Below are 57,671 nucleotides of genomic sequence, written 5' to 3'. Positions count from 1 at the left end.
GCCTTCCACGGCGACCTGATCGAAATGTTCAAAAGCAACCCACTGATCCGCCCCGATGCACTGGAAGTGTGCGGCACGCCCATCGACCTCAAGCAGGTCACGGCCGACATCTTTTCCCTGGCCGGCACCAACGACCACATCACCCCGTGGAAGTCCTGCTACAAGTCGGCGCAACTGTTCGGTGGCAAGGTCGAGTTCGTGCTGTCCAGCAGCGGGCATATCCAGAGCATTCTGAACCCGCCGGGCAATCCTAAATCGCGCTACATGACCAGCACCGAAATGCCGGTCAAGGCCGAGGACTGGCAAGAAAACTCCACCAAGCACACCGACTCCTGGTGGCTGCACTGGCAGGCATGGCAGGCCGAGCGTTCGGGCAAGCTGAAGAAGTCCCCGACCACGCTGGGCAGCAAGGCCTATCCCGCCGGCGAAGCGGCACCGGGCACCTACGTACACGAGCGGTAACCGACACACCCCGCCTCCTGTAGGAGCTGAGCTTGCTCGCGAAGGCGGCGGGTCAGTCGACATCAACGTTGACTGACCCACCGCCTTCGCGAGCAAGCTCAGCTCCTACAGAGGGATCGGGGACGAATTAACCCACAGGGCTTGAAGCATGCCGCAACCGTTCATTTTTCGTACCGTCGACCTGGATGGCCAGACCCTCCGCACGGCGGTACGCCCCGGCAAGCCTCACTTGACACCCTTGCTGATTTTCAACGGCATCGGCGCCAACCTGGAGCTGGTGTTTCCGTTCGTCGCGGCGCTGGACCCGGACCTGGAAGTCATCGCGTTCGATGTACCCGGTGTCGGCGGCTCATCGACGCCGAATCGGCCGTATCGTTTTCCGGGCCTGGCGAAACTCACGGCGCGGATGCTTGATTATCTCGACTACGGACAAGTCAACGTGATCGGCGTGTCCTGGGGCGGCGCCCTCGCCCAGCAGTTCGCGTATGACTATCCCGAACGTTGCAAGAAACTGGTGCTGGCCGCCACGGCGGCGGGCGCGGTGATGGTGCCGGGCAAACCCAAAGTGCTGTGGATGATGGCCAGCCCGCGACGCTATATCCAGCCGTCGCATGTGATCCGCATTGCGCCGATGATCTACGGCGGCGCGTTCCGCCGCGATCCCACCTTGGCCGCCAGCCATGCGGCGAAGGTCCGCTCGGCGGGCAAGCTCGGTTACTACTGGCAGCTGTTCGCCGGCCTCGGCTGGACCAGCATTCACTGGCTGCACAAGATCCACCAGCCGACCCTGGTGCTGGCCGGCGACGACGATCCGCTGATCCCGTTGGTGAATATGCGCTTGCTCGCCTGGCGGATTCCCAATGCCCAGTTGCACATCATCGATGACGGGCATCTGTTCCTGATTACCCGTGCCGAAGCGGTCGCACCGATCATCATGAAGTTCCTCGAGGAAGAGCGGCAGCGCGCGGTGATGCACCCGCATCCGGCACCATTGGGCGGTTAACCGGCCTTTTGTTGATGAAAAGTGGTCGGCAGGACGCCGCGCCGCGCAACAACCCGTAACAGCGTCTATGGTGTTCTGGTTCGGTGTATCTGTATTTGGCCTGAAGACGAAGGAGTGTTGATTCATGCGCGAAAAACCAGCGAGGGAATTTCTGCCCACTCCCGCCGCGTTCATTAACGCGCAGAGTGCGATTACCGGCCTGCGTGGCCGGGATCTGTTTTCGACCCTGCGCAGCGTGGCAGCCCATGGTTTGCGCAACCCGGTGCACACCGCCCGACACGCCTTGAAACTGGGCGGTCAACTGGGGCGCGTGCTGCTGGGTGAAACCCTGCACCCGACCAACCCGCAGGACAGTCGTTTTGCCGACCCGGCGTGGAGCCTCAACCCGTTCTATCGCCGCAGCTTGCAGGCCTACCTGAGCTGGCAGAAGCAGGTCAAACACTGGATCGACGAAAGCAACATGAGCCCGGACGACCGCGCCCGCGCGCACTTCGCTTTCGCCTTGCTCAACGACGCCATGGCGCCGTCCAACAGCCTGCTCAATCCGCTGGCGATCAAGGAAATCTTCAACTCCGGCGGCAACAGCCTGGTGCGCGGCATCAGCCACCTGGTCGACGATTTCCTGCACAACGATGGCTTGCCCAGGCAGGTCACCAAGCAAGCGTTCGAGGTCGGTAAAACCGTCGCCACCACCACCGGCTCCGTGGTGTTTCGCAATGAGCTGCTGGAGCTGATCCAGTACAAGCCCATGAGCGAAAAGCAGTATTCCAAACCGCTGCTGGTGGTGCCGCCACAGATCAACAAGTACTACATTTTTGACCTGAGCCCGCACAACAGCTTCGTCCAGTTCGCCCTGAAGAACGGCCTGCAAACCTTCATGATCAGCTGGCGCAACCCGGACGTGCGACATCGCGAATGGGGGCTGTCGACCTACGTTGAAGCCGTGGAAGAAGCGATGAATGTCTGCCGGGCGATCACCGGTGCCCGCGAGGTCAACCTGATGGGCGCCTGCGCTGGCGGGCTGACCATTGCCGCGCTGCAAGGCCACTTGCAGGCGAAGCGGCAACTGCGTCGCGTCTCCAGCGCCACCTATCTGGTGAGCCTGCTCGATAGTCAGATGGACACGCCGGCCACCCTCTTCGCCGACGAGCAGACCCTCGAAGCGGCCAAGCGTCGCTCCTATCAGAAGGGGGTGCTGGACGGTCGCGACATGGCCAAGGTGTTCGCCTGGATGCGCCCCAACGATTTGATCTGGAGCTACTTCGTCAATAACTACCTGTTGGGCAAGGAGCCGCCGGCATTCGACATTCTGTACTGGAACAACGACAACACGCGCCTGCCGGCCGCCTTGCACGGCGACCTGCTGGACTTCTTCAAGCACAACCCGCTGAGTCATCCGGGCGGGCTTGAAGTGTGCGGCACACCGATCGACTTGCAGAAAGTCACGGTCGACAGTTTCAGCGTGGCCGGCATCAACGACCACATCACCCCGTGGGACGCGGTGTATCGCTCGACGCTGCTGCTGGGTGGCGAGCGGCGCTTCGTGCTGTCCAACAGCGGGCATGTACAGAGCATTCTCAACCCGCCCTCGAATCCGAAAGCCAACTACGTCGAAAGCACCAAGCTGAGCAGCGACCCGCGAGCCTGGTATTACGACGCCAAGCAAACCGACGGCAGTTGGTGGACCGAATGGATGAGCTGGATCAAGGAACGCTCGGGCGCGCTGAAAGAAACCCACATGGCCCTTGGCAACCAGAACTATCCACCGATGGAAGCTGCACCCGGTACCTACGTGCGTGTGCGCTGAACCTTGAACGCCGTATCCAACCCTGTGCGCGAGCCGGCTCGCGATGGCCGTTAACGATTACGCGGGCTGCCTGATTACCCGCGCAGCCTGGATGTCCATCGCGAGCCGGCTCGCTCCCACAGGTTGGCCTGGCATGATCATTAAGAAGACTGGATGAAAACCCGCGACCGCATCCTCGAATGTGCCCTGCAGTTGTTCAATCAGAAGGGCGAACCGAACGTCTCCACCATGGAAGTTGCCAACGAAATGGGCATCAGCCCGGGCAACCTCTACTACCACTTCCACGGCAAGGAGCCGCTGATCCTCGGGCTGTTCGAACGCTTCCAGGCCGAACTGACACCCCTGCTCGACCCACCCGCCGATGTGGAACTGGCACCGGAAGATTACTGGCTGTTCCTGCATTTGATCGTCGAGCGCCTGGCCCACTACCGGTTTCTGTTCCAGGATTTGTCGAACCTTGCCGGACGCCTGCCGAAACTGGCCAAGGGCATTCGCAACCTGCTGAACGCGTTGAAGCGCACGCTGGCGTCGTTACTGGCGCGATTGAAGGCTCAGGGGCAATTGGTCAGCGACACCCAGGCGTTGGGGCAACTGGTGGAGCAGATCACCATGACGCTGCTGTTCTCGCTGGACTATCAGCGGATTCTCGATCGTGAAGGCGAGGTGAGGTTGGTGGTGTACCAGATCATGATGCTGGTGGCGCCGCACCTGTTGCCACCGATCAAGGTAGCGACCGAGCAGATGGCGATGCAATACCTCGAAGAGCACGACTAACGAAATTTCGGGTTATACGCGAAACAATTGTGGGAGCGGGCTTGCTCGCGAAAGCGGAGTGTCAGCCAACATCAATGTCGAATGTGATGGCCTCTTCGCGAGCAAGCCCGCTCCCACAGGGGAATGCGCTGTTCATTGAACCGAGCACAAACAAAAACGCCCGACCTTTGCAGGCCGGGCGTTTTCTTGAGCCCTGAAAATCAGGACTGACTGGTTGGCGTCGATGGAGTCGGCGCGGCAGTCGGGGTTGCAGCAGGGGTCGGTGCGGCAGCAGAGTTCGAAGTGCTGACTGGCGTTACCGGGGTTGCCGGTTTGGCGGCAGCCACTGCTGGTTTTGGCGCGGCGGCTTTCGGCGCTGCCGGTTTTTTCACGGCCGGCTTCTTCGCTGCAGCAGGTTTGGCTGCTGGCTTGGCTGCAGGTTTGGCTGCTGCGGTTTTAGCGGCTGGCTTGGCAGCAGGTTTAGCCGCTGCTTTTGCCGCAACCGGTTTGGCCGCTGCCTTGGCTGCTGCAGGCTTGGCTGCTGCGGTTTTAGCCGCTGGTTTGGCAGCCGGTTTAGCGGCAGCCTTGGCCAGTGGTTTGGCAGCGGTTTTAGCCGCTGCAGGTTTGGCCGCCGCGGTTTTCGCCGCAACAGGCGCCACCTTGGCACCGGTGAGTTTTTCAATTTGCTTGGTCAGGGTATCGACCTTGCTGTGCAGCGCTTTCACTTCGTTGCGGCTCGGAACGCCCATGCGCGAAATGGCGCTGTTCAGGCGCTTGTCGAAAGCACCTTCCAACTCATCCCACTTGCCCAGCGCACGATCTTTCACGCCAGTGATGCGCGACTTGGCCGACGAGGCAGAGTCCTTGGCAGCATCAACTTTCTTGCCCACGGCGCTCTTGGTGAGCTTCTCGGCTTTCTCGCCGTCTTTAACCAATGTATCGAAGAGTTTGCTGCCGTCAGTGTCGATCTTCGAGTACACGCCTAAACCAGCCAGCCAGATTTTGCGGGAGTAGTCTTCGACCTTCCCGATCCACGAGCTGCCTTCTTTGTCAGTTGTCTTTTTACCAGCCATCCCGTTCTCCTTAAGATTTACGCGCGACGCGTTCGAGCAATGCCGTCAGCTCATCGAGCTTGGCAGAGAGTGTCTCAACGTCATGTTTAGACGGAATGCCGATACGATTCAAGGTACTTGCGACACGCGAGTCAAAAGCCTTCTCGACCTTGTCGAGTTGAAGTTCGACCTTACCTTTGAAAGTGCTCACTTCAGTCTTGGCTTCATCGATCTCGGCATTCGCTGCTTCAAGCTTCGCGGCAACTGCTTTTTTGCCTTTGCTTTCAACAGTTTGACCGGCCTTTACGAGCTCTTGAAAGTACTCGCTACCCTCTTGGCCGACCTTGGCGTAGGCACCCAGGCCTGCCAGCCAGATCTTGCGGGCATAGGATTTGACGTCGCTCAGAGCAGTTGTCGAAGCGTCGATTTTTTTCTTCAAAATAACTTTGGCCATGGTGCACCTCACGCGCAGAAGGTTTGAGGAACTGCCCGCGAAAGTGTCGGGCTCAGGCACAAAGTAGTGAGAATAATTAGAAACGGCACCCTAACAACTGACATGAATCGGTGGAAAAGATCGCAGCCTCGTTGCACTCGACAGCTCCTACAGAGGGCGGTGGCGTACACCCTGTAGGAGCTGTCGAGTGCAACGAGGCTGCGATCTTTCCGCCATCACACCAACGCTTTATCCAGCGCCTTCTCGATTTCCGCTTTGATCATGCCGCTCATGGCCGACATCATCAGCCCCAACTCCACATCGACGCGGATCGAATCGTCACTGACGTGCACCGCGCCTTTCACACCGGAGCGCTTGAGGTTCAGGGTGTCGCCGGACCACTGCGGCTCCAGGCCATATTGCTCGGACAGTTTCTGCGCCAACTGGTCGGCCTTCTCGCGGGCCGCTTCCTTGCCCAGGCCATGGGCACGTTCAACACTAATACGGGCCATCGAATGACTCCTGCTTTATGAATACTTTCCTGAAGCATCTTGACCGCTGCTGCGGCAAAACGTCCCGGCGGTTACCTATCTTACCTGCAGCCTTGCCAAGACAAAGCAGGCCACCGGGATTAGAATGTCCCGCATTCTCTTCTGGTGACAGCGATATGACTGATCAGCGCAAAGGCAGCGATGCCGAACCCACCACTCACTTCGGTTTCAAAAACGTTCCGGAAAGCCAAAAAGCGGAAAAAGTCGCTGAGGTTTTCCACTCGGTAGCCGCCAAGTACGACTTGATGAACGACCTCCTGTCGGGCGGCATGCACCGTCTGTGGAAGCGTTTCGCGATCGAACTGTCGGGCGTGCGCACCGGTAACCGCGTGCTGGATATCGCTGGCGGCACTGGCGACCTGACCAAAAAATTCTCGCACCTCGTTGGCCCGACCGGCCAGGTGGTGTTGGCCGACATCAACGAGTCCATGCTCAAGGTCGGTCGCGATCGCCTGCTGGACCTGGGTGTGGCCGGCAATGTCGAGTTCGTCCAGGCCGACGCGGAAAAGCTGCCGTTCCCGGACAACCATTTCGACTGCGTGACCATCGCCTTCGGCCTGCGCAACGTCACCCATAAAGAAGACGCCCTGCGCTCGATGCTGCGCGTGCTGAAACCGGGTGGGCGCCTGTTGGTGCTGGAGTTCTCCAAGCCGACCAACGCGCTGATGTCCAAAGCCTACGACGCCTACTCGTTCGCCTTCATGCCCCTGATGGGCAAGCTGATCACCAACGACTCGGAAAGCTATCGCTACCTGGCCGAATCGATCCGCATGCACCCGAATCAGGAAACCCTGAAGTCGATGATGGTCGAGGCCGGTTTCGACCGCGTGACCTACCACAACATGACCGCAGGCATCGTCGCCTTGCACCGCGGCATCAAACCCTGATGTTGCTGGCCGGCCTGCTCGCCAGCGTCGAAACCGGTCTGAACCGGGTGCTGCGTCTCGACAGCACGGCGCTGCCGCGGCTGGCGCATTTGAGCGGCAAGGTGATTGCCGTCGATTGCCGCAGCCCGGCGCTGCAAGTGTTCATTCTGCCCAGCGATGAAGGCCTGATGCTCGCGTCCCATTGGGAAACCGGCGCTGACTGCACCTTGCGTGCACCGGCCTCAAGCCTGTTGAAACTGGCGATGAGCAAGGACAAGACGTCGGTCCTGCATGCTCCGCAAGTCGAACTCGACGGCGACAGCGGCGTGCTGCTGGAACTGGCCGCGATCCTTCAGGACCTTGAGCTGGACTGGGAGTACGAACTCTCGCGCTGGCTCGGGCCGGTCGCCACACACCTGCTCGGCGGCCACCTGCGCAGCCGCGCACGCTGGTATCAGCAAGGGTTCGCCAGCCTGAATCAGAACCTCGGCGAATACCTGGCCGAAGAATCGCGCACCCTCGTCGGTCAGCGCGAAGCCGAAGCCCGCTTCAGCGAACTGGACCAGATCAAACTCGATCTGGAACGTCTTGAGGCGCGTTTCGAGCGCCTTTCCCGATCCCTCGACCCAAGCGATAACGCATGAAGCTGCTTGCCGTCCGCCGTTTGTTGCGCATCCAGCGCGTTGTGATCCGCTACCGCCTCGATGACCTTTTGTTCGCCCTGCCACTGCCCTGGTTTTTACTGGCGCTGCGCTACGCCTTGCCGTGGCGCTGGTTCCCGCGCAAGACGCTGGACCTGAGCCGAGGCGCGCGATTGCGCCTGGCGTTGCAGGACCTGGGACCGATTTTCATCAAGTTCGGACAGATTCTGTCGACCCGGCGCGACCTGCTGCCGGAAGACATCGCCGACGAGCTGATGAAGCTGCAGGACCGCGTGCCGCCGTTTGACTCGCAAGTGTCGATCAAGCTGATCGAAGAGCAGCTCGGCAAAAAGATCAGCGAAGTGTTCAGCCGCTTCGACGTCGAACCGCTGGCCTCGGCCTCGGTGGCGCAGGTGCATGCCGCGCAACTGAAAACCGGCGAAGAAGTGGTCGTTAAAGTGATTCGCCCGGGTCTGAAACCCATCATCGCCCAGGACCTGGCGTGGCTGTTCATCCTTGCCCGCGCCGCCGAAAAGCTCTCGGCCGATGCGCGTCTGCTGCACCCGGTGGACGTGGTCCAGGACTACGAAAAAACCATCTATGACGAACTCGATCTGCTGCGCGAGGCGGCGAACGCCAGCCAGTTGAAGCGCAACTTCGATGGCTCTGATCTGCTCTATGTACCGCAAGTCTATTGGGACTGGTGCCGGCCGAAAGTGCTGGTGATGGAGCGTATCTACGGGATTCAGGTCACTGACCTGGCAACCCTGGCCGACCAGCGTACCGACATGAAAATGCTCGCCGAACGCGGCGTGGAGATATTCTTCACCCAGGTGTTCCGCGACAGTTTCTTCCACGCCGACATGCACCCGGGCAACATCTTCGTCAGCACCGTCAACCCGTGGAGCCCGCAATACATTGCGATCGACTGCGGGATCGTCGGCAGCCTGACCCCGGAAGACCAGGATTACCTGGCGCGCAACCTGTTCGCCTTCTTCAAGCGTGACTACCGCCGCGTGGCGCAGTTGCACATCGATTCGGGCTGGGTGCCGGCGGAAACCAAACTCAACGAATTCGAAGCGGCCATTCGGACTGTTTGCGAGCCGATTTTCGAAAAACCGTTAAAAGATATTTCCTTCGGCCAAGTGCTGATGCGCCTGTTCCAGACCGCTCGGCGCTTCAACATGGAAGTGCAGCCGCAGCTGGTTCTGCTGCAAAAAACCCTGTTGAACATCGAAGGCCTGGGCCGTCAGCTGTACCCGGACCTCGATCTGTGGAACACCGCCCAGCCGTTCCTCGAACGCTGGATGCGCGAGCGCGTCAGCCCCAAAGCCTTGCTCGGCAACGTGCAGAGCCAGATCGAACAACTGCCGCACCTGGCCAACATGGCCCGCGACCTGCTCGAACGCATGTCGCAGCCGCATGCCAATGATCCGCCACCACCGTGGCATCGACGCAAGGACGACTGGCTGCTGCGACTGCTCGGTTGTGCGCACCTGGCCGGCGGCACGATACTCGCGGCGGGTGGGCCGCTGAACGAACTGGGCCATTGGCCGGCCGGGATCATGGTGGCCGTCGGTTTGTATCTGGTCGTTCGCCGATAGCCAGAGCTCCCGCACGCTGGCACACTGTTTCAACGCCTGCCCGACTAATGAAGTGTCGGGCCCGCTGTCGGAGTCGAAGATGAAAAACTGGCTGGACGAAATCAAGTGGGACGCCGATGGCCTGGTGCCCGCGATTGCCCAGGACTACAAGACCGGGCGCGTCCTGATGATGGCCTGGATGAACCGCGAAGCACTGGAACTGACCGCTGCCGAGAACCGCGCCATTTACTGGTCACGCTCGCGTGGCAAGCTGTGGCGCAAGGGCGAAGAGTCCGGCCACGTGCAGACCCTGCATGAGATGCGCCTGGACTGCGACGCCGACGTGATCATCCTGATGGTCGAGCAGATCGGCGACATCGCCTGCCATACCGGCCGCCAGAGCTGTTTCTACCGCGTCTTCGAGAACGGCGACTGGACAACCGTCGACCCGGTCCTGAAAGATCCGCACGCCATCTATTCCGCAGGACACAAACATGAGTGACACTCTGACCCGTCTGGCTCAAGTGCTGGAAGAGCGCAAAGGCGCCGCCGCCGACAGCTCGTATGTCGCCAGCCTGTACCACAAGGGCTTGAACAAGATTCTGGAAAAAGTCGGCGAAGAGTCGGTCGAAACCATCATTGCCGCCAAAGACGCCGCCATCAGCGGCGACTGCAGCGATGTGATCTACGAAACCGCCGATTTGTGGTTCCACAGCATGGTCATGCTCGCCCAACTGGGGCAGCATCCTCAGGCTGTACTCGATGAACTGGACCGTCGCTTCGGTCTGTCCGGACACGCCGAGAAAGCCTCGCGCCCGTCCGCCTGAACAACTATTAGAGAGGAGCAGCAACATGGGCATTTTTGACTGGAAACACTGGATCGTCATCCTGGTTGTTGTCGTACTGGTGTTCGGCACCAAGAAACTGAAAAACCTCGGCACTGACGTCGGCGAGTCGATCAAGGGCTTCAAAAAAGCCATGAACGATGACGAAAAACCGGCTGATCCAACAGTGACCCCGGCACAACCGGTTCCACCGGTTCAGCCACAGACCACGCAGTCCGTGAACCAGCCGCACACCATCGACGTGCAGGCGCAAAAAGTCGAAGAGCCGATCCGCAAAGACGTGTGAGCACTGACTAATGTTTGGTATCAGCTTCTCTGAACTGCTGCTCGTCGGCCTCGTTGCCCTGCTGGTGCTGGGCCCCGAGCGTCTGCCGGGTGCTGCGCGCACCGCTGGCCTGTGGGTCGGGCGGTTGAAGCGCAGCTTCAACGCGATCAAACAGGAAGTTGAGCGTGAAATCGGTGCCGACGAGATTCGTCGGCAACTGCACAACGAGCACATTCTGTCGCTTGAGCAGGAGGCGCGGAAGATCTTCACGCCGACTCAGCAGGAGCCGACACCGGTTGAACACGTGGCGGAGCAGACGATTCACGCTCCGGCCACCGCTGCACCTGCACCTGTTGCAGCGACTGTTGAACCTGCGCCCGTTGTTGCAGCGCCCCCGGTTGAACCTGTTACACCTGCGGCTGCGCCAGTTGCGCCGGCCCCTCATGACCCCACACTGCCGCCGCGAGCCCCATGAGCGATCTCCCCGAAAACGACCAGCACATGCCGCTGGTTTCGCACCTCACCGAGTTGCGTACCCGTCTGCTGCGCTGTGTAGCGGCGATCTTCATCATCTTCGCCGGGTTGTTCGCGTTCACCCAGCAGATCTACACCTTCGTCTCCACGCCGCTGCGCCAGTACCTGCCGGCGGGCGCGACGATGATCGCCACCGACGTGTCGTCGCCGTTCCTGACGCCGCTGAAGCTGACGATGATGGTGTCGCTGTTCCTGGCGATCCCGGTGATCCTGCACCAGATCTGGGGCTTCATCGCGCCGGGCCTGTACAAGCACGAGAAGCGCATCGCAGTGCCGTTGCTGATGTCCAGCATCCTGCTGTTCTACACCGGCATGGCGTTCGCCTATTACCTGGTGTTCCCGTTGATCTTCAAGTTCTTCGCCGCCGCCACCCCGGCCGGCGTGGAGATGATGACCGACATCACCAGTTACCTCGATTTCGTCATGACGCTGTTTTTCGCCTTCGGCGTTGCGTTCGAGATCCCGGTGGCCGTGGTGCTGCTGGTGTGGATCGGCGTGGTTGACGTCAAATACCTGAAGAAGATCCGCCCGTACGTGGTCATCGGCTGCTTCGTGGTTGGCATGATCCTGACACCGCCGGACATCTTCTCGCAGACATTGCTGGCTGTACCGATGTGGCTGCTGTTCGAGATCGGCATCCTGTTTGGCGGCCTGATCAGCAAGCGTGGCGAGCACCCGGACGACCAGCCGGCTGACGATCACAACGACCAGCCGCCAGCGACCCAGCCGTGAACCTGCTGCTCCTCGAAGAAGCCGATTTCATTGCGGCCGACCGGGTAATCCTGCGTGATCGCCGGTTGACGCACATGCAGGAAGTTCATCGCTGCGAAGTCGGTGACAGCCTGCGCGTCGGGCGCATCGGTGGCCTGATGGGTTCGGCCGAGGTGCTGCGCCTGGATGCCGATGAGGCGGAGTTGCGGGTCATCCTCGATCAACCACCACCGGCCAAGCTGCCGCTGACCCTGGTGTTGGCCCTGCCACGGCCGAAAATGCTCCGCAGGGTGTTTCAGACCGTCGCGGCCATGGGTGTGCCGCGTATCGTCCTGGTGAACAGCTATCGCGTCGAGAAGAGCTTCTGGCAAACCCCGTTCCTGGAGCCCGAGGCGATTCGTGAGCAACTGATCCTCGGCCTCGAACAGGCCCGAGACAGCGTGCTGCCCGAGATTGTCATCGAGAAACGCTTCAAGCCGTTCGTGGAAGACCGTCTGCCGGCGATTACCGAAGGCACCCTCGGCCTGGTCGGCCATCCCGGCAACTACCCGCCCTGCCCTCGTGGCCTGGACGAGCCGGTGACCCTGGCCATCGGCCCCGAAGGCGGCTGGATCCCTTACGAAATCGACCTGCTGGGCAAGTCCGGCCTGCAACCGGTGCAACTCGGCGAGCGCATCCTGCGCGTCGAAACCGCCGTCACCGCACTGCTCGCCCGCCTCTTCTAACAACACACTCCCTGTAGGAGCGAGCTTGCTCGCGAAAAACGCGAAGCCGCCGCGCGCATTCAGGCAGCCCACATCATCGTTAACGCCCATCGCGAGCCAGCTCGCTCCTACAGATTCCTGGCGTCCTGCCGATACAGTCCCCATAAAACCTACGAGTGGTCCTGGGGAGTTGCAGCATGTACCAATGGCTAGCCGAGAAACTGGGGAACGTCAGCGTTAACCGCAAATTGAGCGTCGGCTTCGGTCTGGTGCTGCTGTTGACGTTGTTGATCACCTTCACCGGCTGGACCGGCCTGAGTGGCGTGGTGAGTCGTGGAGACAAGCTCGGGTTCATCGCCAGCCTCAATGAGCTGACCAAAGACCTGCGCATGGCCCGGATGGACTATGACATGCGCCGTGGCGAACAAGGCCCGGGGGCCGTCAATGATCTGCTCGGCCAACTCGACACCGGCCTCAAGACCGCGCGCACGCTGATCGAACAACCGGCCGATGTGGCGATGATCGACCAGCAACTCGCCGCCGTCAGTCAGTACAAACAAGCCTTCAGCGCCCTGACCCAGGCCGGCGCCAACCGCGAAGACGCCCGCAGCAAACTCGGCGCCACCGCCGATAACGCCGTGGCGCGCGTGGCTGAAGTCGAAAAGTCCTTGCTGCAGGGTGACAGCGTCGCCGATTTCAACAGCGTGATCGACCTGAGCAAACTGATCCAGCAAGCGCGCTTCCAGGTGCGCGGCTACACCTACAGCGGCAAGCCCGAGGCCGAGCAACCCGCGCTGGACGCCATCGACAACGCCTTGAAAAACCTCGAGAGCCTGCCGTCCAAATTGCCGGAACAGCACATCGCCAACCTGCAACAAGCCACCGACTCGCTGAAAGCCTACCGCGCCGCCGTCAGCCAGTACCGCGACTCCCAGGTGGCCAGCACCGCCGCACTCAAACGCATGGCCGAGCAAGGCGAGATCCTGTTCACCGTCAGCAAAAAGCTGACAGCCTCGCAAACCATCGTCCGCGACACAGACGCCGCGCAAGCCAAGAATATGCTGCTGTTGGCCACCGCTCTGGCGCTGGCCTTTGGCATTTTCGCCGCCTGGGCCATCACCCGCCAGATCGTGATCCCGCTGAGCCAGACTCTTAAAGTGGCTGAGCGCGTCGCGGCCGGCGACCTGACCCACAACCTCATTTCCAAGCGCCAGGACGAACTCGGTCAGCTTCAGCGCGCCATGCAGAGCATGACCCTGGGCCTGCGCGAGTTGATCGGCGGCATCAGCGACGGCGTCACGCAAATCGCCAGCGCCGCCGAAGAACTGTCGGCGGTCACCGAGCAGACCAGCGCCGGGGTCAACAGCCAGAAGGTCGAAACCGACCAGGTGGCCACCGCAATGAATGAAATGACCGCCACCGTGCAGGAAGTTGCGCGCAACGCCGAAGAAGCCTCAGAAGCGGCCCTCGCCGCCGACCAGCAGGCCCGCGAAGGTGACAAAGTGGTCGGCGAAGCCATCGCCCAGATCGAACGCCTGGCCCTGGAAGTCGGCAATTCCACCGAAGCCATGAGCCACCTCAAGCGCGAAAGCGACAAGATCGGCAGCGTGCTCGACGTGATCAAGTCCGTGGCCCAGCAAACCAACCTGCTGGCGCTCAACGCGGCGATCGAAGCTGCTCGTGCCGGTGAGGCCGGACGTGGTTTTGCAGTGGTCGCCGACGAGGTCCGCAGCCTCGCTCAACGCACCCAGAAATCCACCGAAGAAATCGAAGAGCTGATCGTCGGCCTGCAAACCGGTACACAACAAGTCGCAACCATCATGGACAACAGCCGTAGCCTGACCGACAGCAGTGTCGAATTGACCCGCCGCGCGGGCGGCTCGCTGGAAAGCATCACTCGCACCGTGTCAGCGATCCAGTCGATGAACCAGCAGATTGCAGCGGCGGCCGAGCAGCAGAGCGCGGTGGCCGAAGAGATCAACCGGAGCGTGCTGAACGTGCGTGACGTGTCCGAGCAGACTTCGGCGGCGAGTGAAGAGACGGCGGCGTCCAGCGTTGAGCTGGCGCGGTTGGGGACGCATCTGCAAATGTTGGTGGGGCGGTTCAAGGTTTGAGGTGATGCAGGTTCGCTTGGGACACCGGGGTGATGCCTTCGCGAGCAAGCCCGCTTCCACATTTGACCGAGTCGCTGGACAAAAACTCGGTCAAATGTGGGAGCGGGCTTGCTCGCGAAGGCAATCTAACAGACGCTGAAATTACAACACCTGCCGTAAAAACGCCTGCGCCCGCGGATCCTTCGGTGCATCGAAGAACTCCGCTGGCGAGGCGTCCTCCAGCAATTTGCCGTGATCGAAGAACAGCACCCGATCCGCCACTTCGCGCGCAAAACCCATTTCATGGGTGACGCACACCATGGTCATGCCTTCCACGGCCAGGGTTTTCATCACGTCCAGCACTTCGCCGACCATTTCCGGGTCGAGCGCCGAAGTCGGCTCATCGAACAGCATGACCTTCGGTTCCATCGCCAGCGCCCGGGCAATCGCCACGCGCTGCTGCTGACCACCGGACAGGCGCGATGGGAATTCATTGGCCTTCTGCGCAATGCCGACCTTCTCCAGCAATGCCAAGGCCTTGGCCTCACGCTCCTTCTTGCCGCGCTTGCGCACGACTTTCTGCGCCAGGCAAAGGTTTTCCAGCACGGTCATGTGCGGGAACAGGTTGAAGTGCTGGAACACCATGCCGACTTCGCGGCGGTAGGCATTGACGTCGGTTTTCGGGTCGGCCAATTGCAGGCCATCGATGCTCACCGAGCCCGAATCGAACTCTTCCAGGCCGTTGAGGCAGCGCAGGAAGGTCGATTTGCCGGATCCGGACGGACCGATCACCACCAGCACTTCGCCCTTGGCCACGTGCGTGGTGACGTTATCCACCGCGCGAACCACGTGGCCACGGGTGTCGAAGACTTTTACCAGATCGCGGACTTCAATCACTTTGCGCGAGCCTCCGCTCAAGCCGGCTGGCGATTTTCGACAGCGGCAGGTTGATCAACAAATACAGCCCGGCCACGCAGAACAGGATTTCGAACGGCGAGAACGAGGTGGTGATGACTTCACGACCGCTTTTCAGCAGTTCGGTAATCGCGATCACCGACACCAGCGAGGTGTCCTTGACCAGACTGATGAACTGCCCGGCCAGCGGTGGCAGCACGCGCTTCAAGGCTTGCGGCAGCACCACGTGGCGCATCGACTGGCCAGCGCTCAAACCCAGGGAGCGCGCGGCTTCGTTTTGGCCACGGGCGATCGACTGCACGCCCGAACGGATGATCTCGGCGACGTAGGCGCCGGTGAACAGCGACAGCGCGGCGATCCCGGCGAATTCCCGGGACAGGTTCATCACGGTGCCGATGAAGAAGTAGAAGATGAATATCTGCACCAGCAACGGCGTGCCGCGCACCAGTTCGACGTAAATGGTCGAAAGGTCGCGCAGGGTCGGGTTGTTCGATAGACGGCACAGCCCCGTGGCGAGGCCGATCAGCAAGCCGAGCACGCCCGACACTACGGACAACCACAAGGTGGTCCAAAGGCCCCATAACAGTGGTCCGGCCGCCCAATGGCGGGTCACGCCAATCACGTCGCCTTCGGCCACGTCATCGCCCTGGGCGACTTGCAGGCTGTTGTCGTCGACGACCAGGTGTTGCTCATCGCCGGCATCGTTGCGCAGGGTGACTTCGGCTTTATCGCCCTTGCGCACCAGTTCGCTGACGGTGGAGATGTCGGCGGCGCGCTGGGATTCTTCGGCGTGGTAGGCGAAGTATTGCGGCACGCGGTTCCAGCGCCATTCGTAGGACATCAGCGAGGTGGCGTAGTACAACGCGCCGGCCAGGCCGATCAGCACCAGCACGGTTAAGACGTGCCACGGCCATTGGGCTTTTTTCTGTTTCATTGGGATTTGCAGGTTCCGGATTCTGTATTGCCTGGGAGGCCGTCTTCGCGGGCAAGCCTCGCTCCTACAGGGGAATGCATTCTCCTGTAGGAGCGAGCTTGCCCGCGAAGGGAGCGGCGCGGTCTATCTGACCGGGCCTTATTCCATGTCCTTCAGCCAAGCGGTGTCTTTAAACCACTTGTCATGAATGCGATCGTAGGTGCCGTCTTCGTGGATCTGGTGCAGGAAGTTGTTGATGAAGTTGATGCTGTCGTAGTCACCTTTCTTCAGACCGAAGGCCAAAGGCTCATAGGTGAACGGCTTGTCGAGGAACACCAGTTTGCCGGCACCGGCCTTGTTCACGGCCACGACGTTGTAGGGTGCGTCGTAGATGAAGGCATCGGCCTTGCCGTTGACCACGTCGAGCACGGCTTCCTGCTCGTTGTCGTAGCCGTGGTATTTGGCTTTGGAGATGAGCTTTTTGGCGACCATCTCGCCGGTGGTGCCGAGCTTGGAGGTGATGCGATAGTCAGCGGTGTTCAGGTCTTTATAGGACTTGATGGTGCCTTCCAGCTCCTTGCGGATCAGCAGCGTCTGGCCGACCACGATGAACGGTTCGCTGAAGTTCAGGCGCAGGTTGCGTTCCTGGGTCAGGGTCATGCCGCTGCCAATCATGTCGAACTTGTCGGTGAGCAGGGCCGGGATGATGCCGTCGTAACCGGTGGACACCAGCTCCAGCTTGACGCCCATGGCCTTGGCCATCGCTTTGAGGATGTCGACTTCGAAGCCGATGATCTCACCGCGCTTGTTGGTCATCTCGAACGGCATGTAGGTCGGGTCCATGCCGACTTTCAGCGTGCCGCGCTTGACCGCGTCATCGATGGCACCGGCCTGCGCCGTGCTGGCGGCAACCCACGCCGTGACGCCGACCAGCAGCATCGAGAGATACTTCTTCATCATCATGTCCCCAAAACCATTGTGTTATGAGGCGCGCAAACAGCGGTTTTCCTTGGAAAACCGACAGTTACGAACAGAAAATTGTCCGGGCGCGCCAATTCGGGGACGGATGCTAACGTACTCGCCCGTTTGCACAAGGGTTTAGGCAGGATTTGTTGCGCCCGCGCGATCAAAAAAAACCCCGCTTTCGCGGGGTTTTTCGTTATGCCAACTGAGGCTGCACGCTCAATGGCTTGAGCGGCAACAGCGGCGCATGGGGATCGGCCTTCACCGATTTACGCCACGCTTCCAGCCAATCAGGGTGGCTTTCGTTCCAGATCTGCTCGTGCAGGCGACCCAATGCCACCGGGTCACTCAACAGGGCCACACGCTCGTTGTTGGTCAGCCCATCAGGCCCGACTTTCAGCGCATGACGAACCCGCTCGATACGCAGCCACTCGATCGGCTCGGCCTGACCGTGACGGGACGTCGCCAGCGAACACGCCAACGCGTTCTGCTGTGGGTCGACCACCGCTCGGATGAAACCGTCTTTCAGCGCATGCCAACGGTTTTCGTGGGTGTACTGATCAGTCGCCAGCAACGCCTGTGGCGGATTGTATTCCTCGGGAATCAGGAACAGGCTCTCGTCACGGGACTTGAGGCCCAGACCGACACGGCTGGAGATCACCGACACCGGAATCGACAGCATCAGCGAACCGACGATCGGCACCAGCCACCACAGGAAGCTCGGGTTCAGCCAGATCACCAGCAAGGCCCAGAAGAAGCCCAGCAAGGTTTGCGGACCGTGACGCTTGACCGCCTCGCTCCATGGCGTGGAGTCGTCGTCACGTTGCGGCGAGTTCCAGGTCGCGGCCCAGCCAAGGAACGCGGCGAGCACGAAACGCGTGTGGAAAATCATCCGCACCGGCGCCAGCAGCATGGAGAACAGCATCTCCAGCAGCATCGACAGCGTCACCTTGAACTTGCCACCGAACTCTTTCGCGCCCTTGGCCCAGATCAGGATGATGCTCAACAGCTTCGGCAGGAACAGCAGCACGACGGTAGTCGAGAACAGCGCAATCGCCTTGTCCGGGTGCCATTGCGGCCACAACGGATAGAGCTGACGCGGTTCCAGGAAGTACTGCGGCTCCATCAGGGTGTTGACCGCCAGCAGCGCCGTCGACAGCACCAGGAAGAAGAACCACAACGGCGCCGACAGGTAAGACATCACGCCGGTCAGGAACACCGCGCGATGCACCGGGTGCATGCCCTTGACCAGGAACAGCCGGAAGTTCATCAGGTTGCCGTGGCACCAGCGACGGTCACGCTTGAGTTCGTCCAGCAGGTTCGGCGGCAGTTCTTCGTAGCTGCCCGGCAAGTCGTAGGCAATCCACACGCCCCAGCCGGCACGGCGCATCAGCGCTGCTTCAACAAAGTCGTGGGACAGAATCGCACCGGCGAAGGCGCCTTTACCGGGCAACGGCGCCAGGGCGCAGTGCTCGATGAACGGCTTCATGCGGATGATCGCGTTGTGGCCCCAGTAGTGGGATTCGCCCAACTGCCAGAAGTGCAGACCGGCGGTAAACAGCGGACCGTAAACGCGGGTCGCAAACTGCTGCATGCGCGCATACAGCGTGTCCATGCCCGACGCACGTGGCGCGGTCTGGATGATCCCGGCGTCCGGTGTGGCTTCCATCAAGCGCACCAGACTGGTCAGGCAATCGCCGCTCATCACGGAGTCCGCGTCGAGCACAACCATGTACTTGTAGTCACCGCCCCAACGACGGCAGAAGTCGTCGAGGTTGCCGCTTTTGCGTTTTACCCGACGGCGACGGCGGCGATAGAAGATCTTGCCGAAGCCTTTGGCTTCACGGCAGACGTCGAGCCAGGCCTGCTGCTCGGCGACACAGATATCGGCATCGTTACTGTCACTGAGGACGAAGAAGTCGAAGCGATCCAGGTCACCGGTGGCCGCCACCGACTCGAAAGTCGCCCGCAGACCAGCGAATACCCGCGGCACGTCCTCGTTGCAGATCGGCATCACCAGTGCGGTGCGTGCGTCCTTGGCAATCGGCTCGTTGCCGGCGCTTTTGCCGGAGATACGGTATTTATCGTGGCCGGTGAGCAACTCGAGGAAGCCCATCAGCGCGGTCCAGAAACCGGCCGACACCCAGCAGAACAGAATCCCGAACAGAATCAGGATGCTGGTTTGCAGTGCATACGGCAGCACTTGCGTGGCCGTCTGGGTCAGCGGTTGATGCAGCACTTCGTTGAGGTCGACGAACGACCAGCCCTGGTACGGCATGATGCCTTTCATGTACCAGCCGGCCACGATGGTCTGGCCGAGCATCAGGACCAACAGAATGTAGCGGCGGATCGAACCCACGGTGCGCCAGCGAGCCGCCGGCAACACGCGTTCATCCTTCGGCGGAGCCGGCGGATTGGTGCGACCGGTCAGACGACGCCAGCCACGCACCAGAATGTTGGTGCGCCACGGCTCCGGCACGACCTTGGTCCGACGAATCGGCGGGGTCGCTCGCAGGCAGACGCGACCGCTGGCGTCGAGCACCAGCATTTCGGCGTCTTGCAGCTCTTCGGCAGTGCTCAGGGTCAAGCGCTTGCCAACCGACGCCTGGGCGACCTCGGTCGGCGCGTCAAACGTCGAAGACGACAGACGCTCGTGCAGTTCGCTGAAAGACTTGCAGCCCGCGAGTTCCGCGCGCTGCTGGTCGGTCATCGGTAAATGCGCCAGATACTCGGCAAGAGTCTCTGGTTGTACGTGTGAATTACTCATCGGCAGGCAACTGGTAGCTCCAGGTCTCGGTCAGGACTTCTTCAGTCGCCGCCGATTCCGGTGTGGCTGGGACCGCGTCCGCAGCGACTGGCTGCTTGGCGTCATTGTTGTCCTTGTTGTCCTTGTTCTTGGTGTCCGCGACTGGCTTGGCGTCGGCCTGCTGCTTGGCTTCAGCTTGCTTGACGTCTTTGTCCATCTTCTCTTGTTGCTTGGCAGCCACCTTGTCAGCCTTGGCTACAGAAGAATTAGACGCCGGAATTGTCGACTTGGCCAGATCGGCAGGCACGATGTTCTCGACCAGTGCAGCACGCATCTCGGTCGGTTTGCCCGGATCCTTGATTTTCATCCGCAGGGTCAGGCGCCAGCCCTTGGTTTCAGGGTTGTAACGCACGCTGTTCTCGACCAGTTCGGCATTCTCGCCGACGCTGACCTGACTGCGCACGTCGGCCGTTTCCGGCAATGCCGCAAGGGACGGGCCTTCGAAGTCGACCAGGTAGGCAACGCTGCCGTCTGGCTGACGGATCAGGTTGGACTGTTTCACGTCACCCGTGGAACGCAGGGTCTGTTGCACCCAGGCGCTGTCCGGTGCGTGAAGGGCGGCTTCGTCGATGGTCCAGTGCATGCGGTAGGCAACGTCCAGCGGCTGGCCAGGCTCAGGCAGTTTTTCCGGGCTCCAGAACGCAACGATGTTGTCGTTGGTTTCGTCGGCGGTCGGAATTTCCACCAGGTCTACAGAACCCTTGCCCCAATCGCCTTTTGGCTCGATCCAGGCACTTGGGCGCTTGTCGTAGCGGTCGTCGAGGTCTTCATAGTGGCTGAAGTCACGGCCACGTTGCAGCAAGCCGAAGCCGCGCGGGTTTTCTATGGAGAAGTTGCTCACCGCCAGGTGTTTCGGGTTGTTCAGCGGGCGCCAGATCCACTCGCCGTTGCCGGCATGGATCGACAGACCGCTGGAATCGTGCAGCTCGCGACGGTAGTTGAGCACTTTCGACGGCTGGTTGGCACCGAACAGGAACATGCTGGTCAGTGGCGCCACGCCAAGCTTGGTGACCTTGTCACGCAGGAACATCCGGGCCTTGACGTCGACAATGGTGTCGCTGCCTGGACGCAGGGTCAGGCGATACGCGCCGGTCGCGCGTGGCGAATCCAGCAGGGCGAAGATCACCAGGTGCTTGTCGCCCGGTTTTGGCTGTTGAATCCAGAACTCGGTGAAACGCGGGAATTCTTCGCCGGACGGCAACGCGGTATCGATGGCCATGCCGCGAGCGGACAAGCCATAAGTGTGACCCTTGCCGACAACGCGGAAGTAACTCGCGCCGAGCATGGTCATGATTTCGTCTTGCTTGTCGGCCTTGTTGATCGGGTAAAGCACACGGAAACCGGCATAACCCAGTTGTTCGGTGGCCTTAGGATCGAACTGCACGTCGCCGAAGTCGAAACGACTTGGGTCGTATTTGATCTCTTCGACGGTGTTAGCCGTGATTTCGTTGATTTTCACCGGCGTATCGAAGTGCATGCCCTGGTGATAGAACGAAAGCTTGAACGGGGTTTTCTGATCGGCCCATTCGGCTTTTTCGGTGCGGAAACGAATTTTCTGATAGTCGGCGAATTTCATCTCGCGGAATTCGTTCGGCAGGTTACTGCGCGGAGCTTCGAATTTCTGCCCGGCCAGCTCTTTTGCCTTGACCGACACATCATCCAGACTGAATGCCCAAAGCTGGCCGGCGCTGAGCAGGCAGAGCAGAGCAGAGCCCGCTACCAGAGCGCTTCGGAACCGTGTGGCAGTCAATTTTGGTGCATTACAGGGACTAACAATCACGAGCAACCCTCGCCGAAAACAGATCAAAAAACCAACGGCCAGTTAAAGGGCCTGTGAGGTGTGCGGCATGGAAAAACCGACCTTACGGACCACTCTTGCCAAGTTGGCGAGCATTGTTCCGACTCCGGTGGGGCTAAATGATTCCCCAATCGGTCCAGGACAAGTCTCTACCTAAGTCAAAAACGGACCAACGAACGCTGATCCCCGTAGCGCGCGATTATCTAGTAGGCCGCGTTACAACGCATCAGGGCTAACAAAGTATTTCTCGCGAAAAACCCCTGTTTTCAGTCGAAAAGTGCTTAAAAAGATGTTTCAAGCGCTTTCAGGTCTGTAAAAGGAAGGTTACCGGGCCATCATTGACCAGGTGCACCTGCATATCCGCGCCGAATCTACCTGATGCCACAGTGCCATGCACCTGTTTCGCTTTGGCTAATAGATAGTCGAAGAGTTCTTCGCCCAGGGCCGGAGGGGCAGCAGTCGAAAAACTCGGGCGCAATCCGCTTTTGGTGTCGGCGGCCAGGGTGAACTGAGAGACCAGCAGCAGCCCACCACCGACATCCGCCAGGGACAGATTCATCTTGCCCTCGGCGTCGCTGAACACTCGATAGTTAAGCAGTTTATTCAGAAGTTTGTCGGCGCTGGCCCGAGTATCCTCGGGCTCGACGGCCACCAGGACCAACAACCCCTGATCGATGGCGCCAACCACTTCCCCTGCTACCTCGACTCGCGCGCCACGCACGCGTTGCAGCAGGCCTTTCATGCTTCTTCGGGCGGCAGGTCGAGCAAGCGCCGAGCCATCAGATCAGCGGCGCGTACCAGTGCATCGGTGATGCCCGGTTCGGACGCCGCGTGGCCGGCGTCACGGATCACCTGCAACTCACTGTTTGGCCAGTTCTGGTGCAATTCCCAGGCGTTATCCAGCGGACAGATCACGTCGTAGCGACCGTGGACGATCACGCCCGGCAGATGGGCGATCTTGCCCATGTCGCGGATCAGCTGGTTCGGTTCCAGGAATGCGTTGTTGGTGAAGTAGTGGCATTCGATGCGGGCGATGGACAACGCGCGCTGTGGCTCGGAGAAACGATCGACCACCAGCGGGTTCGGACGCAAGGTCGCGGTCCGGCCTTCCCAGGTGGACCAGGCCTTGGCCGCGTGCATCTGGGCGATCTGATCGTTGCCGATCAGGCGCTTGTGGAAAGCGGTGAGCAAGTCGTCGCGCTCGTCCATCGGGATCGGCGCGATGTAGTCCTGCCAGTAGTCGGGGAACAGACGGCTGGCGCCCGCCTGGTAGAACCACTCGATTTCCTGCGGTCGGCAGAGAAAAATCCCGCGCAGGATCAGACCGTGCACACGCTCCGGGTGGGTTTGCGCGTAGGCCAGGGCCAGCGTCGAACCCCAGGAACCGCCGAACAACACCCATTTATCGATGCCCAGGTGTTTGCGAATCCGCTCAAGGTCGGCGACCAGATCCCAGGTGGTGTTGTTTTCCAGATTGGCGTGGGGCGTGGAGCGACCGCAACCGCGCTGGTCGAAGGTGACAATGCGATACAGGTTCGGATCGAAGTACCGGCGGCTCTGGGCATCACACCCGGCGCCGGGGCCGCCGTGGATAAACACAACCGGCAAACCTTCCGGTGAACCGCTTTCGTCGACATACAGCGTGTGAGTTTCATCGACGGCCAGATCGTGCCGGGCGTGGGGTTTGATCTGCGGGTACAAAGTCTGCATTGCGCGCTCCGTAAGGGGTCGAGGTCATCCCTGGGGGGACTTCTATTATTCTGCCGTCCGGCATCATAAACCCGAATTACGTCAATGAGCATGCCCTTGCAGAGTCAGAGTTTTGCCGTCAGTTTTTTTTCAGTTAAATAGCTGAAAAGGGTTTCATAGAGTGCGTCGACCTCGGCGACCTGCCCCCGAGCGCGTAAACAGCCATGAACCAGCCCTTCCCCGTAATAAAGTGTCGCCGCCACGCCAGCGGCGTTCAGTCGTTCGGCGTAGCGCACACCGTCATCGCGCAGCGGGTCAAACTGCGCCACGGCGATCAACGCGGGCGGCAGGCCGCTGTAATCGTTGGCGAGCAATGGCATCGCATAGGCACCCGGCTGTCGGGTGCCGCGCAAATACAACGCGTGATAACAGTCCACGTCACTGCTGCTGAGCAATGGAGCGTCGATGCATTCGCTGCGCGACGGCAGCGTGTGATCGCCACCCAGCCCCGGGTAAATCAACACCTGCGCGCAGGGCACCGGTTCGCCAGCATCGCGCAGCGCCAGACACAACGCGGCGGCGAGATTGCCGCCGGCACTGTCGCCCGCCACCAGTGTGCGTGCCGGATCGAGCCGGAACGGCCCCGTGCGCAGCGCTCGCCAGACTTTGAGACAATCGTTGAACGCCGCCGGAAACGGATGCTCCGGCGCCAGGCGGTAGTCGAGGGCGATCACCAACACACCGAGCGTTGACGCCAGTTCGGCGCAGATGAAGTCGTGGGAATCCAGGTCCCCTACCACCCAACCGCCGCCATGCAGATAGACGATGCACGGGTCACCGTGGGTCGATGGCGGAACCGGCGGCTGATAAGACCGCACGAGCACGCCAGCCAATTCAAAATCGACCACGTAAAGCCCGGCAGGACGTGGCGGCGTGAACGCCCGGCACATCTCGCTGTAGGCCTGACGCAATCCGGCGAGACTGCTGTCGGTGCTGTTGAAGCTGACGGTTTTCTCGACAAAAGCCGTCATCTGTTCAGAAAGCGGATAAGGAGCCATAAGCCAAGTGCCCGTTCAGGGAAATGTAGGGCCCCTGTAGGAGCGAGCTTGCTCGCGATAATCGACAACGATAACGCGGGAAGCCCGATACCCCGCGGCGCTCTCGGGTTTATCGCGAGCGAGCTCGCTCCTACAGGGTGCTGGTGTCAGTTTTTCAAGCTGGCTTGAACGGTGGCTACGCCGTCTTTGCCATCGAAACTGCTGACGCCGGCGAGCCAGCGCTGCAGATCCTGCGGATTATCGCGCAGCCATTGCCTGGCAACGTCCTGAGGCGTCTTGCGCTCCATGATCGGCACCATCAACTGGCTTTCCAGGGCGGCGGTGAAGGTCAGGTTTTCCAGCAGACGATTCACGTTCGGGCAGCGCTGGGCGTAGTCCGGGGCGGTCACGGTGGAGACGGTGGCCGCGCCTTCATTCGGGCCGTAGACGTCTTCGCTGCCGGTCAGGTAGGCGATCTTCATGTTGATGTTCATCGGGTGCGGGGTCCAACCGACAAACACCACGAACTCCTTGCGATTCACCGCACGCTGCACGGCGGCAAGCATGCCGGCTTCACCGGACTCGATCAGTTTGAAGTCCTTCAAGCCGAAGTGATTGGTCTCGATCATGGTTTTGATGGTGGTGTTGGCACCGCTGCCCGGCTCGATGCCGTAGATCTTGCCGCCGAGTTTGTCTTGGAATCTGGCGATGTCAGCGAAAGTTTTCAGTCCAGCTGCGGCGACGTAATCCGGCACGGCGAGGGTGGCTTGGGCGTCGGCCAGGCTCGGTTTGTCCATGACCTTCACTTGATTGGCGGCGATGAACGGTGCGATGTTCTTGTCCATCGCCGGTTTCCAGTAACCGAGGAAGATGTCGAGGCGCTTGTCGCGGATGCCGGCGAAGATGATTTGCTGCACGGCGCTGGTTTGCTTGCTTTCGTAGCCGAGGCCGTTGAGCAACACATCGGCCATGCCGCTGGTGGCGATCACGTCGGTCCAGTTGACCACGCCCATGCGCACGGCCTTGCAGGAAGCGTCGTCACTGGCCAGAACGCTGGTGCTCAGAAGAGCCGTGCCGCAGAGGATGGAGAGACAGCGGGTGAACAGTCTTTTCATTGGGAGAGTCTCGTGCGGCAGCGGATTATTGTCGGGCCGGTGTCTTTGTGCACCGTGGGCCAAACATTACGCAGCAGACGAGCGGTAAAAGCGAACTGTGGCGACCGTGTTTTGCACGGTGGCGACTGTTATGCAAACACCAACCTGTGGGAGCGAGCCTGCTCGCGATAGCGGTGGGTCAGCCAACATTGATGTCAACTGACACACCGCTATCGCGAGCAGGCTCGCTCCCACAGGGGTTTAGCGTTTGTAGTGTTGCTCGCCCCAGGCGAGCAGGCCTTGCAGCAATTCCTTGAGTACCCCTTGCGTCGGCTCGGCCAGATCCGGGCGAAAGCGGAACGGCTCGAACTCTTCCATGTACGTGCACTGGCCCAGCTCCAGTTGCACCGCATGGATGTTCTCGGCCGGGTTGCCGTAATGCCGGGTGATGTGGCCGCCCTTGAAGCGACCGTTCAGCACATGGCTGTAATCGGCGTGCCTGGCGCAGATCGCTTCCAGTTGAGTCGCCAACTGCGGATCGCAACTGGCGCCGTTGAAGGTGCCAAGGTTGAAGTCCGGCAGCTTGCCGTCGAACAGGTGCGGGATGATCGAACGGATCGAGTGCGCGTCGAACAGCAGTGCATAGCCGAACTCGGCTTTCAGTCGCGCCAGTTCGTTCTGCAACGTGCTGTGGTACGGCGTCCAGATCTGCTCCAGATAGCTCGCGCGCTCTTCTTTCGAAGGCTCCAGCCCCTCGCGGAACAGCGGGATGCCGTCGAACAGCGTTGCCGGATACAAACCGGTGGTCGCGCCAACGTACAGAGGCTTGTCGTCGGACGGTCGGTTCAGGTCGATGACAAACCGCGAATACTCGGCCGCCAACGTGCTGGCACCCAGCTCGGCGGCAAACTCGTAAAGTTTTGGAATGTGCCAGTCAGTGTCCGGCAGGCTTTTCGCGTCGGGGATCAACCCGGCTTCTACGGCCGGGGTCAGGCGCAGGCCCGCGTGGGGCATGCTGATCAGCAGCGGCACGCGGCCTTGTTTGAAGTTCAGAACCTTATCCACAACTGTTCTCCTAAACGCTTGTTTCGACGCCGTGACGCACGACGCGTTTTTCCAGGTCGCCGCCCAGCCAGTACGACAGGTCGGCGGGACGATCGATTTGCCAGGCGACGAAATCCGCGACCTTGCCGACTTCCAGCGAGCCGTGAGTCTCGGCCAGGCCCAATGCGGTGGCGGCGTGAATAGTCGCGCCGGCCAACGCTTCTTCCGGGGTCATGCGGAAGCAGGTGCACGCCATGTTCAACATCAGGCGCAACGACAACGCGGGCGAGGTGCCGGGGTTGAGGTCGCTGGCGATGGCGATTTTCACGCCGTGTTTGCGCAGCGCGTCCATCGGCGGCAACTGGGTTTCCCGCAGGAAGTAGAACGCGCCGGGCAGCAACACCGCGACGGTGCCGGACTTGGCCATGGCGATAGCGTCGTCTTCGTCCATGAACTCCAGGTGATCAGCCGACAGGGCGTGATAACGCGCCGCCAGGCTCGACCCGTGCAGGGACGACAATTGCTCGGCATGCAGCTTCACCGGCAAGCCCAGTTCTTGTGCAGTGATGAACACCCGCTCGACCTGCGCCGGGGAAAACGCCAGGTATTCGCAGAACGCGTCCACCGCATCCACCAGCCCTTCGGCAGCCAGGGCCGGGAGCATTTCAGCGCAGATGTGCTCGATGTAGTCGTCGGCGCGATCGGCGTATTCCGGCGGCAAGGCGTGAGCCGCCAGGCAGGTGCTGCGCACGCTGACCGGCAGTTCGGCGCCGAGGCGACGGATCACCCGCAAAATCTTGCGTTCGCTGGCGAGGTCGAGGCCGTAGCCGGATTTCATCTCGACCGTGGTCACGCCGTCGCGCAGCAAGCTTTTCAGACGCTTGGCGGCACTGGCGAACAACTCGTCTTCGGTCGCTGCGCGGGTGGCGCGAACGGTGCTGGCAATGCCACCACCGGCCGCGGCGATTTCCGAATAGCTGACGCCTTGCAGGCGCTGTTCGAATTCGCCGCTGCGGTTACCGCCGAACACCGTGTGGGTGTGGCAGTCGATCAGGCCCGGCGTGACCCAGGCGCCTTGCAGATCGTTGGTGGCCGAGTACTCACCCGCCGGCAATTCGCCGCGCGGGCCGATCCACTCAATGTGCGCACCTGACGTCACGATGGCCGCATCCTCGATGATCGAGTAGACGCCTTGCGCCATGGTTGCGACGTGGCAGTGTTGCCAGAGCGTTTTCATCCGTGGCCTCCGTTAGGTTATCGATGTGAAAAAGAAGGTTCCTGCTCCACCCGTGCTGCTTGCCCTGCCGCAGGTTTGACCCACGTCAGGTAAGCCAGCACCAGCAAAGCAATCCAGACCACGCCGACGATCAACGCCGCCTGGGTGTCCGGGAAATAGCCCAGCACGCCGAAGATGAACAGCATGAAGGCAATCGCCGCCATCGGCGCATACGGCCAGAACGGCACCGGGAATTTCAGTTGCGCGACCTGTTCGCTACTCATCGAACGACGCATCGCCACCTGAGTGAGCAAAATCATCAACCAGACCCACACCGTCGCAAAGGTCGCGATGGAAGCGATCAACAGAAAGACGTTTTCCGGAATCAGGTAGTTCAACAGCACGCCCAGCAGCAATGCGCCGCTCATCACCACCACCGTCATCCACGGCACGCCATTGCGCGACAGCTTGGCAAAGCCCTTGGGCGCATGCCCTTGCTGGGCCAGGCCGTACATCATCCGGCCAGCGCCGAAGATGTCGCTGTTAATGGCTGAAATCGCCGCCGAGATCACCACGATATTCAGAATAGTCGCCGCCGAGCTGATCCCCAGGTTGTCGAAAATCTGCACGAACGGGCTGCCCTGGCTGCCGATCTGCTGCCATGGAAAAATCGACATCAGTACGAACATGGTCAGCACGTAGAACAGCAAAATACGCAACGGCACGGCATTGATCGCCCGGGGCAGCACGCGCTGCGGGTCTTTGGCTTCACCGGCCGTTACGCCGATGATCTCAATGCCGCCGAACGCAAACATCACCACCGCGAACGAAGCGATCAGGCCACCCACGCCGTTGGGCATGAAGCCGCCATGGCTCCAGAGGTTGCTGATGTCGGTCGCCTGGGCGCCGGGCGCACTGCTGATGCCGAACAGCATGATGCCGAAACCGCCGAGGATCATCGCGACGATGGCCGCGACCTTGAGCAACGACAGCCAGAACTCCATTTCGCCAAAGACTTTGACGTTGCACAGGTTCAGGCCGCCAACCACCGAGACGATGCCCAGGACCCAGATCCAGCGATCGACTTCCGGAAACCAGAAGCCCATGTAAATACCGAACGCGGTGACATCGGCCATGCCGACGATGACCATTTCGAACGCGTAGGTCCAACCGAGGATAAAGCCCGCCATCGGCCCCAGATAGGTGCTGGCGTACTGGCCGAACGAGCCGGCGACCGGGTTGTGCACCGCCATCTCACCGAGGGCGCGCATGACCATGAACACCGCCGCGCCACCGATCAAATAAGCCAGCAGCACCGCAGGCCCGGCCATCTGAATGGCCGAGGCAGAACCGTAAAACAGCCCGGTGCCGATCGCCGACCCCAGCGCCATGAAGCGAATATGTCGGGCAGAAAGCCCGCGTTTGAGTCCTTTTGTTTGCTGTTGCATTGCTCGTCCCTAATTATTTTTATTCGACGCCAAACCGAATCACCTCCTGTAGGAGCTGTCGAGTGCAACGAGGCTGCGATCTTTTAAAAAGCAAGATCAAAAGATCGCAGCCTGCGGCAGCTCCTACATTGGAACCATTACAGGCTAGGCAGCAACTTCGCCACGACCAGCTCGTTCAGGCAACGGGTGGCCAACAACTCGCTCGCCGCGTTGATGTCCGGAGCAAAGAAGCGATCCTTCTCATAGAACGGTACTTCTTTGCGCAGGATCGCCCGTGCCTGTTCAAGTTTCGCCGAGGTCTTCAAGCCCTCACGCAGATCCAGGCCCTGGCACGCAGCCAGCCATTCAACCGCCAGAACACCGCGAGTGTTCTCGGCCATTTCCCACAGGCGCTTGCCCGCCGCCGGGGCCATGGACACGTGGTCTTCCTGGTTGGCCGACGTCGGCAGGCTGTCCACCGAATGCGGATGGGACAGTGCCTTGTTCTCGCTGGCCAATGCCGCCGCCGTCACCTGGGCAATCATGAAGCCGGAGTTCACGCCGCCATTGGCCACCAGGAACGGCGGCAGTTGCGACATGTGCTTGTCCATCATCAGCGAGATACGACGCTCGCTCAGGGAGCCGATTTCAGCGATGGCCAGCGCCATGTTGTCAGCGGCCATGGCCACCGGTTCGGCGTGGAAGTTACCGCCGGAGATCACGTCGCCTTCAGCGGCGAACACCAGCGGGTTATCCGAAACAGCGTTGGCTTCAATGACCAACACTTCGGCAGCCTGGCGGAACTGGGTCAGGCACGCGCCCATGACTTGCGGCTGGCAGCGCAGGGAGTACGGGTCCTGGACCTTTTCGCAGTTCTGGTGCGAGTCGGACACTTCGCTGCGCTCACCCAGCAGATCGCGGTAAGCGGCCGCGGCGTCGATCTGGCCTTTCTGGCCGCGAGCGGCGTGGATGCGTGCGTCGAACGGCGAGCGCGAGCCCAATACCGCTTCAACGGTCAGGGCACCCAGCGCCACGGCACCGGCGAACAGGTCTTCACCTTCGATCAGACCGCGCAATGCATAAGCGGTGGACACCTGAGTACCGTTGAGCAGCGCCAGGCCTTCTTTCGCGGCCAGAGTCAGCGGCGTCAGGCCGGCGATTTTCAGCGCTTCGGTGGCTTCCATCCACTCGCCCTTGTAGCGAGCCTTGCCTTCGCCCAGCAGCACCAGCGACATGTGGGCCAATGGCGCCAAATCGCCCGATGCACCGACCGAACCTTTCAATGGAATGTGCGGGTAAACCTCGGCGTTGATCAGCGCGATCAGGGCGTCGATGACCTTGCGACGAATGCCCGAAAAACCACGGCTCAGGCTGTTGACCTTGAGCACCATGACCAGTCGCACCAGCGCGTCGCTGATCGGCTCGCCGACGCCGGCGGCGTGGGACAGGACCAGCGAGCGCTGCAGGTTTTCCAGGTCTTCGCTGGCAATGCGGGTCGAAGCCAACAGGCCGAAACCGGTGTTGATGCCGTAGGCAGTGCGGTTCTCGGCGAGGATCTGTTCCACGCAGGCAACGCTGGCTTCGATCTGGGCCGATGCGCTGTTGTCGAGGGTGATTTTGACCGGCTGCTGATAGATATCACGCAGTTGGGCAAGGCTCAGTTGGCCGGGAATCAAATTAAGCGCAGTCACATCATTCTCCTTTTGAGAGTCTTTTATTAACTCACCAGACGCTCCGGAGATGTCCGTTGTCCGTCGCGTCTCACTTTTGGGGAGCCGCGCCTTGGCACGCTGGTGTGGTGGGAATCAGTTCAGATTCGGTAAAGCCTTGTGCAGCAAAATCGGGTCTTTCAACACGCCGGCAGCGGCGGCGATGTCCGGAGCCAGCCAGCGGTCCTGGTCGTAGGCCGGAACCCGCTCGCGCAGCAGACGCCAGGCGGCATCGGTGCCGGCGCCGAAGCGTTGTTCTTTGAGGAATTCAAATGCCTGGGCCGCCAGCAGGTACTCGATGGCGAGGATCTGCGTGCAGTTCTCCAGGGCACGGTGCAGCTTCAGCGCCGCGTTGGTGCCCATGCTCAGGTGATCTTCCTGCAGGCCCGAGGTGACGTAGTTGTCGAGCACTGCCGGTTGCGCCAATTGGCGGTTTTCCGCACACAGCGAAGCGGCAACGTACTGGACGATCATCATCCCGGAATTGACTCCCGGATTGGCCACCAGGAATGCCGGCAGACCGCTGACGTGCGGGTTGATCAAACGGTCGAGGCGACGCTCGGCGATGGAGCCGATTTCGGCCATCGCGATGGCCAGCAAATCTGCCGCCAATGCCACTGACTGGCCGTGCGGGTTGGCCTGGGACATCACCCGGAAGTTGTCCGGCGTGCCCAGCAACATCGGGTTGTCGGTGACGGAGTTGAGTTCGGTTTCGATCTGCTTTCTGGCGTGCTCAAGCTGATCGCGAGCGGCGCCGTGAACTTGCGGAATCGAACGGATGCTCAGCGCATCCTGGGTGCGAATGCCTTTGCTCGAAGCAATCACTTCACTGCCATCCAACAACGCCCGCAGGTTGATGCCGACTTGCTGCATGCCCGGATGCGGCTTGAGCGCAATGATCTCGGCATCGAACGCGGCGATCTGCCCGCGCTGGGCTTCAAAGCTCATGGCGCCGATCACGTCGGCCCATTGCAGCAGACGGGTGGCGTCGGCCAGCGCCAGGCAGCTGAGGCCGGTCATGCACGGCGTGCCGTTGACCAGGCACAAGCCATCTTTGGCACCCAGTTGCACCGGTTGTAGGCCTTCTTCGGCCAGTGCTTGTTGCGCGGAAACGATCTGCCCGCGATAGCTGACATTGCCGACGCCCAGCAGCGCGATGCTGATGTGCGCCATGTGGGTCAGGTAACCAACCGAACCCTGGGACGGCACTTGCGGGGTGATGCCGCGATTGAGCAGCGCCAGCAGTGCTTCGACGACCTGGCGATGGATGCCGGATTTGCCCTGGCTGTAGTTCCGAATGGCAGCGCAGATAATCGCGCGGGTCTGTTCGTCGGCCAATGGCGCGCCGACGCCGCAGGCGTGGCTGAGCAGCGTGTTGCGCGACAGTTGGCTGAGTTGCTCGTCTTTGAGCGAGACGTTGCACAAGGCGCCGAGGCCGGTGTTGACGCCATAGGCGCGTTCGCCGCTGACGACGATGCGCTGGACGATCGCCTGGGCATTTTCGATCCGCGCCCAGGTCTGGGCCGACAGCTCGAGCTGGGCGCCATGGCGGGCTACGGCAACCACATCCTGCCAACGCAACGGGGCGTCGGCGATAACGATTTTTTCAGCCTGGGACATCTTTGACCTCGTGCGTACAACTTGAATATTGATGCAGCTTTGCCGACGCCTTCGCGGGCAAACCTCGCTCCTACAGGATGCAACGGCGACTTGTAGGAGCGAGGCTTGCCCGCGAAGGGGCCCGCCCAATCACCGCAAATCTGTTAAACCACCGCCGCCCGCCGCTGGACGAACCGGTCGACATACTCATCCGCCGGCGAATGCAGGATCTCTCGCGGCGTGCCGACCTGAATCAGGCGGCCATCCTTGAGGATCGCAATGCGGTTGCCGATGCGCACGGCCTCGTCGAGGTCGTGGGTGATGAACACGATGGTCTTGTGCAGGGTCTTTTGCAGCTCCAGCAACTGGTCCTGCATCTCGGCGCGGATCAGCGGGTCGAGGGCACTGAACGCTTCGTCCATCAGGATGATGTCGGTGTCCGCCGCCAACGCGCGGGCCAGCCCCACACGCTGACGCATGCCGCCCGAGAGCTGATGCGGGTATTTGTTTTCGTAGCCCTTGAGGCCCACGGTGTTGATCCAGTGCAGCGCGCGTTCGGAGCACATTTGCTTGGTCTCGCCACGCACTTTCAAGCCGTAGGCGACGTTGTCCACGACGGTCTTGTGCGGCAGCAGGCCGAAGCTCTGGAACACCATGCTGATCTTGTGCCGGCGAAATTCGCGCAGGGCTTCCATGTCGTATTGCAGGATGTCCACGCCATCCACCAGAATCGCGCCGCTGGTCGGGTCGATCAGGCGATTGAAGTGACGCACCAGTGTGGATTTGCCGGAACCCGACAGGCCCATGATCACGAAGATCTCGCCGGTGCCGATGCTCAACGACAAGTCGTTCACGCCGACCACGCAGCCGGTTTCGGCCAGTACCTGATCCTTGGTTTTGCCCTGGCTGATCATGCCCAACGCTTCCTTGGAGCGGTTGCCGAAAATCTTGAAGACGTTTTTGACTTCGATTTTGCTGATGGCTTCGTTGTTCATTTGCTCACCTCATGCCGTGGCCGACCGTACGCTTGAGTAATGCGGTCGATCACCACTGCCAGAATCACGATCGCCAGACCGGCTTCAAGGCCACGTCCAACGTTGAGGGTCTGAATCCCCACCAACACGTCTTCACCCAGGCCACGGGCACCGATCATCGAGGCAATCACGACCATCGACAGGGCCATCATGGTGGTCTGGTTGATCCCGGCCATGATGCTCGGCAGGGCCAGCGGGAGTTGCACGCCAAACAGTTGCTGCCAGCGGTTGGCACCGAAGGCGTTGATGGCTTCCATTACTTCACCGTCGACCTGGCGAATGCCCAGATCGGTCAGGCGGATCAGCGGTGGCGCGGCGTAGATCACGGTGGCGAAAATCGCCGGGACCTTGCCCAGGCCGAACAGCATCAACACCGGGATCAGGTACACGAAACTCGGCATGGTCTGCATGATGTCCAGCAGCGGCATCAGCACCGAACGCAGGCGATTGCTGCGCGCCGAGAGAATGCCCAGCGGGATGCCGATCAGCACGGAAATGACCGTCGCCACCATCATCAGCGCGAGGGTCTGCATCAGCTTGTCCCAGAGGCCGACCGCGCCGACCAGGAACAACAGACCGACGATGACCGCAGTGGTCACGACTTTGCGGGTCGCGTGCCAGGCAACGCCCGCCACGATTGCCAGCATCAGCCACCAGGGCGCCGCACGCAGCAGCCCTTCAAGATTGACGATGGCCCACAACAGGGTGTCGGAGATGTGCCGGAACACGTCGCCGTAGTTGGTGACCAGCGAATCGACCCAACCGTTGACCCAGTCGGCGATGGAAAAGGTAAAGCTTTCGGGAAACATAAGAGACTCTCAATCAAGGGGTTGCAATCAAGCGTCCGACTGCCGTTGCCGACAGCCGGAGAGGCTCAACCTACAAGGCCGCGTCGATTTTCTTGGCTGCGTCGTCGCTCACCCATGCGTGCCAGACTTCAGGATGTTCCTTCAAGAAGATCTTGGCCAGTTTTGGCGACTCGATCCGCTCTTTGGCCATACGCCCGAGGTTCTGGTTCAGCAGGTCGATTGGCAGGTTGACCTTTTCCAGTACCGCCACCAGTTCCGGGGCTTGCTCGTGGAACGTCTTGGACAGGCCGACCTTGATGGTCACGCGCTTGTCCACGCCTGGTTTCTCGTCGAGCTTGACCAGGTCGACCTGGCCCATCAGCGGGGTTGGCGACCAGTAGTAGAACAGGATCGGCTCGCCACGCTTGTAGCTCGACAGCACTGCCGCATCCAGCGCCGGACCGGTGCCCGGACGGAAGTTGGTGTAGGTGCTTTCCAGGCCGTAGCTTTTGAGCATTTCGCTGTTGTCGAGCTCACAGGTCCAGCCCGCCGGGCAGTTGTAGAAACGGCCCTTGGAGGGCTCTTCGGCGTCCTTGAATACAGCGGAATATTTGCCCAGGTCAGCAATGTTTTTCAGGTCCGGTGCCTTCGGCTCCAGCTTACGCTTGGCGTCGCCTTCGATCACGTAGCGTGGCACGTACCAGCCTTCGACAGCACCCACGACAGGGGCGCCGACACCGACGACTTTGCCGGCCTTCTCGGCCTTGTTCCAGACTTCGCTGCGGCCGACCCACTCTTCGGCAAAAATTTGAATGTCGTTGCTGCTCAGGGCGTTTTCCATGGTGATGGAGTTGCCCGGCAGGCTGTCAGTCTTGCAGTCGTAGCCTTTCTCCAACACGACTTGCAGCACGTCGGTCAGCAGCATGGCGCTTTCCCAGTTCAGGCCGGCAAATTTCACCGGTTTGCCCGACTCGCACCAACCCGCCGCCTGAGTGGCGCCGGCGCTGGCCAGCAGGCCCATGGAAAGCAATGTGGTCAGCAGGGTCTTGTTCGATTTCATTGTGTGACGCTCCTAATCATGAATTGGCTTACGGCAGTCAAGAGGCATCCAGGCCCTGTCCACGTCCAATCAGGCCTGCGCCGCAGCGCGACCGGCCCCGCTTGTTATAGGTGCTGCATGGCTGTCCTGCTCGACTGGCAGAATCAGGTGATCGGGTACTGGGCTGTGCCATTTTTTCGCGCACACGTAATACAGGGCGGCGGGAATCACCAGGCCGATGATCCAGGAAATATCCACATCGCCCAGGGCCGCTACCAGCGGACCGGTGTAGAACTTGGTGGAGATGAACGGCAGTTGCACCAGCACACCGAAGACATAAACGCTGATACCGAGGGCGTTCCAACGGCCATAGCGACCGTTCGGATCGGCCAGCGCCGGCACGTCATAGCGCTCGCGGGTGATGCAGTAGTAGTCCACCAGGTTGATCGCGCTCCAGGGCGTAAAGAAGGCGAGCAAGAACAGGATGAAAGACTTGAACGCACCGAGGAACGAGTGCTGACCGAGCAACGCCATCAGGGTCGCCGCACCGACGATCACCAGCACGAACACCAGACGCTGCAAGCGCGTGACTTTCAGATCACCACGGAAACCGCTGATGACCGTCGCAATGCACATGAAGCTGCCGTACGAGTTCAGGGTGGAGATGGTGACCTTGCCGAACGCGATGCTGAAATACAGCAGCGCAGCGGTGGCACCAGTACCGCCCAAACCAACGATGTAGGCGACTTCGTGGCCGGCAAATTGGCCGTTGGCCGACGCGGCCGCGAACACACCGAGGATCATCGCCACTTGTGCGCCAATGACCGAACCGGCGCCAGCGGCGAAAAAGGTTTTCACCGAGGACGTCTTGCTTGGCAAGTAGCGTGAATAGTCAGCCACGTACGGGCCGAAGGCGATCTGCCAGGACGCCGCGAGCGACACCGCGAGCAGGAAGCTGCTCCAGCTGAAGTGGCGGATTTGCAGAAGTGCGCCAACGTCCGTCTGACTCATCAAACGACTGAACAGATAAACGAAGGCAATCACACCAATGACACTGGCAACACGGCCAATCCAATGGATCACCCGATAACCGAGCACCGTGACCAGCACGATGACACTGGCGAAGATAAGGATCCCGACGCTGTCGCTGACGCCAAACAACTGGCCCAGCGCCTGGCCGGAAAGCACGGTTCCCGTTGCGGTGAAACCGAGGTACATCAAACACACCAGCACGATCGGGATCGCCGCGCCATACACGCCGAACTGCACGCGGCTGGAGATCATCTGCGGCAGGCCAAGCTTGGGGCCTTGCGCCGCATGCAACGCCATCACGCCACCGCCGAGCAGTTGGCCGATCAACAGACCGATCAACGACCAGAACACATCACCGCCCAGCACCACGGCCAAGGCCCCGGTGACAATCGCGGTGATTTGCAGGTTGGCACCCATCCACAGGGTGAACTGGCTCAACAGACGACCGTGTCTTTCCGCTTCCGGGATGTAGTCGATCGAACGTTTCTCGATCAACGGTTTATTGCCTGCACGTTCGCTGTTAACCGCCATGATTCAACCTCTGTGGATTGTTAGTTAGATCCCTGTAGGAGCTGTCGAGTAAAACGAGGCTGCGATCTTTTGCTTTTAATAGATCAATTTCAAAAGATCGCAGCCTCGTTTCACTCGACAGCTCCTACGGGGATTGCATCAGGCCGAAGCCCGTTTTATTTGCCGGTGATCATCGGCAGGTTCAGGCCTTGTTCCTTGGCGCAGTCGATCGCGATCTGGTAACCCGCATCGGCGTGACGCATAACGCCGGTCGCCGGGTCGTTGTGCAGAACGCGAGCAATACGCTCGGCCGCTTCGTCAGTACCGTCGCAGACAATCACCATGCCCGAGTGCTGGGAGAAGCCCATGCCGACGCCGCCGCCGTGGTGCAGGGAAACCCAGGTCGCGCCGCTCGCGGTGTTGAGCAGTGCGTTGAGCAGTGGCCAGTCGGACACGGCATCGGAACCGTCTTGCATCGATTCGGTTTCGCGGTTCGGGCTGGCGACCGAACCGGAGTCCAGGTGGTCGCGACCGATCACGATCGGCGCGGACAATTCACCGCTGCGGACCATTTCATTGAACGCCAGGCCGAGCTTGGCGCGCAGGCCCAGGCCAACCCAGCAGATACGTGCCGGCAGCCCCTGGAAGCTGATGCGCTCGCGCGCCATGTCCAGCCAGTTGTGCAGGTGGGCGTCGTCCGGGATCAGTTCTTTGACTTTGGCGTCGGTCTTGTAGATGTCTTCAGCGTTGCCCGACAGCGCAGCCCAACGGAATGGACCGATGCCACGGCAGAACAGCGGACGGATGTAAGCCGGTACGAAACCTGGGAAGTCGAATGCGTTTTCCACGCCTTCTTCCTGGGCCATCTGACGGATGTTGTTGCCGTAGTCGAAGGTCGGAATGCCCATTTTCTGGAATTCGAGCATCGCTTTAACGTGCACAGCCATCGATTGCTTGGCGGCTTTGACCACGGCAGCAGGCTCGGTCTTGGCGCGAGCGCGGTACTCTTCCCAGGTCCAGCCGGCCGGCAGGTAACCATTGAGCGGGTCGTGGGCGCTGGTCTGGTCGGTGACCATGTCCGGGCGCACGCCGCGCTTGACCAGTTCCGGCAGGATTTCCGCCGCGTTACCCAGCAGCGCGATGGAGATCGCCTTGCCTTCCTTGGTGTATTTCTCGATGCGGGCCAGAGCGTCGTCGAGGTCTTTGGCTTGCTCGTCGACGTAACGGCTGTTCAGGCGAAAATCGATGCTGACCTGCTGGCATTCGATGTTCAGCGAGCACGCGCCGGCCAGGGTGGCGGCCAGAGGTTGAGCGCCGCCCATGCCGCCGAGGCCTGCGGTCAGGACCCAACGACCTTTGAGGTCATCGTTGTAGTGTTGGCGACCGGCTTCGACGAAGGTTTCGTAGGTGCCCTGGACGATGCCCTGGCTGCCGATGTAGATCCAGCTGCCGGCAGTCATCTGGCCGTACATGGCCAGGCCTTTGGCGTCGAGTTCGTTGAAGTGTTCCCAGCTCGCCCAGTGTGGCACCAGGTTGGAGTTGGCGATCAGTACGCGGGGTGCGTTGGCGTGGGTCTTGAACACGCCGACCGGCTTGCCGGATTGCACCAGCAGGGTCTCGTCGTCGTTCAGGTTGGTCAGGCTTTCGACGATCTTGTCGTAGCATTCCCAGTTACGTGCCGCACGACCGATACCACCGTAAACCACCAGTTCTTTAGGGTTCTCGGCGACTTCAGGGTCGAGGTTGTTCATCAGCATGCGCAGCGGCGCTTCAGTCAGCCAGCTCTTGGCGGTCAGCTTGTTACCGCGTGCGGCACGAATTTCAACGTTACGGTACTTGGTAGGTTTCTGGGTATTGTCAGTCACGAAAAAGACTCCTCAGCGATCAATTCAAACCAACCCTGGCGGTGGGCAAGCCAGCCTGTGCGCGTCAACGCGCTACAAGCGAATCAGTGGACGCTGCGAGGAGTCTCGATCGACTCATACGCATACGTCTTTACTTGTACATACAAGCATATGCAATCAAGCGGCCAACTTATTGGATGGCTGTTCAAGAAAACTTTTGGAATGGCTGGAAGGCGCCTGGAACAAGGGTTCTGGCGAAGATGAAATTTTTCAGGGGGATTTTGCGGGGGTGTGAGCGTTGTTACTTGAGCGAGGTTTTGCGCCACGCTGGGGCGTTCGGTAACAAAGTGGTGCGCATTCTGGAACAGGTTTGAGTAGCGAAAAGCTTCGCGGGCAAGCCTCGCTCCTACAGATTATTGTCGTCCCTCGATCGGGGATTGACATAGAACCTGTAGGAGCGAGGCTTGCCCGCGAAAGGGATGTTGAATCAACGTGCGATCAGTTCAATCACACAGCACGGGCCATTGCTGGAGATTTCCAGCAGCCCAGCGTTACCGTCGAGCTGCAGGCAATCATGGCGACCCAGTTGTGCGTCGCTGTTCCCCACCTTCAAGGCCAGCGCTTCGGTGACACTGAACACCAACACGCTGCCCGCCGAGCTGAAAAACCGCTGTTCGCCGTCCAGCCACTGCAACCGCGCGCTATAACGCTGCGGCGCATAGATCAGGTTGAAATCGCGAATCGGGCCGCCGAGCAAAGTGCACGACACCTGACTCTCACCGCTGAAGGCGAACGGATCGATCGGTAACAAGGGCCGTGTGGCCTGGCCATCCACCGACAAGGTCATGCCATCACCCTGCAGCACGGTGATCACCCGCTCGTAACCGGCGAAGGTGGAAAACCCGCCCGACTCGCCAATGTCGGCAATCGACAGGCGCCAGCCGAAACCTTCGAGGCTGGTGCCGGCATCGCGAGTGATTTCTTCAGTGCTGCCGCCGCCGTTCTTCCACGGCATGCGCGGGTAATCTTTTGCGCGTAGAACCTTCACTTGATTCATTTATGGCTCTCTATTTATGAAACCGACCTTCCAGACGATGACGGGAACCGGGGTGGATCAAACGGGCGGCGGTCACCGGCTGGCGGCCAGACCAAGTGCGGCGACGAATCAGCAGGCACGGCTCGCCCTTTTCAATCTGCAGCAATTTGCATTCGGACGCCTCGGCCAGAATCGCCTCGACCACGTGCTCGCCTTCGGTCAGCGGTGCCACCTGGTTCAGGTAGGCGTATGGCGTTTGCAGGGTGAAATCCTGCTTGAGGTAGTCCGGAGCGACCAGCGCATTGACGAAACGGTCTTCGATTTGCACCGGGATATCGTTTTCGAAATGCACGATCAGCGAGTGAAAGACCTTCTGGCCTTCGCGCATGTCCAGGGCCAGTGCGCGCTCGGAACCGGCGGCCTCTTCTTCCAGCGTGATGACCTTGCAGGTGTGGCGATGGCCGCGCGAGGCGATTTCGTCGGCGATGTTGTGCACTTCAAACAAAGCGGACTGGCTTTTCGGCTCGGCGACGAAGGTGCCGACGCCTTGCATACGCACCAGCAAACCGTCGGCGGTCATCTCGCGCAGGGCGCGGTTGATGGTCATGCGGCTGAAGCCTAACTGGCTGACCAGTTCACTTTCCGACGGAACGCGGTAGTGCGGCGGCCAGTTTCCACTGTCGATTTGCTGGGTGATCATTTGTTTGACGCGGGCGTACAAGGGCGCCGGACTGTCGCCCAGATTGGCGCTCAGATTGGCATTCGGCGGCAATGTGGCAGGCGGAGTTGGCACGGTGGATCCTTGTTCGTTGAGAAGAGATTGCTAGCTTGCCGGAGTTTACCGAGCAGGCAAACGTCTGTATATGTATATACAAATAACACACGATGGGGTGCTGAACCATGTCCGCCTTCTTTGCCGAACGCGCGCTGCTGCCTAGTGGATGGGCCAACAATGTACGTCTTGAGGTCAGCGCCGACGGCGTTTTGACCCATATCCAGGCCGATTCCACTGCAGATGGCGCCGAACGGCTAAGCGGCCCGCTGCTGCCGGGTATGCCGAATCTGCACTCCCACGCCTTCCAGCGAGCCATGGCCGGGCTGGCGGAAGTGGCGGGTAATCCGAACGACAGTTTCTGGACCTGGCGCGATTTGATGTATCGCCTCGTCGGAAAAATCCGCCCGGACCAGCTCGGCGTCATCGCTCGTCAGCTGTACATCGAAATGCTCAAGGCCGGTTACACCTCGGTCGCGGAATTTCATTATGTGCACCACGACACCAGCGGCCAACCGTACGCCGACCCGGCCGAACTGGCGCTGCGCATCAGCCAGGCCGCTAGCTCCGCGGGTATCGGTTTGACCCTGCTGCCGGTGCTGTACAGCCATTCCGGTTTCGGCGGCCAGGCCCCGAACGACGGCCAGCGCCGCTTTATCAACAGCACCGAAAACTACCTCAAGCTTCAGTCGCGTTTGCAGCCGATCCTGGCGCAGCAGCCGGCGCAATCGCTGGGTCTGTGTTTCCACTCGTTGCGCGCGGTCACACCGCAGCAGATCAGCGAAGTGCTGGCGGCCAGCGACAAACAATGCCCGGTGCACATTCACATCGCCGAACAGCAGAAAGAAGTCGATGACTGCCTGAGCTGGAGCGGTCGCCGTCCGTTGCAATGGTTGTACGAAAATACTGAAGTCGACCAACGCTGGTGCCTGGTCCACGCGACCCACGCCAACCCGGAAGAAGTCACGCTGATGGCCAAGAGTCGCGCCATCGCCGGTTTGTGCCTGACCACCGAAGCCAACCTCGGCGACGGGATTTTCCCGGCGGTGGATTTCCTCGCGCAGGGTGGACGCATGGGCATCGGTTCCGACAGCCATGTGTCGTTGAGCGTGGTGGAAGAATTGCGCTGGCTGGAATACGGCCAGCGTCTGCGCGATCAGCGGCGAAATCGTTTGTATGGCGCCGATCAGCCGATGGTGGGCCGCACGTTATACGACGCTGCGCTGGATGGCGGGGCTCAGGCGTTGGGTCAGCCGATTGGCGCACTGGAAGTCGGCAAGCGTGCCGATTGGCTGGTGCTGGACGGCAACGATCCGTACCTGGCGACGGCAAATGGTGACGGGATTCTCAATCGCTGGTTGTTTGCCGGTGGCGATCGCCAGGTGCGGGATGTGCTGGTCAACGGCCAGTGGGTTGTGCGTGATGGGCGCCATGCCGGCGAAGAAGAGAGTAATCGCGCGTTCACCCAAGTCCTGCGCGACCTCCTGGGCTAACGCAAACCCAAATGTGGGAGCGAGCTTGCTCGCGAAGGGGCCATAACATTCAACATCTTCGTTGACTGTTAAACCGCTTTCGCGAGCAAGCCCGCTCCCACATTTGCTATGTGCCAACCGTTAATTCGAGGTCTTGGCCATCTGCGTATCCGACGCACGCCAGATCAGTCGCGTGGTGTCGTAGCCTTGCTGACGCGCCTTGCTCAGCAATTCTTCACGCACGACACCATTGACCGTCGGGGTCCGTGACAGCAGCCACAGATAACGACGGCTCGGGTCGCCAACGATCGCGGTCTTGTAGTCGTCGCTGACGTACAACACCCAGTATTCCCCTTTCGCCACGCCCGGCAGCAATCGCGAGAACCAGGTATCGAACTCGACCCACAACTTGTCGGTCTTGCCCGGCACTTGTGGATAAGCCGTGCCCTTGGCTTCTTCCCATTGCCACTGCGGCGTCAGGCAGCGGTTCAAGACCGCAATGTTACCGTCAGGCAAGAGCGTGTAATGGGCTTCGGATTGCGCGCAGTTGCGCTGGAAATACATCGGCAGACGGGCCAATTCGTACCAGGTCCCTTGGTACTTCTTGAGATTGACGCTGTTGACGGTCTTGGGCGCCAACGGATCATTGCCAGAAGTGGCACAGCCGGCCAGTACCAGGCCGGCAAAAAGTAACATCAATAACCGCTTCATTGTTTTTCTCCCGTGGGCGTATAGCCCCGGTTTACTTCAGGCCTTGGCCGGAAAACATCAACACTTTGTCACCGGCGTACTGCACGCTGATAAAGCTGTTCTTGTCGCCCCAGGTGCAACTGGACATGCCGAGCGCGCCCGAGCAGTCGGCGGGCTTACCCAGCAAGGTTTCTACCTCGGCCTTGGGCATGCCGGCCGACAGTTTGGAATAGTTTTCCTGATTGACCTTGCTGCACGCAGCCAACAACACGCAGAACGAAAGCAGGGCGATAGATCGCAGCGACATGGTGTAGCTCCTGGGGCGAAGGGGAATGGCATGGCTGCCAAGCAGAAGCTTAGAAGAGAAAACCCCTGTCTGGTTCCCTGACAGGCCGGCTATTTATTAGGCCGCTCGTCTGCCTTTTGCCGAAAAATCAGCCACTTTCTTTTGCTGTTGAGTATTTCGTCGGTTTTCGCAAAAGACGCCTAATCTTTGGCACTGTCCTGTCGACATAGGTCCTGTAGGAGCGAGCTTGCTCGCTCCTACAGTAGCCCCTGCAATAATCACAAAGTTCGACCAGTCCCCTCCCGCGGTAGCTCATTTAATGACCAGAAACATGAAGTTCAGCCACAAGATCTTGTTGGCTGCTGCCCTCGTGGTGGCGGTTGCATTCGCGTGTTTCATCCTGTTCAACGACTACCGGCAGCGCCAGACCCTGCGCAGCAGTACCGAATCGTCGATGCAGGAACTCGGCAGCCTGACCACCAGCAACATCCAGACCTGGCTGGAAAGCCGCATCCAGTTGCTGCAATCGTTGTCCCAGCAGATCGCCGTGGACGGCAGCGCTCAGGCCAGTCTCAAACGTGCGATCGACCTTCCGGCCTATACCAGCAACTTTCAGCTGAGCTACTTCGGTGGCGCCGACGGCGTGATGTTCTCGATCCCGGCCGGTAACCGCGCCGCCGACTACGACCCACGCGCACGCGGCTGGTACAAGGCGGCCAACGGCGCGCAACAGACCATCGTCACCGAACCGTACATCGCCGCGTCGTCCGGCAAACTGGTGATCACCGTGGCCACGCCGGTGAAGCACGAGAGCCAGATGATCGGCGTTGCCGGCGCAGACATCGACCTGTCCAGCGTCAGCGCGATCATCAACTCGCTGAACTTCGGCGGTCACGGGCATGCGTTTATCGTCAGTGCCGACGGCAAAATCCTGATCCACCCGGACAGCAAACTGGTGCTCAAGAGTCTGGCCGACGCCTACCCCAACGGTGCGCCGAAAGTCAGCCCGGGCATGAAAGAGGTCGAGATCGACGGCAAGCGCCAGTTCATCTCCTTCACCCACGTCAACGGCGTGCCGTCGGCGGACTGGTACGTGGCGCTGGTGCTCGATCAAGACACCGCGTTCTCGATGCTCAGCGAGTTCCGCACCTCGGCAATCATCGCCATGGTCATCGCCGTGGTGATCATCATTGCGCTGCTGGGCATGTTGATCAGTTTCCTGATGCAGCCGCTGTTGACCATGGGTCGCGCGATGCATGACATCGCCGAAGGCGAAGGTGACCTGACCAAACGCCTGACCATTCATGGCCACGACGAATTTGGCGCCCTGGGCACCTCGTTCAACCGTTTTGTCGAACGTATTCATACCTCGATTACCGAAGTGGCCTCGGCCACCGGCCAGGTCAACGAAGTTGCCTTGCGTGTGGTGGCGGCATCGAACTCGTCGATGTACAACTCCGACCAGCAAGCCTCGCGCACCAGCAGCGTGGCCGCAGCGATCAACGAACTGGGCGCCGCCGCCCAGGAAATCGCCCAGAACGCCGCCCTCGCCTCCCAGCATTCCAGCGATGCCCGGGCCTTGGCCGAAGACGGTCAGCACGTGGTGGATAAAACCATCGCGGCGATGCAGCAGCTGTCGGCGAAGATCAGCGATTCGTGCGGCAACATCGAGACGCTCAACAGCAACACCGTCAACATCGGGCAGATTCTGGAAGTGATCACCAGCATCTCGCAGCAGACCAACCTGTTGGCCCTCAACGCCGCGATTGAAGCCGCGCGTGCCGGTGAAGCCGGGCGCGGTTTCGCCGTGGTCGCGGACGAGGTGCGCAACCTCGCCCACCGCACCCAGGATTCGGCGCAGCAAGTGCAGAAGATGATCGAAGAGCTGCAAGTCGGCGCCCGCGAAGCGGTCAGCACCATGACCGACAGCCAGCGCCAGAGCGAAAGCAGCGTCGGCATCGCCAACCAGGCCGGTGAACGCCTGGGCAGCGTGACCCAGCGTATCGGTGAAATCGACGGCATGAACCAATCCGTGGCGACGGCGACCGAAGAGCAGACCGCTGTAGTGGAGTCGATCAACGTCGACATCACCGAGATCAACACGCTGAACCAGGAAGGTGTGGAGAACCTGCAGTCGACCTTGCGTGCTTGCTCGGATCTAGAGCAGCAGGCGGCGCGGTTGAAGCAGTTGGTCGGTAGTTTCAGGATCTAAGGTGCTGCCACTGGCACAATCGCTAGCAGGCTAGCTCCCACAGGGGATTTGTGAACGCCACAGATCAAACGTGGGAGCCAGCCTGCTGGCGATGGCGGCATCGGCCGCCCCAAACAACTAAAACCGTGAACCCGGCTTCGAAAGAAACACCAATTCCTCACCCGTAGACTCCCGCCCCAACACCGCATTCCTATGCGGGAACCGCCCAAACTGCGCAATCACCTTCTGATGCTTCTCGGCGTAATTCAGGTAATCGGTAAACAGCGCTCGATCCGTTTCCGGCTGTTGTGCCACCAGGTCGATGTAGCGGGAAACCGCCTCGTTCTGCACCGCCAGATTCTCGCAATGCTCAAACACCAGGTAGATAAACACGCGCTGAATCGGCTGTAACTGCCGATCGAAATCCGCAGCAATACCTTTCGCGACCAGCGCCTGGGCCCTGAGATCGCCTGCAAAGGATTTGGGGGAGTCGCGAAAGATCATTCGCGGGATTTGGTCGAGTAGCAACACCAGGGCCAGCCAACCTTCGGGGCGTTGCGCCCACTCGGTCAATCCGCCGGCCAGTGCCTGCTCGACCCAGTTCCCGAAACGCGTACGCGCTTCGAGGTCCTGGCTGTCGCGCTTGCCGAACCACAACTTGCCCTTGTCAGCCGCCACTTCTTTTGAGGATTCGGAAGTTCCAAACCACCATTCGAGCAACGGCTGCCAGGGCGCGGTCATGGTTTATTCCTTGTGGTAAGCCGTGACGCGTTCGACTTCTTCTTTCGAACCGAGGAACACCGCAACACGCTGGTGCAAGCCGTCAGGCTTGATGTCGAGGATGCGCTGATGGCCATCGGTGGACGCGCCGCCGGCCTGTTCAACCAGGAACGACATCGGGTTGGCTTCGTACATCAGGCGCAGCTTGCCCGGCTTGGATGGTTCGCGGCTGTCGCGTGGGTACATGAACAGACCGCCACGGGTCAGGATGCGGTGCACGTCCGCGACCATCGCGGCGACCCAGCGCATGTTGTAGTTCTTTTTCAGCGGGCCTTCTTCGCCCGCCAGCAATTCGCCGACGTAGCGTTGTACCGGCGCTTCCCAGTGACGCTGGTTGGACGCGTTGATCGCGAATTCCTGGGTGGTTTCCGGGATCTTGATGTCTTCGTGGGTCAGCACGAAGCTGCCCATTTCACGGTCCAGGGTGAAGCCTTTCACGCCATCGCCCAGGGTCAGGATCAACATGGTCTGTGGACCGTAGATCGCGTAACCGGCTGCCACTTGCTCGGTGCCTGGCTGCAGGAAAGCCTTTTCGTTCAAGGGCTCGTTCTGGCTCAGGTATTCGCTCGGGCAACGCAGCACCGAGAAGATCGTACCGACCGGCGCGTTGATATCGATGTTCGACGAACCGTCCAGTGGGTCGAAAACCAACAGGTACGCGCCTTTCGGGTATTTGCCCGGGATCTGGTAGGCATTGTCCATTTCTTCGGACGCCATGCCGGCCAGGTGACCGCCCCATTCGTTGGCTTCGAGCAGAATCTCGTTGGAGATCACGTCGAGTTTCTTCTGCACTTCACCTTGAACGTTTTCAGTGCCCATGCTGCCCAGAACACCACCGAGGGCGCCTTTGGACACGGCGTGGTTGATCTCTTTGCAAGCACGCGCCACCACTTCGATCAGGAAACGCAGATCGGCAGGGGTGTTATTGCTACGGGTCTGCTCAATCAAATAGCGACTCAGGGTAACGCGGGACATGGAAGGCTCCGGTGGATTGGGGGCTAAAAACCCGCGCAGTTTAGCGCGAGTCGGGGCGCATTTCCTCCTATCAGACGTGATCCGCCCAATAGAGTTCATGCGCCGGGATGAGCGTAGTTCGAAATGGATGGGATGTGGGTCTGGGATTAATGGCAGTTTTGATATTTTTGCTGGTTGTAATGGCCCCTTCGCGGGCAAGCCTCGCTCCTACAGGATTCACGCGATTCCCGTAGGAGCGAGGCTTGCCCGCGAACTGGCGCGAAGCGACAGCCTAGGGCTTGACTGGAGGCTTGCGCAGCAAGCTGAACGCCATCGCCCCCAGGAACAAAACACTCAGCAACAACACCGCCCACAACCCGAATTTCTTCCAGTTCGTGTCGGTCGTTGCTGCGGTTGTCACCGTCGACGCTGGGGCTACAACCACCCCGCCATCAGCCGAAGCCTTGCCCAACGCCGCCCATTTCGCCGCGCTGTAATCCGGGATCAACGTCGCCAATGGCAGGTTCGCCGCCTTCACCGACGCACTTCCCAGTGCCAGCGTGTAAGGACCGGCGCCGCGCGCCAGGAACACCAATTGCGTCGAACGCACGGCAAACCGAACCGTCGGTGCCTCTTCGCCGAGTCCACCGCCGCGCTCATCAACGGTCAGTTTCAACTGCTGCACGGTTTGCCCCGGCAGCTGCAATTCATTCTGCACCACGTCCTGGCCATTCTGAGTCAGGCGATAGAGCAAACCACTGCTCAGCGCCTGCCACGGCAGGCTGCTTTCCCGACGGCCGGCCAACGTCACCGGCGCCAGGCTGTTGGGCTGACTCAGCTCGACCTGCAAGCGTTCGACGTGCAACCCCATCGGCAATTGCCAGGTGTATTCACCGGCCTTCACACGACTGCCGGCCAACGGTTGCGACCAGACCAATGGCAGCGGCAGGCTGCGGCTGCTGGCGCTTTCCAGTTGCGCCGAGGTCAGCACCGGTGCCGATTGCGGCGTGCTCCACAGCAGGCGCAAATAGCGCGCCGACTGCCCCGGCAAGCCGACTTCATGCTGCTCGACCCGCTCGTCGGCAAACGTCAGCCGCGCCACTTGCCCCTCGCCCCAAGACTGCCAATTCTGCAAGTCGTCGCTGGCTTCGATGCTGAAACGCTGGAAGCCGTCGCGCTCGCTGGTCCAGTCGAGGATCAGCTGCTGCAACGGCGCCTTGATCCCACTGGCATCGAGCAACCAGCCGCGCAGCACTTCTTCGCCCGCCTCCAACTGGCTGGACGGCTGCACTTCGACCAGGGTGCCATTGGCGCTCGATTGCACGCGCACGCTCGGCGCCCGTTCGGTGTCGTCCGCCGAGTTGTACAGCGGAAACCATTTCACATCGGTCAGGGCGCGGTTTTCGCTGGTCTGCGCGGACTCCCGCGCCAGGGCGTAGGCCTGAGCCTCGCCCGCAGCGTTGAACACGCGCACGTCGCTCAGGTCGGTTTGCCGCGCATTCAGTTGCACGGCCAAGGGCAATTCGAGGCGATACCACGGGCCTTCGCCGGTCACGGTCAACGGCACCTGAGTGCTGAAGTCCGCCGGTTTTTCCTGGGCACCGGCCGACAACGCCACACCCATTGCAACTGCGCCCAACCAGTTCAGGTTCAGCTTCTGACTCAAGATGACACTCCTTCGGTTTCCGGGGCCGGTTTATCAGCCTCAGGCAGAGCATCGGCGCGCTTGGGCGGCAACGGCGCGAAATAGCCCACCACCAGCAGCAACACGCCAACGCCGATAAACGACACGATCCGGGCGAGGCCGCCGCGGTTACTCAATTCAACGAAGAACAGTTTGGCCACCACCACGCCGATCAGCGCCGCACCGATCAACCAGACTTCGCGGCGATGACGCAAATGGCCGCCGATCATCAGACTCAGCGCCATCAAGGTCCAGACGATCGACAGACCGGCCTGCACCAGCATCGATTCAAGCAACGCATCCCATTCGAACGGCACGCCGCCCCAATGGTGAGCCGTGCGCATTACCAGCGCCGTGAAGAACACGAACAGCGACACGCCAGCGATCAGTTGCGCGGCATGTTCGGCGTAGTCCTTGCGGATCGCCAGTTGTGTCACGGCGGTGCGCGACCACACGTAAACACCGAACAGCGCGAACAACAGGCCCAACTCCAGCGGGTTGATCAATGGCACGTAGGGCAGCGGCTCGGCAGTGCCGTCGCTGACGATGTTCGCCAGCCAGAACCAGCCGAGCATCAACACCGCCAGCGGTGCCGCCGCGTAGAGGCGGTATTCGCGAGCATAAGCCGACACCGGCCATGGCCAGCTGCGCGGCGCAGCCATCAGCACCAGATACAGGCTCGGCAGAATCGCCCAGCCCAACCAGCGCCATGCGTTGTATTGCTCGGACAACAGCAGCAAACCGTAACGCAACTCCAGCGCCAGCACGCCGATCAACAGCCAGCAGCCGAGCACGTGGGCGGCACTGAGCGCGCGTGCCGACAGACTCGGCGCCAGACGCCGCAGGGAGATGAAATGCACGACGAACACTGCCGCCCACGCCAGCCAGCCAACGTTGGCCGCCGGGTGATAACGCGAATGCCACGCGGCGACCAACACCAGACCCGCCGCCGGCATTAACAAGGTGCAGAGCAAGCCCAGCGCCGACCATTTCAATCGCAGCGCCAACAGCGTCCATAGCGCGACGCTCAGGGCGGCGACGGCCAGCAACAAGGTCGCTTGCAGATTCAACGGCGCAAATCGCAGTACTTCACTGATCCACGCCAACGCCCACCAACCCGCGCCCCAGACCAGCAGCACGTCGGACAACCGCTGCAAACTCAGCGCATCGAAGGCCGTGGCGTGAGTGCCGAGCTGCAAGCGCCAGGCGCCGACGAACGCCGCCAGGCCCAGCACCCACGGCGTCCAGAAACCGCTGTGCGCCAGTGGGCGCAAACCCTCGCTGGCCAACGGCCCAAGCACGTCCGGCCCGGCCAGCAGGAACGCCGCACCGCCAATCACCTGCAACAGCAGACCGAAGACAAAACTCACGCGCTGCTTGAGGTACAAACTGAGCCAGATGATCAACAAACCACTGGCCGCCCACACCGCACTCGCGGTTTGCCAGGGCAGGACGAACAGCACCGCCAGGTTGATCAGCACCAAACCGGCGAGCAGCACCACCGACAAGCCACGCAACAGTCGAATGTCGCTGCGAACCATGTCATCGCGAGCCGCCAACAACATGCCGGCGATCAGCGCCAGGCCGATCAAGGAAGCACTGAGCAAGCCGCTCCAACCGGCGCTGAACACGGCGCCGGAGTCAGCGCTCGAACCTTGCAGCCGCAACAGAAACAACGCGCCACCCAGCAGTTGCACGGCAAACGCGGTGAACAGGAACGTCCGCGATTGCAGGCGCAGGCCGACGAACAAGGTCGCCAACCCCGCCAGCGCCCAACTGATCGCCGTGCCGTGGGTGAAGAAGAACAACGGTGCCAGCAGATAAAGGAAGGTCAGACCGAGGCAAGCCAACACCGGCAGGCCTTTGCGTTCCCACGGCGTGGTCTGTTCGGGCAACGCTTTGCGCAATTGGTAGAAGCTGAACAACAACGCCACGCCGAGCATCAATGCACCGAGCGGCGCACCGTCCAGCAGGCTGCTTTCGCCACCGCGCAACTCACTGAGGAACGCCAGCGCCGAGCCCACTTGCAGCAGCAAGGCAAAGGCGCGGGCCAGCGGTCGTTGCTGGCGCAGACCGAGCCAGAAGATCCCCGCGCCTTCCACTGCCCAGGCCGCCGACGTCCAGCGCGCATCCAGCCCTAATGGAATCGCCAGACTGGCGAAAATCACCCCCAGCGCCAGGCAGGTTTCCGCCAGCAGCAACGCGCGGCCGCCCATCAGCAGGCGCGCCAGCCCCATGTAGATCATGCCCAACGCCAGCGCGCTGAAGGCGGCAGCGAATTCCAGATGCTGCACCAGCGCGAACTGCAAACCGAAGCCGACAATGGGCGGACCGAACAGCATCGTACCGTCGACGTAATCACCCTTGCGCGCCGACCAGCGCAGCAAGGCCTCGCGGCTGCCATCTTCTGGTGCGTCACTCATCTCCAGCAACTTGCGCCGGGTGAACAGCAGGCCGATGGCCAGGTACATCAGGAAAAACAGGATCAGGAACGGCTCGGTGCTCCACAGCAGATCCGGCGTATAAGAACGCAAGCCCCAGGCGAAACCGATGCCGAAGGTGCCGACAAACCCGATCAGGTTGAGCAGACGCCAGGCCTTGAACCACGCAATTGCGAGGATGCCGGCATTGAGCAAGGCGAAGTAGCTGAACAGCGCGACGTGGTTGCCGGCGCCGGTGGACGTCAAAATCGGCGCGGCGAAACCGCCCAGCGCTGCCGCAGCGGCGAGCCCCAGCGCATCCTGGGTGATGGCGAGAATCGCCGAGAACACCGTCACCGCGACCAGCAGGCCCAATGCCGCCGAAGGGTCGAGCAGCGGATGCAGCCGCATCGCGGCAAACACCGTCAGGTACAACACCGCGATCCCGGTGCCTTGCAGCATCAAGGCGTAATGGCTGTTGCGGGTTCTGAGCCACCAACCCAATCCCAGCAGGCCTAACGCGGCCGCTGCAACACCGGCGTAACGCAACTCGATCGGCACCACCATGCCTTCGGTGGCGTAACGCAGCAGGAATGCTAGGCCGAGGAACAACAACACCACGCCAACCCGCAGCACCGTGTTGCCGCCGAACAGCCAGGCGCGGGCGCCGCTGATGGCACGGTCGATGAAATTGGGGCCGCGAGGGGCGGCGGGTGCTTGCGGTTCACGGGCGACCGGTTCGGGTTTCCAGGCATCGACTGGCAGCGGACGACTGGTTTCGGTGGCGGCGACGGTGATCGGTTCGAGGTCGGGCGGAAGCTCCCAGATCAGTTCCGGGGCTTCGACGGGTATTTCATCGAGAATGAATTCAGGCGTCGGGACAGGCTCGCTGGCTTCAGGCGCCTTGACGCCGGACACCTCCAGCAATGCCAGACGTTGCTCCACCGCCCCCAGCGCAACCTGGGCCGATTGAAGCTGGCGTTGTTGCTCGGCGGCCTGAGAAACCAAGCGACCGATGCGAAGGGTCTGGCCGATGCCCAACCCGAGCAGTGCGCCTAATAGCGCATCGCTGAACGACTCATCGAGTATCCAGCCCAGCACCAGCCCTATCAGCATGAACATCCATTGCATGGTCGATATCCCTAAGCGGCCCATTGCCTTGTAGCGTCTGCGCTGACGTCATTCGCGGGCAAGCCTCGCTCCTACAGAAATACGCGATCCCTGTAGGAGCGAGGCTTGCCCGCGAATGAGCGCGCAGCGCTCACTGAAACTGGTGCTTAGTATATCGATCAGGCCCAACGGCCGTCGGGCCTTGCGCACATTTGTCGCTAAAAGTTACTCCAGTGCCCTCCAGATATCCGTGGCGTACTCGCGAATCGTCCGGTCAGAGGAGAACCAGCCCATCCGCGACGTGTTCAACACCGCCGAACGCCACCACTCTTTCGAATCGTGCCAATGGGCTTCAACGCGCATCTGAGCATTCCAATAGGAATCAAAGTCGGCACAGACCAGAAAGCGGTCGTAGTCGATCAGCGAATCGATCAACCCGGTGTAACGGGACGGATCGTCCGGCGAGAACACCCCGCCGCGAATCGCTTGCAGCACATCATTGAGACGATGGGAGGCGGCAATGTCCGGCGTCGCGTTGAACTCATGGTTCTGCTTGCGCGCTTCAACCTGCTGGGCGCTGAGGCCAAAGATGAACATGTGCTCGGCGCCGATGCGTTCGCACATTTCCACGTTGGCGCCGTCCAGGGTACCGATGGTCAGCGCGCCATTGAGGCCGAACTTCATGTTACTGGTGCCCGAGGCTTCGAAACCGGCCGTGGAAATCTGCTCCGACAAATCCGCCGCCGGAATAATGCTTTCGGCCAGGCTGACGTTGTAATTGGGCAAGAACACCACTTTCAGCAAACCGCGCACCGTCGGGTCGTTGTTCACGACACGGGCGATATCGTTGGTCAGCTTGATGATCAACTTGGCCTGGTGATAACTCGCCGCCGCCTTGCCGGCGAAGATCTTCACGCGCGGCACCCAGTCGATTTCCGGCTCGGCACGAATAGCCTGATACAACGCCACGGTGTGCAGCAAATTGAGCAACTGACGTTTGTATTCGTGGATCCGTTTGACCTGGACGTCGAACATCGCTGCCGGGTTGACCGCCACCCCGAGCCGCTCGTGGATGATGTACGCCAGGGCTTTCTTGCTGTGCAGCCGTTGCTCGGCGAACGCCTTGCGGAACGCGGCTTTCTCGGCGAAGGGTTCCAGGTCGAGCAAGCGTTCTTCAGGGTTATCCAGCAGATCAGGCCCGAGGGCATCGACCATCATCGACGTCAGTTCAGGGTTGGCCTGATAGAGCCAGCGGCGGAAGGTGATGCCGTTGGTCTTGTTGTTGATCCGCTCCGGGTAAAGGTTGTGCAACTCGGAGAACACGGTTTTGCGCATCAGCTGCGTGTGCAACGCGGATACACCGTTGACGCTATGAGACCCCAGGAACGCCAGGTTACCCATGCGCACGCGACGGCCGTTGTCTTCCTCGATCAGCGACACCGAACGCAGCACGTCGAAATCGTGAATGCCCTTGGCGCGCAGAGAGTCGATGTGCTGAGCGTTGATCAGGTAAATGATCTGCATGTGTCGCGGCAACATGCGCTCCATCAAACCGACCGGCCAGGTTTCCAGCGCTTCCGGCAACAGCGTGTGGTTGGTGTACGAGAGCGTATCGACGGTAACCTGCCACGCCGCGTCCCACGCCACGTCATAGACGTCGACCAGTTGCCGCATCAGCTCGGCCACGGCAATCGAGGGGTGCGTATCGTTAAGCTGGATCGCCGCGTGATCGCCCAGGGTCAGCACCGAGGTGTGCATATTGCGATGGCGACGGAGCAAATCCTGCAGCGAGGCGGCGACAAAAAAGTATTCCTGGCGCAGACGCAGTTCCTGGCCGGCTTCGGTGCTGTCCGCCGGGTAGAGCACGCGGGAAATACTCTCGGCCCGGGCCACTTCGGCTACCGCGCCCAAGTGGTCGCCAGCGTTGAAGCGCTCCAGGTGCAAATCTTCCATGGCCCGTGCGCGCCACAGCCGCAGGGTGTTGACGCTCGCTCCGCGCCAACCGACCACCGGCGTGTCGTAGGCAATCGCCCGAACGGTTTCTGCCGGGCTCCAGACTTGCTTGGATTTGCCGGCGTCATCGGTGACGGTCTCGACGCTGCCGCCGAAGCCGATCGTGTAAACGACTTCTGGCCGTTCAAACTCCCACGGGTTGCCGAAATCCAGCCAGTGTTCGGTTTGTTCCTGCTGCCAGCCGTCGACGATCGCCTGGCGGAACAGACCGTGCTCGTAACGAATACCGTAACCGTGGCCAGCGATACCGAGGGTGGACATGCTTTCCATGAAGCACGCCGCCAGTCGACCGAGGCCGCCGTTACCCAGCGCCGCGTCGGGCTCCAGCAGGCGGATGCGTTCCAGGTCGACGCCGAGTTCGGTCAGGGCTTCGCGAGCCACGTCGAGCAGGCCGAGGTTGCTCAGGCTGTCGTAGAGCAAACGGCCGATGAGGAATTCCAGCGAGAGGTAGTAAACGCGCTTCTGGCCTTTACGGTAAATCTGCCGCGTATGGTCCATCCAGTGCTCGACCATGTGATCACGCGCCGCCAGGGCAATGGCTTCGAACCAGTCGTGGTCGAAGGCATGATCCGGGTCTTTGCCCACCGCGTAGGTGAGTTTGGTCAAGACGGCGTCGCGGAATGCGGCCACCTGTGCTTCGCGAACAAGTGGTTCTTGAGTCATCGATAGGACCTCGAGCGAGCGTGGAGTAGTTGAGCCTAGACGGTCTGACAGGTCGTTGGAACTCTGGTTCGGCAGTTTCTCCAGTAAGTGCGAGATAGGTCGACATTAGAGTGTCGTGTGCCGGAAAGAATGCAGGGCTCGTGCCGGAATACAGGTGTCATTGGGCTGCATTCGAAAAAATCTGGCGAAAGGTTGTTCAAAAATCCACCAGTCCCGGTATGATCGCGCGCCCTGATGCATGCTGGTAACAACCGATGATGAAGTCCAACCTGATCGCCGCCGCGGAGATCGATCGCCTCGATACCTGGGCCAAATATTCGGCCCCGATGTGCGGCTCGTGCGTGTCCAGCTGCTGCACCTTGCCGGTCGAGGTCAAGATCAAGGATCTGATCCGTATCGGCATTGTCGACGAATTCGAGCGCGGCGAGCCAGCGAAGAACATCGCCAAGCGCCTGCAGAAGGAAGGGATCGTCGAGCGTTACAACCAGAAGTCCGAGATCTTCACCCTCCAGCGCATGAGCAACAACGATTGCCTGTACCTGGATCGTAAGAGCCGTCTGTGCACTATTTATGAAAAGCGCCCGGATACTTGCCGCAATCACCCGAAAATCGGCCCGCGGCCGGGGTATTGCGCTTATAAGCCGAAGGAAGTGGCGCGTGAGAGCAGCGCCGGCCGTCGTACCCTCGAAAAATTTTAACGATCGCTGGGTTCTTCGACGGCTGACAGGCCGCCTTCGCGGGCAAGCCTCGCTCCTACAGGATTCATGCGATCCGTGTAGGAGCGAGGCTTGCCCGCGAAGGGGCCAGAACAAACACCGCACAAACCCCGGACAAACAAAAACGCCCCCGACCTTGCGGTCGGGGGCGTTTTTTTTGTCAGCTAACTAAATGACTCAGTTACCGGACTTCTTGGCAGCGCGGGTACGCTCGCTTTCGCCCAGGATCTTCTTGCGAAGACGGATGGACTTAGGAGTCACTTCGCACAGTTCGTCTTCTTGCACGAACTCAAGCGCTTGTTCCAGGGTGAAACGGATAGGCGGAACCAGAGCGATGGTTTCGTCTTTACCCGAGGCACGCATGTTGTCGAGCTTCTTGCCTTTGGTTGGGTTGACGCCCAGGTCGTTGTCGCGGCTGTTGATGCCGACGATTTGACCTTCGTACACGTCTTCGCCGTGACCCAGGAACAGTTTGCCGCGAGCTTGCAGGGTTTCCAGCGAGTAAGTCAGTGCCTTACCGGTAGCTACCGACACCAGCACGCCGTTCTGACGGCCGGACATGTCGCCGGACTTCATCACGTCGTAACGGTCGAAGATCGAGGTCAGGATGCCTGCACCAGAGGTCAGGGTCAGGAACTCGTTACGGAAACCGATCAAACCACGAGCCGGGATGTTGTACTCAAGGCGCACACGGCCCTTGCCATCCGGAACCATGTTGGTCAGGTCGCCTTTACGGTTACCGATTTGCTCCATGATCGCGCCCTGGGATTCTTCCGGCAGGTCGATGGTCACGTTTTCGTACGGTTCGTGCTTCACGCCGTCAACCAGACGGATGATCACTTCCGGACGACCAACACCCATTTCGAAGCCTTCGCGACGCATGGTTTCGATCAGTACCGAGAGGTGCAGCTCACCACGGCCGGAGACTTTGAACTTGTCGGCGGTGTCGCCTTCTTCAACGCGCAGGGCAACGTTGTAGAGCAGTTCTTTGTCCAGACGCTCTTTGATGTTACGGCTGGTGACGAACTTGCCTTCACGACCGCAGAAAGGCGAGTCGTTAACCTGGAAGGTCATGGAAACGGTTGGTTCGTCAACGGTCAGCGGCTTCATCGCTTCAACGGTCTGTGGGTCGCACAGGGTGTCGGAGATGAACAGCTGGTCGAAGCCGCTGATGCAGACGATGTCGCCGGCAGCTGCTTCTTCAACGTCGATGCGGTGCAGACCGTGGTGACCCATCAGCTTCAGGATACGACCGTTGCGGCGCTTGCCGTCAACGTCGATAGCCACGACTTGGGTGTTCGGCTTGACGCGACCACGAGCGATACGGCCAACGCCGATAACACCCAGGAAGCTGTTGTAGTCCAGTGCCGAGATTTGCATCTGGAACGGGCCGTCACGGTCAACTTTCGGAGCTGGAACGTGGTCGACGATCGCCTGGTACAGCGGGGTCATGTCTTCCGCCATGGCGGTGTGTTCCAGACCGGCAATACCGTTCAGGGCCGAAGCGTAAACAACCTGGAAGTCCAGTTGTTCTTCGGTAGCACCGAGGTTGTCGAACAGGTCGAAGATCTGATCCAGAACCCAGTCCGGACGCGCGCCTGGACGGTCAACCTTGTTAATTACCACGATTGGACGCAGGCCGGCTTCGAAAGCCTTCTTGGTCACGAAACGGGTTTGCGGCATAGGGCCGTCTTGAGCGTCAACCAGCAGCAGAACGGAGTCAACCATCGACATTACGCGTTCAACTTCGCCGCCGAAGTCGGCGTGGCCCGGGGTGTCCACGATGTTGATGTGGTAGCCGTTCCAGTTGATGGCGGTGTTTTTCGCCAGAATGGTAATACCGCGCTCTTTCTCCTGGTCGTTGGAGTCCATCACGCGCTCGTCGTTGAGCTCGTTGCGCTCCAGGGTGCCGGATTGACGCAAGAGTTTGTCTACCCGGGTGGTTTTACCATGGTCAACGTGAGCATTGATGGCGATGTTACGTAGATTTTCGATCACTTGTGTATCTCGATCAGAGGATTCGGTGTGCTGACAAGTCTTGGCAGCGATTTACAGTATCCGCGATGCCACGGTCTACCTGAAAACCTTGAGCGGCTTGCGGCGTGTCCACGCCATCATGCGGCG

49 protein-coding genes and 2 pseudogenes (1 of these 51 running past the window's edge) are annotated in these 57,671 nt (G+C 60.6%); 19 read left to right on the top strand and 32 right to left on the bottom strand.

The window, feature by feature from the left end; all coding sequences use genetic code 11:
- From phaC (ACIPL2_RS21695) to ACIPL2_RS21680, 4 genes are all read left to right on the top strand, one after another.
- A protein-coding gene (phaC, locus tag ACIPL2_RS21695) for a class II poly(R)-hydroxyalkanoic acid synthase (protein WP_401359484.1) crosses the window boundary here: on the top strand, window positions 1-462 show its 3' portion. Its footprint begins 1,218 nt before the window's first position; 462 of the gene's 1,680 nt are visible here — the last part of the coding sequence; its start codon lies off the left edge, out of view; it ends in the stop codon at window positions 460-462.
- Window positions 463-610: 148 nt separating this feature from the next.
- Window positions 611-1,465: a poly(3-hydroxyalkanoate) depolymerase gene (gene phaZ, locus ACIPL2_RS21690; protein ID WP_059406464.1), complete on the top strand. Its 855-nt coding sequence runs from the start codon at window positions 611-613 to the stop codon at window positions 1,463-1,465.
- 124 nt (window positions 1,466-1,589) lie between these two features.
- Window positions 1,590-3,272 (top strand): class II poly(R)-hydroxyalkanoic acid synthase, encoded by a 1,683-nt coding sequence (phaC, locus tag ACIPL2_RS21685; RefSeq protein WP_401359480.1) that lies wholly within the window; start codon window positions 1,590-1,592, stop codon window positions 3,270-3,272.
- A 153-nt stretch (window positions 3,273-3,425) separates the two neighbouring features.
- Window positions 3,426-4,046 (top strand): TetR/AcrR family transcriptional regulator, encoded by a 621-nt coding sequence (locus ACIPL2_RS21680; RefSeq protein ID WP_401359477.1) that lies wholly within the window; start codon window positions 3,426-3,428, stop codon window positions 4,044-4,046.
- Between the two features lie 200 nt (window positions 4,047-4,246).
- Here ACIPL2_RS21680 and ACIPL2_RS21675 read toward each other — a convergent pair whose 3' ends face one another.
- The 3 genes from ACIPL2_RS21675 to ACIPL2_RS21665 all read right to left on the bottom strand — a co-directional run bounded on the left by ACIPL2_RS21675 (window position 4,247) and on the right by ACIPL2_RS21665 (window position 6,022).
- On the bottom strand, window positions 4,247-5,098 hold the full coding sequence (locus ACIPL2_RS21675; RefSeq protein ID WP_401359475.1) for a phasin family protein: 852 nt from the start codon (window positions 5,096-5,098) through the stop codon (window positions 4,247-4,249).
- Between the two features lie 10 nt (window positions 5,099-5,108).
- Window positions 5,109-5,531, bottom strand: coding sequence for a phasin family protein (locus tag ACIPL2_RS21670; RefSeq protein ID WP_401359472.1), 423 nt, complete (start codon window positions 5,529-5,531; stop codon window positions 5,109-5,111).
- Between the two features lie 215 nt (window positions 5,532-5,746).
- The gene (locus ACIPL2_RS21665; protein ID WP_401359470.1) at window positions 5,747-6,022 is read right to left on the bottom strand and encodes a polyhydroxyalkanoic acid system family protein; all 276 of its coding nucleotides are present in this window, start codon (window positions 6,020-6,022) and stop codon (window positions 5,747-5,749) included.
- A gap of 155 nt (window positions 6,023-6,177) precedes the next feature.
- On the opposite strand from ACIPL2_RS21665, the gene ubiE reads away from it, so the two are divergent.
- From ubiE to ACIPL2_RS21610, 11 genes and pseudogenes are all read left to right on the top strand, one after another.
- The gene (ubiE, locus tag ACIPL2_RS21660) at window positions 6,178-6,948 is read left to right on the top strand and encodes a bifunctional demethylmenaquinone methyltransferase/2-methoxy-6-polyprenyl-1,4-benzoquinol methylase UbiE (protein WP_007948968.1); all 771 of its coding nucleotides are present in this window, start codon (window positions 6,178-6,180) and stop codon (window positions 6,946-6,948) included.
- The gene (locus tag ACIPL2_RS21655) at window positions 6,948-7,571 is read left to right on the top strand and encodes an SCP2 domain-containing protein (protein ID WP_401359468.1); all 624 of its coding nucleotides are present in this window, start codon (window positions 6,948-6,950) and stop codon (window positions 7,569-7,571) included. The genes ubiE and ACIPL2_RS21655 overlap by 1 nt, the downstream gene beginning before the upstream one ends.
- The gene (ubiB, locus tag ACIPL2_RS21650; protein WP_401359465.1) at window positions 7,568-9,172 is read left to right on the top strand and encodes a ubiquinone biosynthesis regulatory protein kinase UbiB; all 1,605 of its coding nucleotides are present in this window, start codon (window positions 7,568-7,570) and stop codon (window positions 9,170-9,172) included. Before ACIPL2_RS21655 ends, ubiB begins: the two co-directional genes overlap by 4 nt.
- Before the next feature lie 79 nt (window positions 9,173-9,251).
- Window positions 9,252-9,653, top strand: coding sequence for a phosphoribosyl-AMP cyclohydrolase (gene hisI, locus ACIPL2_RS21645; protein ID WP_401359463.1), 402 nt, complete (start codon window positions 9,252-9,254; stop codon window positions 9,651-9,653).
- The gene (locus ACIPL2_RS21640; RefSeq protein ID WP_007899279.1) at window positions 9,646-9,978 is read left to right on the top strand and encodes a phosphoribosyl-ATP diphosphatase; all 333 of its coding nucleotides are present in this window, start codon (window positions 9,646-9,648) and stop codon (window positions 9,976-9,978) included. The genes hisI and ACIPL2_RS21640 overlap by 8 nt, the downstream gene beginning before the upstream one ends.
- A gap of 25 nt (window positions 9,979-10,003) precedes the next feature.
- A complete protein-coding gene (locus tag ACIPL2_RS21635; RefSeq protein ID WP_010464483.1) occupies window positions 10,004-10,282 on the top strand; it encodes a twin-arginine translocase TatA/TatE family subunit in 279 nt (92 codons plus the stop codon).
- 10 nt (window positions 10,283-10,292) lie between these two features.
- The gene (gene tatB, locus ACIPL2_RS21630) at window positions 10,293-10,736 is read left to right on the top strand and encodes a Sec-independent protein translocase protein TatB (RefSeq protein ID WP_401359460.1); all 444 of its coding nucleotides are present in this window, start codon (window positions 10,293-10,295) and stop codon (window positions 10,734-10,736) included.
- Complete coding sequence (gene tatC / locus ACIPL2_RS21625) at window positions 10,733-11,527, top strand: twin-arginine translocase subunit TatC (protein ID WP_401359457.1); 795 nt, start codon at window positions 10,733-10,735, stop codon at window positions 11,525-11,527. Before tatB ends, tatC begins: the two co-directional genes overlap by 4 nt.
- Window positions 11,524-12,231 carry a 16S rRNA (uracil(1498)-N(3))-methyltransferase gene (locus tag ACIPL2_RS21620; RefSeq protein WP_401359454.1) on the top strand — a complete coding sequence of 236 codons (708 nt, stop codon included), beginning with the start codon at window positions 11,524-11,526 and terminating at the stop codon, window positions 12,229-12,231. The genes tatC and ACIPL2_RS21620 overlap by 4 nt, the downstream gene beginning before the upstream one ends.
- 176 nt (window positions 12,232-12,407) lie before the next feature.
- Window positions 12,408-13,466 (top strand): annotated as a pseudogene (locus ACIPL2_RS21615) (methyl-accepting chemotaxis protein); the annotation flags it as partial.
- Window positions 13,452-14,324 carry a methyl-accepting chemotaxis protein gene (locus ACIPL2_RS21610; protein ID WP_401359632.1) on the top strand — a complete coding sequence of 291 codons (873 nt, stop codon included), beginning with the start codon at window positions 13,452-13,454 and terminating at the stop codon, window positions 14,322-14,324. The pseudogene ACIPL2_RS21615 and the gene ACIPL2_RS21610, both read left to right, overlap by 15 nt.
- Before the next feature lie 141 nt (window positions 14,325-14,465).
- Here the strand turns inward: ACIPL2_RS21610 and ACIPL2_RS21605 are convergent, their stop codons facing one another.
- From ACIPL2_RS21605 to hutC, 21 genes are all read right to left on the bottom strand, one after another.
- The gene (locus ACIPL2_RS21605) at window positions 14,466-15,200 is read right to left on the bottom strand and encodes an amino acid ABC transporter ATP-binding protein (RefSeq protein ID WP_401359452.1); all 735 of its coding nucleotides are present in this window, start codon (window positions 15,198-15,200) and stop codon (window positions 14,466-14,468) included.
- The gene (locus ACIPL2_RS21600) at window positions 15,193-16,152 is read right to left on the bottom strand and encodes an amino acid ABC transporter permease (RefSeq protein WP_401359449.1); all 960 of its coding nucleotides are present in this window, start codon (window positions 16,150-16,152) and stop codon (window positions 15,193-15,195) included. The genes ACIPL2_RS21605 and ACIPL2_RS21600 overlap by 8 nt, the downstream gene beginning before the upstream one ends.
- 138 nt (window positions 16,153-16,290) lie before the next feature.
- Window positions 16,291-17,088, bottom strand: coding sequence for a transporter substrate-binding domain-containing protein (locus tag ACIPL2_RS21595; protein WP_401359447.1), 798 nt, complete (start codon window positions 17,086-17,088; stop codon window positions 16,291-16,293).
- 202 nt (window positions 17,089-17,290) lie between these two features.
- Window positions 17,291-19,861, bottom strand: a complete 2,571-nt coding sequence (gene mdoH, locus ACIPL2_RS21590; protein ID WP_401359445.1) for a glucans biosynthesis glucosyltransferase MdoH — start codon at window positions 19,859-19,861, stop codon at window positions 17,291-17,293.
- Entirely contained in the window at window positions 19,854-21,680 is a 1,827-nt protein-coding gene (locus ACIPL2_RS21585; RefSeq protein ID WP_401359443.1) for a glucan biosynthesis protein G, read from the bottom strand. Before ACIPL2_RS21585 ends, mdoH begins: the two co-directional genes overlap by 8 nt.
- 322 nt (window positions 21,681-22,002) lie before the next feature.
- The gene (gene dtd, locus ACIPL2_RS21580; protein WP_401359440.1) at window positions 22,003-22,440 is read right to left on the bottom strand and encodes a D-aminoacyl-tRNA deacylase; all 438 of its coding nucleotides are present in this window, start codon (window positions 22,438-22,440) and stop codon (window positions 22,003-22,005) included.
- Window positions 22,437-23,408, bottom strand: a complete 972-nt coding sequence (pip, locus tag ACIPL2_RS21575) for a prolyl aminopeptidase (RefSeq protein WP_401359437.1) — start codon at window positions 23,406-23,408, stop codon at window positions 22,437-22,439. Before pip ends, dtd begins: the two co-directional genes overlap by 4 nt.
- 104 nt (window positions 23,409-23,512) lie before the next feature.
- Entirely contained in the window at window positions 23,513-24,445 is a 933-nt protein-coding gene (locus ACIPL2_RS21570) for an alpha/beta hydrolase (RefSeq protein ID WP_401359434.1), read from the bottom strand.
- A 146-nt stretch (window positions 24,446-24,591) separates the two neighbouring features.
- A complete protein-coding gene (locus ACIPL2_RS21565) occupies window positions 24,592-25,539 on the bottom strand; it encodes a choline ABC transporter substrate-binding protein (protein WP_401359432.1) in 948 nt (315 codons plus the stop codon).
- Between the two features lie 240 nt (window positions 25,540-25,779).
- Entirely contained in the window at window positions 25,780-26,583 is an 804-nt protein-coding gene (gene hutG / locus ACIPL2_RS21560; RefSeq protein WP_401359430.1) for an N-formylglutamate deformylase, read from the bottom strand.
- Between the two features lie 10 nt (window positions 26,584-26,593).
- The gene (gene hutI, locus ACIPL2_RS21555) at window positions 26,594-27,799 is read right to left on the bottom strand and encodes an imidazolonepropionase (protein WP_401359426.1); all 1,206 of its coding nucleotides are present in this window, start codon (window positions 27,797-27,799) and stop codon (window positions 26,594-26,596) included.
- A 17-nt stretch (window positions 27,800-27,816) separates the two neighbouring features.
- On the bottom strand, window positions 27,817-29,226 hold the full coding sequence (locus ACIPL2_RS21550; protein WP_401359424.1) for an amino acid permease: 1,410 nt from the start codon (window positions 29,224-29,226) through the stop codon (window positions 27,817-27,819).
- Window positions 29,227-29,363: 137 nt separating this feature from the next.
- Window positions 29,364-30,896 carry a histidine ammonia-lyase gene (hutH, locus tag ACIPL2_RS21545; RefSeq protein ID WP_401359421.1) on the bottom strand — a complete coding sequence of 511 codons (1,533 nt, stop codon included), beginning with the start codon at window positions 30,894-30,896 and terminating at the stop codon, window positions 29,364-29,366.
- A 114-nt stretch (window positions 30,897-31,010) separates the two neighbouring features.
- Complete coding sequence (gene hutH / locus ACIPL2_RS21540) at window positions 31,011-32,534, bottom strand: histidine ammonia-lyase (RefSeq protein WP_401359419.1); 1,524 nt, start codon at window positions 32,532-32,534, stop codon at window positions 31,011-31,013.
- Window positions 32,535-32,677: 143 nt separating this feature from the next.
- Window positions 32,678-33,508: a glycine betaine/L-proline ABC transporter ATP-binding protein gene (locus ACIPL2_RS21535; RefSeq protein WP_059406439.1), complete on the bottom strand. Its 831-nt coding sequence runs from the start codon at window positions 33,506-33,508 to the stop codon at window positions 32,678-32,680.
- Window positions 33,505-34,356: a proline/glycine betaine ABC transporter permease gene (locus ACIPL2_RS21530; RefSeq protein ID WP_010464518.1), complete on the bottom strand. Its 852-nt coding sequence runs from the start codon at window positions 34,354-34,356 to the stop codon at window positions 33,505-33,507. The genes ACIPL2_RS21535 and ACIPL2_RS21530 overlap by 4 nt, the downstream gene beginning before the upstream one ends.
- 70 nt (window positions 34,357-34,426) lie before the next feature.
- Window positions 34,427-35,395: an ABC transporter substrate-binding protein gene (locus ACIPL2_RS21525; protein ID WP_401359415.1), complete on the bottom strand. Its 969-nt coding sequence runs from the start codon at window positions 35,393-35,395 to the stop codon at window positions 34,427-34,429.
- Between the two features lie 69 nt (window positions 35,396-35,464).
- Window positions 35,465-36,937: a purine-cytosine permease family protein gene (locus ACIPL2_RS21520; protein ID WP_401359412.1), complete on the bottom strand. Its 1,473-nt coding sequence runs from the start codon at window positions 36,935-36,937 to the stop codon at window positions 35,465-35,467.
- Window positions 36,938-37,092: 155 nt separating this feature from the next.
- Window positions 37,093-38,781 carry a urocanate hydratase gene (gene hutU / locus ACIPL2_RS21515; protein ID WP_401359410.1) on the bottom strand — a complete coding sequence of 563 codons (1,689 nt, stop codon included), beginning with the start codon at window positions 38,779-38,781 and terminating at the stop codon, window positions 37,093-37,095.
- Window positions 38,782-39,247: 466 nt separating this feature from the next.
- Window positions 39,248-39,817, bottom strand: a complete 570-nt coding sequence (locus ACIPL2_RS21510; RefSeq protein WP_401359408.1) for a HutD family protein — start codon at window positions 39,815-39,817, stop codon at window positions 39,248-39,250.
- A gap of 10 nt (window positions 39,818-39,827) precedes the next feature.
- The gene (gene hutC, locus ACIPL2_RS21505; protein ID WP_231987162.1) at window positions 39,828-40,496 is read right to left on the bottom strand and encodes a histidine utilization repressor; all 669 of its coding nucleotides are present in this window, start codon (window positions 40,494-40,496) and stop codon (window positions 39,828-39,830) included.
- A 200-nt stretch (window positions 40,497-40,696) separates the two neighbouring features.
- On the opposite strand from hutC, the gene ACIPL2_RS21500 reads away from it, so the two are divergent.
- The gene (locus tag ACIPL2_RS21500; RefSeq protein WP_401359406.1) at window positions 40,697-42,061 is read left to right on the top strand and encodes a formimidoylglutamate deiminase; all 1,365 of its coding nucleotides are present in this window, start codon (window positions 40,697-40,699) and stop codon (window positions 42,059-42,061) included.
- Between the two features lie 120 nt (window positions 42,062-42,181).
- Here the strand turns inward: ACIPL2_RS21500 and ACIPL2_RS21495 are convergent, their stop codons facing one another.
- Both ACIPL2_RS21495 and ACIPL2_RS21490 read right to left on the bottom strand, forming a co-directional pair.
- Window positions 42,182-42,751, bottom strand: a complete 570-nt coding sequence (locus ACIPL2_RS21495) for a lipocalin family protein (protein ID WP_401359404.1) — start codon at window positions 42,749-42,751, stop codon at window positions 42,182-42,184.
- 31 nt (window positions 42,752-42,782) lie between these two features.
- Window positions 42,783-43,037 carry a hypothetical protein gene (locus ACIPL2_RS21490; RefSeq protein WP_128872236.1) on the bottom strand — a complete coding sequence of 85 codons (255 nt, stop codon included), beginning with the start codon at window positions 43,035-43,037 and terminating at the stop codon, window positions 42,783-42,785.
- 298 nt (window positions 43,038-43,335) lie between these two features.
- Between ACIPL2_RS21490 and ACIPL2_RS21485 the strand changes: the two are divergent.
- Both ACIPL2_RS21485 and ACIPL2_RS21480 read left to right on the top strand, forming a co-directional pair.
- A pseudogene (locus ACIPL2_RS21485) lies at window positions 43,336-44,370 on the top strand (cache domain-containing protein); the annotation flags it as partial.
- 93 nt (window positions 44,371-44,463) lie between these two features.
- Window positions 44,464-45,228, top strand: coding sequence for a methyl-accepting chemotaxis protein (locus tag ACIPL2_RS21480; RefSeq protein ID WP_401359629.1), 765 nt, complete (start codon window positions 44,464-44,466; stop codon window positions 45,226-45,228).
- Between the two features lie 117 nt (window positions 45,229-45,345).
- On the opposite strand, the gene ACIPL2_RS21475 is transcribed toward ACIPL2_RS21480, so the two are convergent.
- From ACIPL2_RS21475 to ACIPL2_RS21455, 5 genes are all read right to left on the bottom strand, one after another.
- The gene (locus ACIPL2_RS21475) at window positions 45,346-45,948 is read right to left on the bottom strand and encodes a DUF924 family protein (RefSeq protein ID WP_401359401.1); all 603 of its coding nucleotides are present in this window, start codon (window positions 45,946-45,948) and stop codon (window positions 45,346-45,348) included.
- 3 nt (window positions 45,949-45,951) lie between these two features.
- Window positions 45,952-46,962: a class 1 fructose-bisphosphatase gene (locus tag ACIPL2_RS21470; RefSeq protein WP_401359398.1), complete on the bottom strand. Its 1,011-nt coding sequence runs from the start codon at window positions 46,960-46,962 to the stop codon at window positions 45,952-45,954.
- 271 nt (window positions 46,963-47,233) lie between these two features.
- On the bottom strand, window positions 47,234-48,607 hold the full coding sequence (locus tag ACIPL2_RS21465) for a DUF3999 domain-containing protein (RefSeq protein WP_401359395.1): 1,374 nt from the start codon (window positions 48,605-48,607) through the stop codon (window positions 47,234-47,236).
- On the bottom strand, window positions 48,604-52,176 hold the full coding sequence (locus ACIPL2_RS21460; RefSeq protein ID WP_401359392.1) for a DUF2339 domain-containing protein: 3,573 nt from the start codon (window positions 52,174-52,176) through the stop codon (window positions 48,604-48,606). Before ACIPL2_RS21460 ends, ACIPL2_RS21465 begins: the two co-directional genes overlap by 4 nt.
- Before the next feature lie 204 nt (window positions 52,177-52,380).
- Complete coding sequence (locus tag ACIPL2_RS21455; RefSeq protein ID WP_401359389.1) at window positions 52,381-54,831, bottom strand: glycogen/starch/alpha-glucan phosphorylase; 2,451 nt, start codon at window positions 54,829-54,831, stop codon at window positions 52,381-52,383.
- Window positions 54,832-55,088: 257 nt separating this feature from the next.
- Here ACIPL2_RS21455 and ACIPL2_RS21450 point away from each other — a divergent pair, with 257 nt between their 5' ends.
- Window positions 55,089-55,529, top strand: coding sequence for a YkgJ family cysteine cluster protein (locus tag ACIPL2_RS21450; protein ID WP_401359627.1), 441 nt, complete (start codon window positions 55,089-55,091; stop codon window positions 55,527-55,529).
- A 195-nt stretch (window positions 55,530-55,724) separates the two neighbouring features.
- Here ACIPL2_RS21450 and typA read toward each other — a convergent pair whose 3' ends face one another.
- Window positions 55,725-57,545: a translational GTPase TypA gene (gene typA, locus ACIPL2_RS21445; RefSeq protein WP_401359387.1), complete on the bottom strand. Its 1,821-nt coding sequence runs from the start codon at window positions 57,543-57,545 to the stop codon at window positions 55,725-55,727.
- Window positions 57,546-57,671: the final 126 nt, after the last annotated feature.

This window comes from Pseudomonas sp. NPDC086251 (genome assembly GCF_044746405.1).
Taxonomy (GTDB): Bacteria; Pseudomonadota; Gammaproteobacteria; order Pseudomonadales; family Pseudomonadaceae; genus Aquipseudomonas.
This window is presented reverse-complemented; position numbering and strand designations above follow the sequence as displayed.

What these genes read in the sequence shown, in the direction of transcription:
- pip (WP_401359437.1), bottom strand. Translation starts at nt 23,408, where the DNA reads ATGCAGACTTTGTACCCGCAGATCAAACCCCACGCCCGGCACGATCTG.
- ACIPL2_RS21595 (WP_401359447.1), bottom strand. Translation starts at nt 17,088, where the DNA reads ATGAAGAAGTATCTCTCGATGCTGCTGGTCGGCGTCACGGCGTGGGTT.
- ACIPL2_RS21495 (WP_401359404.1), bottom strand. Translation starts at nt 42,751, where the DNA reads ATGAAGCGGTTATTGATGTTACTTTTTGCCGGCCTGGTACTGGCCGGC.
- tatB (WP_401359460.1), top strand. Translation starts at nt 10,293, where the DNA reads ATGTTTGGTATCAGCTTCTCTGAACTGCTGCTCGTCGGCCTCGTTGCC.
- ACIPL2_RS21640 (WP_007899279.1), top strand. Translation starts at nt 9,646, where the DNA reads ATGAGTGACACTCTGACCCGTCTGGCTCAAGTGCTGGAAGAGCGCAAA.
- mdoH (WP_401359445.1), bottom strand. Translation starts at nt 19,861, where the DNA reads ATGAGTAATTCACACGTACAACCAGAGACTCTTGCCGAGTATCTGGCG.
- ACIPL2_RS21670 (WP_401359472.1), bottom strand. Translation starts at nt 5,531, where the DNA reads ATGGCCAAAGTTATTTTGAAGAAAAAAATCGACGCTTCGACAACTGCT.
- ACIPL2_RS21510 (WP_401359408.1), bottom strand. Translation starts at nt 39,817, where the DNA reads ATGAATCAAGTGAAGGTTCTACGCGCAAAAGATTACCCGCGCATGCCG.
- phaZ (WP_059406464.1), top strand. Translation starts at nt 611, where the DNA reads ATGCCGCAACCGTTCATTTTTCGTACCGTCGACCTGGATGGCCAGACC.
- ACIPL2_RS21610 (WP_401359632.1), top strand. Translation starts at nt 13,452, where the DNA reads ATGCAGAGCATGACCCTGGGCCTGCGCGAGTTGATCGGCGGCATCAGC.
- ACIPL2_RS21500 (WP_401359406.1), top strand. Translation starts at nt 40,697, where the DNA reads ATGTCCGCCTTCTTTGCCGAACGCGCGCTGCTGCCTAGTGGATGGGCC.
- ACIPL2_RS21570 (WP_401359434.1), bottom strand. Translation starts at nt 24,445, where the DNA reads ATGGCTCCTTATCCGCTTTCTGAACAGATGACGGCTTTTGTCGAGAAA.
- ACIPL2_RS21460 (WP_401359392.1), bottom strand. Translation starts at nt 52,176, where the DNA reads ATGCAATGGATGTTCATGCTGATAGGGCTGGTGCTGGGCTGGATACTC.
- ubiE (WP_007948968.1), top strand. Translation starts at nt 6,178, where the DNA reads ATGACTGATCAGCGCAAAGGCAGCGATGCCGAACCCACCACTCACTTC.
- hutH (WP_401359419.1), bottom strand. Translation starts at nt 32,534, where the DNA reads ATGTCCCAGGCTGAAAAAATCGTTATCGCCGACGCCCCGTTGCGTTGG.
- ACIPL2_RS21550 (WP_401359424.1), bottom strand. Translation starts at nt 29,226, where the DNA reads ATGCAACAGCAAACAAAAGGACTCAAACGCGGGCTTTCTGCCCGACAT.
- ACIPL2_RS21525 (WP_401359415.1), bottom strand. Translation starts at nt 35,395, where the DNA reads ATGAAATCGAACAAGACCCTGCTGACCACATTGCTTTCCATGGGCCTG.
- ACIPL2_RS21455 (WP_401359389.1), bottom strand. Translation starts at nt 54,831, where the DNA reads ATGACTCAAGAACCACTTGTTCGCGAAGCACAGGTGGCCGCATTCCGC.
- ACIPL2_RS21665 (WP_401359470.1), bottom strand. Translation starts at nt 6,022, where the DNA reads ATGGCCCGTATTAGTGTTGAACGTGCCCATGGCCTGGGCAAGGAAGCG.
- ACIPL2_RS21470 (WP_401359398.1), bottom strand. Translation starts at nt 46,962, where the DNA reads ATGTCCCGCGTTACCCTGAGTCGCTATTTGATTGAGCAGACCCGTAGC.
- ubiB (WP_401359465.1), top strand. Translation starts at nt 7,568, where the DNA reads ATGAAGCTGCTTGCCGTCCGCCGTTTGTTGCGCATCCAGCGCGTTGTG.
- ACIPL2_RS21520 (WP_401359412.1), bottom strand. Translation starts at nt 36,937, where the DNA reads ATGGCGGTTAACAGCGAACGTGCAGGCAATAAACCGTTGATCGAGAAA.
- ACIPL2_RS21565 (WP_401359432.1), bottom strand. Translation starts at nt 25,539, where the DNA reads ATGAAAAGACTGTTCACCCGCTGTCTCTCCATCCTCTGCGGCACGGCT.
- ACIPL2_RS21655 (WP_401359468.1), top strand. Translation starts at nt 6,948, where the DNA reads ATGTTGCTGGCCGGCCTGCTCGCCAGCGTCGAAACCGGTCTGAACCGG.
- ACIPL2_RS21680 (WP_401359477.1), top strand. Translation starts at nt 3,426, where the DNA reads ATGAAAACCCGCGACCGCATCCTCGAATGTGCCCTGCAGTTGTTCAAT.
- hisI (WP_401359463.1), top strand. Translation starts at nt 9,252, where the DNA reads ATGAAAAACTGGCTGGACGAAATCAAGTGGGACGCCGATGGCCTGGTG.
- hutC (WP_231987162.1), bottom strand. Translation starts at nt 40,496, where the DNA reads ATGATCACCCAGCAAATCGACAGTGGAAACTGGCCGCCGCACTACCGC.
- hutI (WP_401359426.1), bottom strand. Translation starts at nt 27,799, where the DNA reads ATGAAAACGCTCTGGCAACACTGCCACGTCGCAACCATGGCGCAAGGC.
- phaC (WP_401359480.1), top strand. Translation starts at nt 1,590, where the DNA reads ATGCGCGAAAAACCAGCGAGGGAATTTCTGCCCACTCCCGCCGCGTTC.
- dtd (WP_401359440.1), bottom strand. Translation starts at nt 22,440, where the DNA reads ATGAAAGGCCTGCTGCAACGCGTGCGTGGCGCGCGAGTCGAGGTAGCA.
- ACIPL2_RS21535 (WP_059406439.1), bottom strand. Translation starts at nt 33,508, where the DNA reads ATGAACAACGAAGCCATCAGCAAAATCGAAGTCAAAAACGTCTTCAAG.
- ACIPL2_RS21490 (WP_128872236.1), bottom strand. Translation starts at nt 43,037, where the DNA reads ATGTCGCTGCGATCTATCGCCCTGCTTTCGTTCTGCGTGTTGTTGGCT.
- ACIPL2_RS21450 (WP_401359627.1), top strand. Translation starts at nt 55,089, where the DNA reads ATGAAGTCCAACCTGATCGCCGCCGCGGAGATCGATCGCCTCGATACC.
- ACIPL2_RS21600 (WP_401359449.1), bottom strand. Translation starts at nt 16,152, where the DNA reads ATGAAACAGAAAAAAGCCCAATGGCCGTGGCACGTCTTAACCGTGCTG.
- ACIPL2_RS21480 (WP_401359629.1), top strand. Translation starts at nt 44,464, where the DNA reads ATGTACAACTCCGACCAGCAAGCCTCGCGCACCAGCAGCGTGGCCGCA.
- ACIPL2_RS21675 (WP_401359475.1), bottom strand. Translation starts at nt 5,098, where the DNA reads ATGGCTGGTAAAAAGACAACTGACAAAGAAGGCAGCTCGTGGATCGGG.
- tatC (WP_401359457.1), top strand. Translation starts at nt 10,733, where the DNA reads ATGAGCGATCTCCCCGAAAACGACCAGCACATGCCGCTGGTTTCGCAC.
- ACIPL2_RS21475 (WP_401359401.1), bottom strand. Translation starts at nt 45,948, where the DNA reads ATGACCGCGCCCTGGCAGCCGTTGCTCGAATGGTGGTTTGGAACTTCC.
- ACIPL2_RS21635 (WP_010464483.1), top strand. Translation starts at nt 10,004, where the DNA reads ATGGGCATTTTTGACTGGAAACACTGGATCGTCATCCTGGTTGTTGTC.
- ACIPL2_RS21530 (WP_010464518.1), bottom strand. Translation starts at nt 34,356, where the DNA reads ATGTTTCCCGAAAGCTTTACCTTTTCCATCGCCGACTGGGTCAACGGT.